Annotated in this window: 46 protein-coding genes and 1 tRNA gene (2 of these 47 only partly in view); 15 read left to right on the plus strand and 32 right to left on the minus strand. The window is 65.0% G+C overall.

Annotated features, from left to right (window positions below):
• Positions 1-33, minus strand: the start of a protein-coding gene (mrcB, locus tag Q5Z11_RS15085; RefSeq protein WP_303747150.1) for a penicillin-binding protein 1B. The gene continues 2,394 nt to the left of window position 1, outside the view; the window shows 33 of its 2,427 coding nt (coding positions 1-33); the start codon lies at positions 31-33; its stop codon lies off the left edge, out of view.
• Between the two features lie 96 nt (positions 34-129).
• Here mrcB and Q5Z11_RS15090 point away from each other — a divergent pair, with 96 nt between their 5' ends.
• Positions 130-2,232 (plus strand): glycosyltransferase, encoded by a 2,103-nt coding sequence (locus Q5Z11_RS15090; RefSeq protein WP_303747151.1) that lies wholly within the window; start codon positions 130-132, stop codon positions 2,230-2,232.
• 139 nt (positions 2,233-2,371) lie between these two features.
• Here Q5Z11_RS15090 and Q5Z11_RS15095 read toward each other — a convergent pair whose 3' ends face one another.
• Together Q5Z11_RS15095 and Q5Z11_RS15100 are read right to left on the minus strand one after the other, a co-directional pair.
• On the minus strand, positions 2,372-3,919 hold the full coding sequence (locus Q5Z11_RS15095) for a tetratricopeptide repeat protein (RefSeq protein WP_303747152.1): 1,548 nt from the start codon (positions 3,917-3,919) through the stop codon (positions 2,372-2,374).
• Positions 3,920-3,932: 13 nt separating this feature from the next.
• Positions 3,933-6,089: a RelA/SpoT family protein gene (locus Q5Z11_RS15100; RefSeq protein ID WP_303747153.1), complete on the minus strand. Its 2,157-nt coding sequence runs from the start codon at positions 6,087-6,089 to the stop codon at positions 3,933-3,935.
• Positions 6,090-6,150: 61 nt separating this feature from the next.
• Here Q5Z11_RS15100 and Q5Z11_RS15105 point away from each other — a divergent pair, with 61 nt between their 5' ends.
• Together Q5Z11_RS15105 and Q5Z11_RS15110 are read left to right on the plus strand one after the other, a co-directional pair.
• Entirely contained in the window at positions 6,151-6,666 is a 516-nt protein-coding gene (locus tag Q5Z11_RS15105; RefSeq protein ID WP_303747154.1) for a hypothetical protein, read from the plus strand.
• Between the two features lie 67 nt (positions 6,667-6,733).
• Positions 6,734-7,270, plus strand: coding sequence for a DUF4124 domain-containing protein (locus tag Q5Z11_RS15110; RefSeq protein WP_303747155.1), 537 nt, complete (start codon positions 6,734-6,736; stop codon positions 7,268-7,270).
• A 12-nt stretch (positions 7,271-7,282) separates the two neighbouring features.
• On the opposite strand, the gene hrpA is transcribed toward Q5Z11_RS15110, so the two are convergent.
• Entirely contained in the window at positions 7,283-11,509 is a 4,227-nt protein-coding gene (gene hrpA / locus Q5Z11_RS15115; protein ID WP_303747156.1) for an ATP-dependent RNA helicase HrpA, read from the minus strand.
• Positions 11,510-11,597: 88 nt separating this feature from the next.
• Here hrpA and Q5Z11_RS15120 point away from each other — a divergent pair, with 88 nt between their 5' ends.
• Together Q5Z11_RS15120 and recQ are read left to right on the plus strand one after the other, a co-directional pair.
• Complete coding sequence (locus tag Q5Z11_RS15120) at positions 11,598-12,194, plus strand: Dps family protein (RefSeq protein ID WP_405051612.1); 597 nt, start codon at positions 11,598-11,600, stop codon at positions 12,192-12,194.
• A 329-nt stretch (positions 12,195-12,523) separates the two neighbouring features.
• Complete coding sequence (recQ, locus tag Q5Z11_RS15125; protein ID WP_303747157.1) at positions 12,524-14,326, plus strand: DNA helicase RecQ; 1,803 nt, start codon at positions 12,524-12,526, stop codon at positions 14,324-14,326.
• 22 nt (positions 14,327-14,348) lie between these two features.
• Here the strand turns inward: recQ and Q5Z11_RS15130 are convergent, their stop codons facing one another.
• Both Q5Z11_RS15130 and Q5Z11_RS15135 read right to left on the minus strand, forming a co-directional pair.
• Entirely contained in the window at positions 14,349-17,102 is a 2,754-nt protein-coding gene (locus Q5Z11_RS15130) for a serine/threonine-protein kinase (protein ID WP_303747158.1), read from the minus strand.
• A gap of 23 nt (positions 17,103-17,125) precedes the next feature.
• The gene (locus Q5Z11_RS15135) at positions 17,126-17,749 is read right to left on the minus strand and encodes an ECF-type sigma factor (RefSeq protein ID WP_303747159.1); all 624 of its coding nucleotides are present in this window, start codon (positions 17,747-17,749) and stop codon (positions 17,126-17,128) included.
• Between the two features lie 364 nt (positions 17,750-18,113).
• On the opposite strand from Q5Z11_RS15135, the gene Q5Z11_RS15140 reads away from it, so the two are divergent.
• Positions 18,114-19,145 carry a DUF5694 domain-containing protein gene (locus tag Q5Z11_RS15140; RefSeq protein WP_303747160.1) on the plus strand — a complete coding sequence of 344 codons (1,032 nt, stop codon included), beginning with the start codon at positions 18,114-18,116 and terminating at the stop codon, positions 19,143-19,145.
• A 230-nt stretch (positions 19,146-19,375) separates the two neighbouring features.
• On the opposite strand, the gene Q5Z11_RS15145 is transcribed toward Q5Z11_RS15140, so the two are convergent.
• The 17 genes from Q5Z11_RS15145 to Q5Z11_RS15225 all read right to left on the minus strand — a co-directional run bounded on the left by Q5Z11_RS15145 (position 19,376) and on the right by Q5Z11_RS15225 (position 35,331).
• A tRNA-Lys gene (locus Q5Z11_RS15145) sits at positions 19,376-19,451 on the minus strand.
• Between the two features lie 60 nt (positions 19,452-19,511).
• Positions 19,512-20,183, minus strand: a complete 672-nt coding sequence (gene queC, locus Q5Z11_RS15150) for a 7-cyano-7-deazaguanine synthase QueC (RefSeq protein ID WP_303747161.1) — start codon at positions 20,181-20,183, stop codon at positions 19,512-19,514.
• A 78-nt stretch (positions 20,184-20,261) separates the two neighbouring features.
• Positions 20,262-20,951 (minus strand): 7-carboxy-7-deazaguanine synthase QueE, encoded by a 690-nt coding sequence (queE, locus tag Q5Z11_RS15155; protein ID WP_303750063.1) that lies wholly within the window; start codon positions 20,949-20,951, stop codon positions 20,262-20,264.
• Between the two features lie 33 nt (positions 20,952-20,984).
• On the minus strand, positions 20,985-21,794 hold the full coding sequence (ybgF, locus tag Q5Z11_RS15160) for a tol-pal system protein YbgF (RefSeq protein WP_303747162.1): 810 nt from the start codon (positions 21,792-21,794) through the stop codon (positions 20,985-20,987).
• Positions 21,795-21,797: 3 nt separating this feature from the next.
• The gene (gene pal / locus Q5Z11_RS15165) at positions 21,798-22,316 is read right to left on the minus strand and encodes a peptidoglycan-associated lipoprotein Pal (protein ID WP_293707791.1); all 519 of its coding nucleotides are present in this window, start codon (positions 22,314-22,316) and stop codon (positions 21,798-21,800) included.
• A gap of 61 nt (positions 22,317-22,377) precedes the next feature.
• On the minus strand, positions 22,378-23,697 hold the full coding sequence (gene tolB, locus Q5Z11_RS15170; RefSeq protein ID WP_303747163.1) for a Tol-Pal system beta propeller repeat protein TolB: 1,320 nt from the start codon (positions 23,695-23,697) through the stop codon (positions 22,378-22,380).
• Positions 23,698-23,854: 157 nt separating this feature from the next.
• Positions 23,855-24,922, minus strand: coding sequence for a cell envelope integrity protein TolA (gene tolA, locus Q5Z11_RS15175; RefSeq protein WP_303747164.1), 1,068 nt, complete (start codon positions 24,920-24,922; stop codon positions 23,855-23,857).
• On the minus strand, positions 24,912-25,340 hold the full coding sequence (gene tolR, locus Q5Z11_RS15180; RefSeq protein ID WP_303747165.1) for a protein TolR: 429 nt from the start codon (positions 25,338-25,340) through the stop codon (positions 24,912-24,914). Before tolR ends, tolA begins: the two co-directional genes overlap by 11 nt.
• A 38-nt stretch (positions 25,341-25,378) precedes the next feature.
• On the minus strand, positions 25,379-26,161 hold the full coding sequence (gene tolQ / locus Q5Z11_RS15185; RefSeq protein ID WP_303747166.1) for a protein TolQ: 783 nt from the start codon (positions 26,159-26,161) through the stop codon (positions 25,379-25,381).
• Positions 26,162-26,181: 20 nt separating this feature from the next.
• Positions 26,182-26,607 carry a tol-pal system-associated acyl-CoA thioesterase gene (ybgC, locus tag Q5Z11_RS15190; protein ID WP_303747167.1) on the minus strand — a complete coding sequence of 142 codons (426 nt, stop codon included), beginning with the start codon at positions 26,605-26,607 and terminating at the stop codon, positions 26,182-26,184.
• Positions 26,597-27,643, minus strand: a complete 1,047-nt coding sequence (gene ruvB, locus Q5Z11_RS15195) for a Holliday junction branch migration DNA helicase RuvB (protein ID WP_303747168.1) — start codon at positions 27,641-27,643, stop codon at positions 26,597-26,599. Before ruvB ends, ybgC begins: the two co-directional genes overlap by 11 nt.
• A 33-nt stretch (positions 27,644-27,676) precedes the next feature.
• Complete coding sequence (locus tag Q5Z11_RS15200; protein ID WP_303747169.1) at positions 27,677-29,602, minus strand: potassium transporter Kup; 1,926 nt, start codon at positions 29,600-29,602, stop codon at positions 27,677-27,679.
• A 35-nt stretch (positions 29,603-29,637) separates the two neighbouring features.
• Positions 29,638-30,225 carry a Holliday junction branch migration protein RuvA gene (ruvA, locus tag Q5Z11_RS15205; protein ID WP_303747170.1) on the minus strand — a complete coding sequence of 196 codons (588 nt, stop codon included), beginning with the start codon at positions 30,223-30,225 and terminating at the stop codon, positions 29,638-29,640.
• 10 nt (positions 30,226-30,235) lie between these two features.
• Complete coding sequence (gene ruvC / locus Q5Z11_RS15210) at positions 30,236-30,757, minus strand: crossover junction endodeoxyribonuclease RuvC (protein ID WP_303747171.1); 522 nt, start codon at positions 30,755-30,757, stop codon at positions 30,236-30,238.
• 73 nt (positions 30,758-30,830) lie between these two features.
• The gene (locus Q5Z11_RS15215; RefSeq protein WP_303747172.1) at positions 30,831-31,562 is read right to left on the minus strand and encodes a YebC/PmpR family DNA-binding transcriptional regulator; all 732 of its coding nucleotides are present in this window, start codon (positions 31,560-31,562) and stop codon (positions 30,831-30,833) included.
• Positions 31,563-31,626: 64 nt separating this feature from the next.
• Entirely contained in the window at positions 31,627-32,277 is a 651-nt protein-coding gene (locus Q5Z11_RS15220; protein WP_303747173.1) for an esterase/lipase family protein, read from the minus strand.
• Positions 32,278-32,331: 54 nt separating this feature from the next.
• The gene (locus Q5Z11_RS15225; RefSeq protein WP_303747174.1) at positions 32,332-35,331 is read right to left on the minus strand and encodes a TonB-dependent receptor; all 3,000 of its coding nucleotides are present in this window, start codon (positions 35,329-35,331) and stop codon (positions 32,332-32,334) included.
• A gap of 266 nt (positions 35,332-35,597) precedes the next feature.
• Here Q5Z11_RS15225 and Q5Z11_RS15230 point away from each other — a divergent pair, with 266 nt between their 5' ends.
• Entirely contained in the window at positions 35,598-36,080 is a 483-nt protein-coding gene (locus tag Q5Z11_RS15230) for an RNA polymerase sigma factor (RefSeq protein WP_303747175.1), read from the plus strand.
• Positions 36,077-37,093 carry a FecR family protein gene (locus tag Q5Z11_RS15235; protein ID WP_303747176.1) on the plus strand — a complete coding sequence of 339 codons (1,017 nt, stop codon included), beginning with the start codon at positions 36,077-36,079 and terminating at the stop codon, positions 37,091-37,093. The genes Q5Z11_RS15230 and Q5Z11_RS15235 overlap by 4 nt, the downstream gene beginning before the upstream one ends.
• Before the next feature lie 41 nt (positions 37,094-37,134).
• On the opposite strand, the gene Q5Z11_RS15240 is transcribed toward Q5Z11_RS15235, so the two are convergent.
• The 3 genes from Q5Z11_RS15240 to aspS all read right to left on the minus strand — a co-directional run bounded on the left by Q5Z11_RS15240 (position 37,135) and on the right by aspS (position 40,007).
• A complete protein-coding gene (locus Q5Z11_RS15240; protein WP_303747177.1) occupies positions 37,135-37,398 on the minus strand; it encodes a transposase in 264 nt (87 codons plus the stop codon).
• Positions 37,399-37,724: 326 nt separating this feature from the next.
• Complete coding sequence (locus tag Q5Z11_RS15245; RefSeq protein ID WP_303747178.1) at positions 37,725-38,246, minus strand: GNAT family N-acetyltransferase; 522 nt, start codon at positions 38,244-38,246, stop codon at positions 37,725-37,727.
• Between the two features lie 3 nt (positions 38,247-38,249).
• Entirely contained in the window at positions 38,250-40,007 is a 1,758-nt protein-coding gene (gene aspS, locus Q5Z11_RS15250) for an aspartate--tRNA ligase (protein WP_303747179.1), read from the minus strand.
• A 206-nt stretch (positions 40,008-40,213) separates the two neighbouring features.
• Between aspS and Q5Z11_RS15255 the strand changes: the two genes are divergently transcribed.
• A complete protein-coding gene (locus Q5Z11_RS15255) occupies positions 40,214-41,125 on the plus strand; it encodes a DUF3011 domain-containing protein (protein WP_405051703.1) in 912 nt (303 codons plus the stop codon).
• 60 nt (positions 41,126-41,185) lie between these two features.
• Here Q5Z11_RS15255 and Q5Z11_RS15260 read toward each other — a convergent pair whose 3' ends face one another.
• The 4 genes from Q5Z11_RS15260 to blaCESS form a co-directional block, all read right to left on the minus strand.
• Positions 41,186-41,785: a hypothetical protein gene (locus Q5Z11_RS15260; RefSeq protein WP_303750064.1), complete on the minus strand. Its 600-nt coding sequence runs from the start codon at positions 41,783-41,785 to the stop codon at positions 41,186-41,188.
• Between the two features lie 122 nt (positions 41,786-41,907).
• On the minus strand, positions 41,908-44,706 hold the full coding sequence (locus tag Q5Z11_RS15265; RefSeq protein WP_303747181.1) for a protein kinase domain-containing protein: 2,799 nt from the start codon (positions 44,704-44,706) through the stop codon (positions 41,908-41,910).
• 73 nt (positions 44,707-44,779) lie between these two features.
• Entirely contained in the window at positions 44,780-46,006 is a 1,227-nt protein-coding gene (locus tag Q5Z11_RS15270; protein WP_303747182.1) for a cation:proton antiporter, read from the minus strand.
• A 69-nt stretch (positions 46,007-46,075) separates the two neighbouring features.
• A complete protein-coding gene (gene blaCESS / locus Q5Z11_RS15275) occupies positions 46,076-46,975 on the minus strand; it encodes a CESS family extended-spectrum class A beta-lactamase (protein WP_303747183.1) in 900 nt (299 codons plus the stop codon).
• 167 nt (positions 46,976-47,142) lie between these two features.
• Here blaCESS and Q5Z11_RS15280 point away from each other — a divergent pair, with 167 nt between their 5' ends.
• Positions 47,143-48,018, plus strand: a complete 876-nt coding sequence (locus Q5Z11_RS15280) for a LysR substrate-binding domain-containing protein (protein WP_303747184.1) — start codon at positions 47,143-47,145, stop codon at positions 48,016-48,018.
• A gap of 127 nt (positions 48,019-48,145) precedes the next feature.
• Here the strand turns inward: Q5Z11_RS15280 and Q5Z11_RS15285 are convergent, their stop codons facing one another.
• Positions 48,146-50,020 (minus strand): ABC-F family ATP-binding cassette domain-containing protein, encoded by a 1,875-nt coding sequence (locus tag Q5Z11_RS15285; RefSeq protein WP_303747185.1) that lies wholly within the window; start codon positions 50,018-50,020, stop codon positions 48,146-48,148.
• A 313-nt stretch (positions 50,021-50,333) separates the two neighbouring features.
• Between Q5Z11_RS15285 and Q5Z11_RS15290 the strand changes: the two genes are divergently transcribed.
• Positions 50,334-52,712, plus strand: a complete 2,379-nt coding sequence (locus tag Q5Z11_RS15290) for a TonB-dependent receptor plug domain-containing protein (protein ID WP_303747186.1) — start codon at positions 50,334-50,336, stop codon at positions 52,710-52,712.
• Between the two features lie 106 nt (positions 52,713-52,818).
• Here Q5Z11_RS15290 and Q5Z11_RS15295 read toward each other — a convergent pair whose 3' ends face one another.
• Positions 52,819-53,712, minus strand: a complete 894-nt coding sequence (locus Q5Z11_RS15295) for a LysR family transcriptional regulator (RefSeq protein WP_303747187.1) — start codon at positions 53,710-53,712, stop codon at positions 52,819-52,821.
• A gap of 121 nt (positions 53,713-53,833) precedes the next feature.
• Here Q5Z11_RS15295 and Q5Z11_RS15300 point away from each other — a divergent pair, with 121 nt between their 5' ends.
• The 4 genes in view from Q5Z11_RS15300 to Q5Z11_RS15315 are tightly spaced (at most 20 nt apart) and all read left to right on the plus strand, a layout consistent with a single transcriptional unit that may run on beyond the window.
• Positions 53,834-55,024: a serine hydrolase domain-containing protein gene (locus Q5Z11_RS15300; RefSeq protein ID WP_303747188.1), complete on the plus strand. Its 1,191-nt coding sequence runs from the start codon at positions 53,834-53,836 to the stop codon at positions 55,022-55,024.
• 20 nt (positions 55,025-55,044) lie between these two features.
• Positions 55,045-56,097, plus strand: coding sequence for a zinc-binding alcohol dehydrogenase family protein (locus Q5Z11_RS15305; RefSeq protein WP_303750065.1), 1,053 nt, complete (start codon positions 55,045-55,047; stop codon positions 56,095-56,097).
• Entirely contained in the window at positions 56,094-57,317 is a 1,224-nt protein-coding gene (locus tag Q5Z11_RS15310; protein WP_303747189.1) for an MFS transporter, read from the plus strand. Before Q5Z11_RS15305 ends, Q5Z11_RS15310 begins: the two co-directional genes overlap by 4 nt.
• Positions 57,314-57,671, plus strand: the beginning of a protein-coding gene (locus Q5Z11_RS15315; protein ID WP_303747190.1) for an MFS transporter. Its footprint extends 800 nt past the window's final position; 358 of the gene's 1,158 nt are visible here — the first part of the coding sequence; its start codon is at positions 57,314-57,316; the stop codon falls past the right edge of the window. The genes Q5Z11_RS15310 and Q5Z11_RS15315 overlap by 4 nt, the downstream gene beginning before the upstream one ends.

The following is a 57,671-nucleotide window of genomic DNA, read 5'->3' on the forward strand; positions in this document are numbered from 1 at the left end:
GTCGAACTGGTCGGAATCGTGGCGTCGTGGCACAGGGATGCGAGAATGTGGTTTGTAATGAGTCTAACGCAGCCACATCCCCCGGGGCGTTGACTGTCAGTTCCCTGCTTAAGCTGGAGTTCCATAGGAATGTCGATTTCGCTGGCCGATGCGCGCTACGCCGTCAATCGCATCATCGGCCTGGTCCGTCGTGGCCTGGCCAGCCTGCGCACCCGCGGCTGGCGCGCAACCCTGCACCGGGTAGGCGTGCACACCCGACGCCAGCCGGCCGCACAGCGCGAGCCGTTGTACTTCCCCGACAACTCGCCCTTTGTGCCGTTCAGCCTGCCGCGCAGCGAACGCCCCGTCGCCAGCATCGTCATCCCGGTCTACAACCATTGCGCACACACGCTGGCCTGCCTGCGTGCGCTGGCAGCGCATCCGCCCACGGCCAGCTGCGAAATCCTGGTGATCGATGACGGCAGCAGCGACAGCACCCGTCCATGGATGCAGCAGATCGAAGGCCTGCGCTACCATCTGCGCGCGCAGAACGGTGGCTTCATCGCCGCCTGCAACGACGGTCTGCGCCTGAGTCGCGGCGATTACGTGGTGCTGCTCAACAACGACACCATTCCCCAGCCCGGTTGGCTGGATGCCTTGCTGGAGACCTTCACCCAGGTACCGAAAGCCGGCTTGATAGGCTCCCAGCTGCTGTATCCGGATGGGCGCCTGCAGGAATCCGGTGGCGTGGTCTTTGCAGATGGCAGCTGCTGGAGCTACGGCCGCTTCGAGTCGGCTGAAGATCCCCGCTACAGCGCGCTGCGCGACGCCGACTATTGCTCGGGAGCCGCCCTGGCAATCCCGCGGCTGCTGTTTGAAGAGCTGGGTGGCCTGGACAGCATCTATGCACCGGCCTACTACGAAGACACCGACCTGGCCTTCAAGGTACGTGCCGCTGGACGCCGCGTGCTGGTGCAGCCCGCCAGCCGCGTCGTGCATGACGAAGGCACCAGCAATGGCACCGACACCAGCACCGGGATCAAGGCCTACCAGGTCCGCAATCAATCCGTCTTCGCCAGCACCTGGCAGGACGCACTGGCGGCACAGCCTGCGCCAGGCAGCGTTCCCTCGCCCGCGCTGCTGCATCGCCACCAACGCCAGATCCTGATCATCGACGAGTGCGTGCCGCAACCGGACCGCGATTCGGCCTCGCTGCGCCAGTTCAACCTGATCCGCATGCTGTTGGCCGAAGGCGCACATGTCGTGTTCCTGCCGACCCGCGCCGAACCTGCCAGCCGCGCCACCGAAGCACTGCAGGCGATCGGGGTGGAAGTCTGGCACTCGCCCTTCCTCGACCGCGTTGGCAGATGGTTGCGTGACAACGGCAAACGCTTCGCCGCCGTCATGCTGGTGCGTTATCACGTTGCCAACGAATGCCTGCCGCTGCTGAAGCAATTCGCGCCACAGGCGCGTACCGTTTTCGACACCGTCGACCTGCATTACCTGCGTGAACGGCGCGGCGCCGAACTGGCGCGCGACCAGCGCCTGCTGCGCAGCGCCGAGCGCACCCGCGCCAGCGAGCTGGCCGTCATGGCCGCCACCGACGTGACCTTGCTGGTCAGCGCCGCGGAGAAGGAACAGCTGGCCACCGACGCTCCGCAGGTGCAGGTGGAACTGATTTCCAACCTGCACGAAGTTGCCGGGGCGGGTAAAGGCTGGGCGCAACGGCATGACCTGGTCTTCGTCGGCGGCTTCCGCCATCCACCAAATCTGGACGCGATGACCTGGTTCATCGGCGAGGTATTTCCGCTGATCCGCAGCCAGCGACCGGATATCCGTTTCCACTGCATCGGTGCCGATGTACCCGACAGCATCCATGCGCTGGCCGCCGCCAGTGCGGGTGTACAGGTGCATGGCTATGTGCCGGATGTGGTGCCGTTCATGACCGGCATGCGGGTTGCGGTGGCACCGCTGCGCTTCGGCGCCGGCGTAAAGGGCAAGGTCAACCTGAGCATGGCGCATGGTCAACCGGTGGTTGCCACTACCTGCGGCGTGGAAGGCATGCACCTGCATGATGGCCAGGACGTACTGGTCGCCGACGGCTCCCAGGCGTTTGCTGATGCGGTGCTGCGACTGTATGACGACGCCGAGCTTTGGCAGCGCCTGTCCGACAATGGGTTGGCCAATATCGCCAGGTATTTCTCGATGGAAGCGGCGCGGCAGGCGGTGCAGCGGGTGTTCTTCGCCAGGTGATGCCCACCCCGTAGGTCGGCCATAGGCGGGTGCTACGGGTTTCGTGCAAGCGGCGGCCTCATCTGTGGAGTGCCGCCATGCCTGCGCTTGGGCATTACCGGGAAAGCCTCAGCCGAGCATGGCTCGTCTCTACATGGCTTCATCGCAGGGCGTTGCGCACCCGTTCGTTGAAGCCGGCGATCTCCGGCGTGGCCGGATCTATCTGCTGCGCCTGCGCCAGCGCCTGCTGTGCGAATGCGGTATCACCGCCGCCCAGACGTTCGCTGCCTACCGCAATCCAGCGTTGGGCCAGGCGTCGCCGCGCCGGCGCCAATGCCGGGTCGGTCGGGGCCAATGCCTGCCAGGCGTCCAGACAGGTGCGCGCGGCGCGCAGGCGGTTGCCGCGCAGGTTGTCCTCCAGGCAGCTGCGTGCAGCAGGCAGAATGCGTGCCGCGGCGCGTTTGACCCGCGCATCCTGCGGTGCCAGTGCCTGCGCCGCCTTGAAGCGATCGTAGGCGCTGCTGCCGGGTGGCAACAGCCACTGCTGGCGCGTTTCGGCCTCGTCCAGTTGCTTGAGCAGGATCTTCAGTCGGCGCTCGCGCTCGGCACCGCTGCCCGGTGCTTCCATCGATTGCCGGGCCTGCCGCGCACGCCGCACGACTTGTTCCGCAGACGCGAGTTCAGCGCTGTCCGGCGCCAGTTCGCGCGCGTGCTGCAAGGCCTGCTCGGCGGGCTCGAACTGGAAATCCGCCGCCAGGCGCACGGCTTCCTGCACCTGCGCATGGGCAATACGCTGCAGGCCTTGCCGAGCTGCAGGATCTTCGCCCGCCGCCAGCACCTGCTGGAACGCGGTTGCGGCACGCTGCAGTCGTCCACGCTGCAGATCACGCTCGCCCTGCTGCCGGCGTTGCTCCAGTGCGGCATTCATCACCGCCTTGACCGCAGGCAAGTTGGCGTGACCGGCGTCGTAGCGCTCCACCCGCTGCAGCAAGGCCGTCGCCGCAGCCAGATCGCCACGATCCGCCGAGCGCGTGGCCTGGGTCAGCAGATCGGACAGGATTTCATCGCGCCCTTCCAGCGCCTGCATCTTGTCCGGCTGCAGCGCCAATACCCGCTGATACAGCGGCAATGCCGCGTCTGGCGCTTCATCCAGTCGCCCCTGCGCCTGCGCCGCCTCGGCCAGCTGCAACAACTCCTCGACACCGTCCTGTTCGCTTGCCGCCTGTTGCAGCTTGGCCGCAAGCGGCTCGATATCCGCCGACGGCGCCTGCAGCTGCCGGGCCAATGCCAGGCTGGCCGCGGCTGCGTCCCTATCACCGGCCGCCAACTCCTTGCGCGCCTGCGCCAGTGCCGCCTGTGCGGTCTGCGCCAGCCCGTTGCGGATATCGCTGCGGTCCGGGTCCAGCGCCGCGGCAGCCTCGAACAACTCGCGCGCACCGCGCCCATCGGCAGCACTCAAACGCCCATCGCGCAGCGCCTGGCGGCCGTCATCGAGCAGCTTCTGGATCTTGGTTTCCGGCCACAGCCAATCCGCCAGCGGCTGCCGGAACAGCGCCAATACCAGCGCCAATGCGGCTACGCCAATGGCGATGGAACGCCAGGCGCGCGGGCTGTTCCAGCCACGCGCCACCCACCAGCGCCCGTACAGCCGCAGCTTGTCGCCGAATGTCTCCAATCCCTGTTGACCGCGCTGACGCCAGTTCTCCATGCGCCAAGCTTACCTATCCCAGCCTTCGCGCATCGTCTACGCCGGGCAAGGCGTCGAGTTTTCCGAGTAGGGTGGATAGCTGGCCGTAGTCGCTCACCTTCAGCCGCAGGCGTAACTGCACGCGTCCGCTTTCGCGCAGGTTGTCGCTGTTGATCTCCAGCACATAGGCATCTTCCTGCGCGATCAGGTTGGTGATGTCCTTCAGCAACCAGCGCCGGTCCACCGCGCGCACCATCACATCCACCTCGTAGCCGGAGCCGGTCCTGCCCCACTCCACCGGCAACACCCGCTCCGGATGCGCGGCCGACAAGCGCGCCAACGACACGCAGTCCATGCGGTGCACGGTGACGCCACGGGTGCGGGTCAGGTAGCCGGTGATCGGCTCGCCGGCCACTGGTTGGCAGCAACGCGCCAGCTGCACCAGCAGGTTGCCCACGCCCTGCACGGTGAAGTCGGATTTGCCGATGCTGCCGCGGCGCGCGGTTGGTCGTGGCAAGGCCGGTGCCGCAGGTTGCGAGGCGGCCTTCTCGGCCTCCAGCAGCGCACGGCTGACCTGGTTGGGACCGGTATCGCCCAGCGCAACCTGGATATACAGATCGTCGACGCTGTCGGCGTGGAATTTGCGCGCCGCCACCATCAGGTCCGAATGCTGCAGGCCCAGCCGCTTCAGTTCGCGATCCAGCAGTTCGCGCCCGGCCTGCACGTTGCGGGCACGGTCGAGTTTGTGGAACCAGTTGCGTACCTTTTCGCGCGAACGGCCGCTGGCCAGGAAGCCGTTGGACTGCAACAACCAATCGCGGCGCGGATCCGCCTCCTTGCCAGTAAGAATCTCCACGCGGTCGCCGCTGCGCAGGTGGTAGGTCAGCGGCACGATGCGACCATTGACCTTGGCCCCACGGCAGCGGTGCCCGACCATGGTGTGCACGTGGTAGGCAAAGTCCAACGGCGTGGCGCCAGCCGGCAGATCCATCACGTCGCCCTTGGGGCTGAGCGCGTAAACCCGGTCTTCGAGCAGCTCGGCGTCCAATGCGTCGGCCAGTTCTTCCGGATTGCCAGGGTCCTGTGCCTGCTCCAGCAACTGCCGCATCCAGGTGATCTTGCGATCGAAGGACTTCTCCGCGCCCTTGCCACCTTCCTTGTACTTCCAGTGCGCAGCCACGCCGAGCTCGGCCTGCGCATGCATTTCATGGGTGCGGATCTGCACTTCGATGGTGCGCCCTTCCGGGCCGATCACCGCGGTGTGCAGGGAGCGGTAATCATTGGCCTTGGGGCGAGCGATGTAATCGTCGAACTCGCTGGGGATCGGCGTCCACAGCGCATGTACGACGCCCAGCGTGGCGTAGCAGCCGCCGACATCCTCGACCATCACGCGCACCGCGCGCAGGTCGTAAAGCTGCTCGAAGGCGAGCTGCTTCTTCTGCATCTTCCGCCAGATGCTGTAGATGTGCTTGGGCCGACCGCTGACTTCGCCACGGATGCCCTGCTCGGCCAGGGCCGCCGACAGCTTCTTCTTCACCGCCTCCACGTAGCGCTCACGGGCGATGCGGGTTTCGTCCACCTCGCGGGCGATGTGGCGGTAGGTATCCGGGTCCAGGAAACGGAAAGCCAGATCCTCCAGTTCCCACTTCAGCTGCCAGATGCCCAGCCGGTTGGCCAGCGGCGCGTGGATGTCACGGGTCAGCTGGGCCAGCGCGCGGCGTTCTTCGGCAGGCAGCTTGTCGGCCGCACGCATGCAGGCCAGCTGGCGCGACAGCAGGATCGGTACCACCCGCAGATCATGGATGATCGCCAGCAGCAGGCGTCGCAGGCCTTCGCTGTTGCGGCCGGCATCACGCCCGGCATGCAGCGCCCAAACCTGGTCGGCAGCCTCCTGCCCGTCCAGCAGTCCGTTTACCGCCGCAGCACCCGGCCCCAGTGGCAGATCGCCCACCCGCGCGCGCAGGCCCGGCAGATCGAACAGCAGCGCTGCCACAGTCACGCTCTCGTCGGCGGACAGCAGCGCCAGCGAATCCAGCGTATCGGCGAGTACCGGCCATGGCAGGCGCGGCGACACATCCATGTCCGCTTGCTGCCAGCAGGCCAGCAGGGCTTGGCGCAAAGGCTCGGACAAGGCGCGGGTTGAGGCGCGCTGCAGCAACGCATCCAGACCGGGGGAGGGGGAACTGTTCACAGCATTCAATTACAGGCAGATGCCCCTACACTAGCGCCCACCCTCTCTGGGAACAATATTCATGAAGCTGCCTCGCCTTGCTGTCCTGCTTGCCGCCACCGCTTTGTCGTCCTACCCGTTCCTCGATGCCCACGCCCAGCGCGTGGTACAGGGCGATCTGCAGCAGCAGATGTCCGCTGCCGAGTTCAAGGCTGCTGGCCTGGACAAGCTCAGCGCCGAAGAGCTGACCACGCTCAACAACTGGCTGCAGGGCAAGGTGGCGCAGGCTGCCAGTGTTGCCGTGGAACAGGCGCGCGAAGAAGGCCGCCAGGAAGTGATCGTCAAGCATCGCGGCTTCTCTAATTTCGGCTCCAACGACCCTATCCAGGCGAATCTGGAAGGGGAGTTCCGCAGCTTCGGCAAAGGCCGTCAGTACGCGCTGGACAATGGCCAGATCTGGGAACAGACCGATGACGTCAGTACCGGCGGCGTGCGCAAGCAGGCTCCAGCGGTTCGCATCACCCCCGGCCTGATGAACGTGTGGTACCTGCAGATCGATGGCCTCAACACCCGTGCCAAGGTCCGCCGCACGAAGTAACCCCCGCCCCGGTCCTGCTGGCCGGAGTGCTGTTTCCCGTCACCGAACCCTTGAGCCCGCAACCTTCATGCGCCAATTCGTCCTGACTCTGTTGTTGCTGATGCTTCCGGCCACCGCTGCCGCGCAGGTCTACAAGTGCAAGGGCAAGTCGGGGGAGACCATGTACTCCGAGCACCCCTGCGATGCCAAGGCCGAGCCGATGAAACTGCGCGAGCAGCCTGTGTCCAGCAGTCCGACGGCGGCCAGCACTGCTGCCGCTCCGCCTGCAACCACGCTGCCGGACAGCCAGCCAGCGCAGCCGGAGAGCCAAGCCGGCACCGCGGCCCAGGCACTCGACGCCGAGCGCAGTTGCATCAGCACCGCCACCGCGTCCATTTATGGTTCTTCCAATGACCGCGTCGGCACTTTGCAGCAGCAGATGAGCATGCTCAACGAGCAACTCGCGCACGCAGACGATCCGCAGCGCAGCCAGGCGCTGCGGCAACGGATGACAACCTTCCGCCAGGCCATCAGCCGCGAACACGCCAATGCGCATACGCAGATGAACACCGCCCGCCGCGCCTGTATCCAGCAACACCGCCCGGAGGCGGCAATCGGCCGCTGAGCGCAGCGGGCGTCAGCTGCGCAGCGCAGCTACCCGCTGGGCCAGCTTCTTGGCTGAGATGCCAGAGCGGAAGCCCAGCTCCTGGGCGAACAAGGACACCCGCAGCTCTTCGATATCCCAGCGCAGGGCCGCCCACTGCGGGCGCTGCGCCAGTCCCTGCACACGGGCTTCCTGCAGCGCATCAACAAAGGGCTTGAGTTCCAGCATGCGCGCCTGGTCGCGCGGCGGATCGCGCTTGGCGCGTTCGGCACGCAGGATCATCGCCTTCAGGTAACGCGGGAACTGCGCCAGCGCATCGGCTGGCGTCTCACGCAGGAAGCCCGCATGCACCAGACCGGCCAGCTGCGCCTGCATATCGTCCAGGTTGCCGCGCGCCCAGCCCATCAACGGCGATTCCAATTGCGGCTTCAGCTCACCGGTCAAACCGAGGATGCTTTCGGCCAGCTTCAGCCGCTCCATCGCCTCCCCGAACAAACGCTTGCCGGCGTCTGCAGAGCGCTGCTGGAAGGCTTCCGGGGTGCGTATCGCTTCCAATCCATCGGCCAATACCGCGTTCACTGCCGCGTCGACCAGATCGCCGCGCAACCGCTCCTGTGACTCGATGGCCGCATACAGCAAGCCAGTCTTGGGCGACACCGGCAGCTGCTTGCGTGCCTGCTTGAGCTTGTCGGCCAAGGAAATCTCAAGCAGGCGGCGAACACCCTGCGGGTGCATCAAGGCAGCTTCGTTCCTGTCGGCAAAAATGCGCAGCGCGGCGGCGTCGCCTGTATCCACCAGCGCCGGATAGGCCGGTACACCGGCTTCGCCCGGCACCTGCTCGGGAATAGCAGTGCTTGGGAATTCGCGCAGACCTTCAGCTGCCAGCGCCGCACCCGCGCGTGCGGCAAAAGCACTGCCAGCGCGTTCGCCGAAGCGGGCACGCAAGGTATCCAGATCGCGCGACATCGCCAACAGTTTCATGCCGTCCTTTTCGCTGGAAGCAGGCGTTTTCCCGCGTGCTACCGCTACTTTCGTCATTTCGAACAAGCGCAGGTTCATGCGCAGGTGTGGGTCCAGTGAATCCACGTCGAAATCGGTGGCCGCGACCATCGCACCGGTGGCCTTGGACAGGAATCGCGCCAACTCGCCACGGATGTCATCGGCAGAGTGCTGCGGCCAGGCTTCGGCGAATGCGCGACCGAAATCTGGTGCAGGCACATAGTTGCGGCGCATCGCCTTGGGCAGGCTGCGAATCAAGGCCGATGCCTTGTCCGCGACGAAGCCCGGCGCCAGCCACGACAAGCGCGACGGGTCCAGGGCATTGAGCAGGTGCAACGGTACATCAAGGGTTACGCCATCCTCCTCGCTGCCCGGTTCGAAACGGTAATGCATGGCCAGGCGCGCATCGCCCAATGGGAAATACTTCGGATAACGGTCCTGCTCACTGCCCTCGCCCGGCAACAGATCGGTCAGCGACCAGTGCAGGCTGCGACGTTGTTCCGGTGGCAAGGCCTTCCACCAGCCGTCGAGCAGATTGGCCGAATGGATATGCGAAGGCACCCGGTCCAGATACCAGCGCGCCTGCCAATCCTCATCGGCAACGATACCGGCGCGGCGCAGCTTGGCTTCTTCTTCGCGCGCCTGCTCCAGCAGCTTCATGTTGTCGGCAACAAAGCCAGCACGGGTGGTGATTTCGCCGGTCACCAGCGCTTGCCGCACGAAGATGTCATGGGCTTCGCCGGGATTGATCCTGCCGTAATGCACCGGCTTCTTCGGCGCCAGCACCAGGCCGAACAGGCTGATCTGTTCCGAGGCCAGCACCTGCCCCTGGGCACGCGACCAATGCGGATCGAAGTGCTTGCGCGCCAGCAGATGCGGCAACTCGGCAATCACCCAATCCGGCTCGATCGAGGCATTGGTCATACCCCACACGCGCGCCGTATCCAGCAGCGTGGCACTGAGCACCCACGGCGGCGGCCGCTTGGCCAGCGCCGAGCCGGGGAACAGATGGAAACGACGCTGACGCGGCGCCTGGAAGTCGCCCTTCTCGGTGCGATGTCCGATCTGGGTCGGCAGGCCGGCAAGAACCGCGCGATGAAGGGTTTGGTAAGCAGCGATGCGCACCTTGTCCGGAATGGAGTTGAAACCGGCTTTAAAACCGGGGTCAGAGTCGGGTTTCCCCCGAAATTTGTCTGCCGCGGAAAGAATAGTTGGGAAACCCGACTCTGACCCCGGTTTTAAAGCCGGTTTTCCCTCACGGGCCAGACGCGCAGCCTTATGCTGCTCGCCCCGCGTAGCCTTGCGCTTCGCCTCTACATCACCCCCAGCAGGCAGCGCCGGCGGTGCCGACAACAGCGCCTTGCCGAAAGTCTCGTCTTCACCCATCGCCCAGCCCAGCTCCTCGCACAACAAGCGCAGCTGGCGATGTAGTTCGCGCCATTCGCGCATGCGCAGGAATCCGAGGAAATGTCGCCCGCACCAGTCGCGCAGCTTGGACTGGGTGAGGTCTTCGTGGGCATCACGGTAGGCATTCCACAACCGCAGGATGCCGATGAATTCGGAGCGTGCGTCGGCAAACAAGGCGTGCGCGTTGTCGGCCGCCTCGCGTGCTTCCGGCGGTCGCTCGCGTGGGTCCTGGATGCCGAGGAAGGAAGCAATCACCAGCATCTCGCGCAGGCAGCCGCCCTTGTGCGCGGCCACCAACATGCGCGCCAGTTTCACGTCCACCGGCAAGCGCGACATCTGCCGGCCAATATCGGTGAGCTTGCGCGCGTCGTCGATGGCGCCAAGCTCGGTCAGCTGCTGCCAACCATCAGCCACCGCGCGTTCGTCCGGTGCTTCCAGGAACGGGAATTCATCGATCTTGCCCAGGCCCAACTGCAGCATGCGCAGGATCACGCCGGACAACGAGGAACGGCGGATCTCGGGATCGGTGAACTCCGATCGGCTCAGGAAATCAGCCTCGGAATACAGCCGGTAGCACACACCCTCGGAGATACGACCGCAGCGGCCTTTGCGCTGGTTGGCGCTGGCCTGCGATACCGCCTCGATATGCAGGCGATCGAGCTTCTGTCGCGGGCTGTAGCGCTTGACACGGGCATAGCCCGGATCGACTACGTAGCGGATGCGCGGCACGGTCAATGAGGTTTCGGCGACGTTGGTGGTCAGCACCACGCGTCGCTTCAGGCCCGGATTGAATACCCGGTCCTGGTCCTTGGCCGACAGGCGCGCGTACAGCGGCAGCACCTCCGTTTCGCGGTACTTGCGGCGTTCGAGCGCCTGATGGGTATCGCGGATCTCGCGTTCACCCGGCAGGAAGATCAGCACATCGCCGCGCACATCGCTGCGGGTGATCTCATCGACAGCGGCAACAATGGCCGAGACCGGATCCATTGCCGAATCAGTGTCCGCTTCCGCACGTTTGCCGCGTGCTGGCGCTGCGGCACTGTCATCGCTCTTGCCCATTTCTTCCAGCGGCCGGTAACGCACCTCCACCGGGTAGGTACGGCCTTCGACGTTGACCACTGGCGCATTGTCGAAGTGACGCGAGAAGCGCTCGGTATCGATAGTGGCCGAAGTCACGATCAACTTCAGGTCCGGGCGCTTGCGCAGTAGCTGCTTCAGGTAGCCAAGCAGGAAATCGATATTGAGGCTGCGTTCGTGCGCCTCATCGATGATCAATGTGTCGTAGCGCGAAAGCCAACGATCCGAGGCGATCTCTGCCAGCAGGATGCCGTCGGTCATGAACTTGATGCGGCTGTCCTCGCCGACCTTGTCGGTGAAACGCACCTGGTAACCGACCACCGTGCCCAGCTCGGTCTGCAGCTCCTCCGCCACGCGCGCAGCCACCGCACGCGCGGCAATACGCCGCGGCTGGGTGCAGCCGATCATGCCCGCCTCACCACGGCCAGCCGCCAGGCACAGCTTGGGCAACTGGGTGGTCTTGCCGGAGCCGGTCTCGCCGGCGATCACCACCACCTGATGGGCACGGATCAATGCGCTGATCTGTTCGGCTTCACGCGCGATCGGCAGCGCTTCGTCCATGGTGATGGAGATCGGCCGCGCGGCGCGCTGTTGGCGCTGCTGCTGAGAGCGCTGCAGCTGCTGCTGGAAAGCCTGTTCAGCCGCCGCGTCCGCAGGCTTGCCCTGCCAGCGTGACAGCAGCCCAAGCAGGCGACCACGGTCACGGCTCATCCCCCCATCAATGGCAGGGCGGGCAGCGCGCAGACGCGCGGACAGGTCATTTTCGATAGTGCTCATCAATCGTTCAACGTGAAAACTTGAAATACAGGTATGGTGCGCATAGCGCTATTGTGAAGCCATTCAACCCGCCAAGGAGAAACGCGTCATGGCCAAGGCCAAGAACAGCAGCAAACCAGAAGCCGGAAAGAAGAAGCTGGCTACCGCAGCAGCCGTCACCAAGACGGAGATCGGCAAGAAGAAGCTGGCAGCCGCCGCGCCCTCAGCCCCAGGTGTTGATATCGGGATCAAGGACTCGGATCGCAAGAAGGTGGCGGACGGTCTGTCGCACTTCCTCGCCGACTCCTACACGCTGTACCTGAAGACCCACAACTTCCACTGGAACGTCACCGGGTCGATGTTCAACTCGCTGCACAACATGTTCATGGACCAGTACACCGAGCAGTGGAACGCCCTGGACGAGATCGCCGAACGCATCCGCGCCCTGGGCTTCAATGCGCCGGGCTCGTACCGCGAGTTTGCCGCATTGACCTCGATTCCCGAGGAGCCGGGCCTGAATGACAGCGCCGACTGGCGCGAGATGGTACGCCAGTTGGTGGTCGGCAACGAAGCGGTGTGCCGGACCGCGCGCAAGGTGCTGGACCAGGCCGATGACGCCGACGACGCCCCCAGCGAGGACCTGCTGACCCAGCGCCTGCAGATCCATGAGAAGTACGCCTGGATGCTGCGCTCTTTGCTGCAGTAAAGCCGTAGGGCTTCGCACCTCCGGTTCTTCCACGCTTGCGTGAACGGAAGCCTGGCCCCTGCTTCATCTGCCGGCCAGATCCCCGGCCTTCGGCGCGCCCGAGATGGATCGCGGCACTGCCCTGTAGTGCCGAGCCATGCTCGGCATGGGCTTTCCCGGTGAGGCCTCTGCCGAGCATGGCTCGGCACTACAGGTGCTTGGCCGGGAAGGCCCCTGCCGAGCATGGCTCGGCACTACAGGGCTTCGCTGTAAACCTGAAACAGGCGCGGCTTCGTCGCCGACGCTTCATCGAGCATTCGAAGCGGGCCGCCTGCGGGTAAACTAGCGCAATGCCCCAGAGTCCCGCGCAACAACTGCTCTCCAGCGTTTTCGGTTACGACAGTTTCCGCGGCGACCAGCAGGCCATCGTCGAGCACGTTGCCAGCGGCAACGATGCCCTGGTGTTGATGCCGACCGGCGGCGGCAAATCACTGTGCTACCAGATCCCGGCCCTGCTGCGCGACGGCTGCGGCATCGTCATCTCGCCACTGATCGCCTTGATGCAGGACCAGGTGGAGGCGCTGCATCAGGTCGGTGTCCGCGCCGAGTTCCTCAATTCCACCCTGGATGCCGAAACCGCAGCGCGAGTCGAACGCGAGCTGTTGGCCGGCGAACTGAAACTGCTCTACGTCGCACCGGAACGCCTGCTGACCGGGCGCTTCCTGTCGCTGCTGAGCCGCGCGCATATCTCGCTGTTCGCCATCGATGAAGCCCACTGCGTATCGCAATGGGGCCATGATTTCCGCCCCGAGTACCGGCAACTGACGGTTCTGCATGAGCGCTGGCCGCAGGTGCCGCGGATTGCCTTGACCGCCACCGCCGATCCGCCGACCCAGCGCGAGATCGCCGAGCGCCTGGACCTGTCCACCGCCCAGCATTTCGTCAGTTCCTTCGACCGCCCCAACATCCGCTACACCGTCGTGCAGAAGGACAATGCCAAGCGCCAGCTGCTGGCCTTCCTGCGCAACCACCGCGACGAGGCCGGCATCGTCTATTGCATGTCACGGCGCAAGGTCGAGGAGACCGCGCAGTTCCTGTGCGACGAAGGCATGCAGGCCCTGCCCTACCACGCCGGCATGCCCGCCGAAGTGCGCGCCGCCAACCAGCGCCGTTTCCTGCGTGAGGACGGCATCGTGATGTGCGCGACGATTGCCTTCGGCATGGGCATCGACAAGCCGGACGTGCGCTTCGTCGCCCATACCGACCTGCCCAAGTCGATGGAAGGCTATTATCAGGAAACCGGTCGCGCCGGCCGCGACGGCGAGGCCGCCGAGGCCTGGCTGTGCTACGGCCTGGGCGACGTGGTGCTGCTCAAGCAGATGATCGAGCAGTCCGAAGCCGGCGAGGAGCGCAAGCAGCTGGAGCGCGCCAAGCTCGACCACCTGCTCGGCTACTGCGAATCCATGCAATGCCGTCGCCAGGTGCTGTTGGCCGGCTTTGGCGAAACCTATCCCAAGCCCTGCGGCAACTGCGATAACTGCCTCACCCCGCCCGCCGCCTGGGATGCGACCATTCCGGCACAGAAGGCCCTGAGCTGCGTCTACCGCAGTGGCCAGCGGTTTGGCGTCGGCCATCTGATCGACATCCTGCGCGGCAGCGAAAACGATCGCATACGCCAGCTCGGCCACGACAAGCTCAGCACCTACGCCATCGGCAATGACCTGGATGCGCGCGCCTGGCGCGGCGTGTTCCGGCAACTGGTCGCCGCCAGCCTGCTTGAAGTGGATCCGGAGAGCCACGGCGGCCTGCGCCTGACCGATGCCAGCCGCGATGTGCTCACCGGCCGCCGGCAGATGATGATGCGCCGCGACGCTGCACCAACCCGCGAACGCGAGCGCAGCGGCCTTCGCACCGGGCTGCCGGTGCAGGCCGCCGATCTGTCACTGTTCCAGGCCTTGCGGGGGTTGCGTGCTGAACTGGCTCGCGAGCAGAACGTGCCGGCTTTCGTGATCTTCCACGACAGCACCCTGCGCAACATCGCCGAACAGCGCCCGACCAGCGTCGACGCGCTGGGCAAGGTTGGCGGTATTGGCGGCAGCAAGCTGGCCCGTTACGGTCAGCGTCTGGTCGAGATCGTGCGCGAACAGGGTTGAGCCGCACCCGGCCCTCAAGCCACTAATGCCCCTGCAGGTTCTGCTCGGCAAGCAGCAATAGTCCCTCCACCTTGCGGCGGTCGACCGAGCCAGCCACCTGCAGGCGCTCCATCAGCACCTGCACGCGCTGCAGCTCCTGCCTGGCCAGCTGCGCATGCCCCAGCTGCAACAGTGATTCCGCCAACGCCAGACCTGCTGCAGCTACCGCAGCGCTTTCCTTGCCCTGCTTGGCCACGGCAAATTCCAATGCACTCCTGCGCAGCGCCAGCGCGTGCGCGCCCTCACCCATGCGTCCGGCCAGATCCGCACGAATGCTCAGCAGCCTCAACTGCAGGTCCGCCGATACCGGCGAACGCATCGCTTCCAGCAGCCGCCGCGCCTGCGCCAGTTCGCCGTTGCGCACATGCCAGTCGATCCGGTTCAAATGCGCTTCCACGCGGCCCGGCGCATCCTCCGGCAGGCTCTGCGTCAGTCCCTTGTCAGCATGCAGCAGCATGGCACCGGCCTCCCCCATCCGCCCCTGCCGCATCAGCAGCACGCCCAGCCCACTCTCCGCCCGCAGGCTGGTGGGCGAGTCAGCACCCAGCTTCTGCGTGCGGATCTGCAAGGCCTGCCGATACAGATCTTCGGCGGCGCTGAACTCGCCGCGCAGTTCCTTCAAGGATGCATAGTTGAACAGGCCCATCGAATACTCGACCGAATCCGCACCATCCAGCCGCGCGCTCAATGCATTGCGCTTTTCGTAGTACGGCTCCGCCGCCACATAATTACCGGAGTCCCGGTACAGATCGGCCAGGCCATCATATTGCTGGCGCACGAAACTGCTCTCGGCACCATACAGCTCCAGCGCGTGCTGCATGCCCGACTGCAGCAACGGCAATGCCTGTGCATAGCGGCCCTGCTCGCGGAAAATCTGTGCCAGCCGCATTTCCGCTGCCAATGCCAGCGAGGTACGCCGGCCGTGCAGGCTTGCAAGCATCTGCCGGAACTCGCGCTCCGCTGATTGCTGGCGGCCCCAGCGCAGGTACATCAAGCCCTTGTTGTAGGACAGCTCACTTACTTCGGTCGCAACGTCCGTATCGGTCGCATCCTGATAAAGGGCCACCGCGCTGTTATACGCGGCCTCGCCAAGATCGAAATGCTGCTGGTTCACCAGCGCCAGGCCCTTGGCGTTGTAGAGACGCGCCTGTATCACTGGCGGGCCCTTGCGCCCGATCAGATCCAGGCCCTGCGCCGCCAGCTGCGCGCCCAGTTCACCGTCGCCATCCATGGTTTTCTGCACGGATAGATCCGCCAGCACATTGGCCGCATCCAAGGGGCGCGCCACGCGCGGGTCCATGAAACCGCCATAGGCCTGCTGCAGCAAGGTGTCGGCCTGATGCGAGGCACCAGCGTTCTGGTAGGCAACGCCCAGTACCGCACGCATCCGCGCCAGCTGCGCCGGGGCATCGGCAAGGTCGCGCGCGACCTGCAGCGATGCCTTGTCGAGCAGCTGCCGCGACGTCAGTTGCTCGGCGCCACGCTCGGTACGCAGGAACGGATCGGCGGTCTCGAACATGCCAACCATGAAATTACTGACCTGCTGAGCGACGACCGCCTCTTCCTGCGCCTGCCGCCGGGTCTGCCACAAGCCCACCACGAACACCGCGAGCAAAGCGCTGACACCGGCTGCGATCGCAGCACCCTGCCAATTGCGGCGCAGCGCCTTGCCCAGCTGGTACAGGCGACCACCGTTGCGGGCAACCACCGGCTGCAGTTCCTGATAGCGCCGCAGGTCGGCCATCAGGGCTTCCACCGAGCGATAGCGCTGGCTGGTGTCACTGGCGCAGGCACGCGCAGCAATGGCATCCAGGTCGCCGCGCAGTCGCCGCCGCCAAGGCAGATCGGCCGGCGCACTCGCACTTGCTGTCGGCACGGCGTCGCCAGCGTTCTCGGCTTCGCGCGTGCAGGCGCGTGTGGACAGCATCTCCACCAGCATCACACCAAGACTGTAGACATCGCTGGCTGCGCCAACGTTGTGCCCGGCAATCAGTTCCGGGCTGGCATAGGCGGGCGTGCAATAGCCGGAATCGCGTTTGTCGCGTGCTTCGTTGAGCAGCTGCGCCAGACCAAAATCCAGCAGTACCGGCTGGCCATTGGCCTGCACCAGCACGTTGCGAGGTTTCAGGTCACAGTGCAGCACCAACTGCTCGTGCGCGGACTGCACGATGGTGCAGATCTCCAGGAATAGGCTCAGCCGCTCCGGCAACCCCAACGCCTGCTCGCTACACCAGTCATCAAGCGGCACCCCATCGATGTATTCCATCACCAGGTAAGGATGGCCATCGGGCGTGGTACCGCCGTCATAGAGGCGCGCCACATTGGCCAACTGCAGATCGGCGAGTACCTGCCGCTCACTGCCAAGCAGTTCGACTTCGGTGGCACCCGGCATGCCGTGCAGCAGCTTGATGGCGACGGTGCGTTGATAGAGGCCGTCGGCGCGTTCGGCCTTGAAAACTGTGCCCATGCCGCCCTGCGCGATGCGCTCGGTCAGCCGCCACGGGCCGAGCCGTTCGCCCACGCCGAACTCCGGTGCCAACGCCCGTGCCAGCGCCGTGTCCAGGCGATTGCTGACCCGGCTCAGGCCTACCGTCTGCGAACGCAGCAGCTGCAGCACTTCCTCGCGCACGGCAGGATCGGCACTGCCTTCGGCTACGGCCTGCGGCCATTGCTCGCGCGGCAACTCGCTTAGCGCATCGAACAGCGCACGCACCTGCCGCCAACGTTCACCGCCCACTAGTGCCCCCTGGCCATCAGTGCTCAGCGCAATTGCCGGTTCAACCAGGCCCGCGCGAAACGCAGGTCACGGTCGACCGTGGGTGCGGATACATCCAGCACCAAGGCGATCTCATCGCGGCTCATGCCGCCGAAGTAGGTCAGCTCGATGGTGCTCGCCGCGCGCGGCTCCAGCTCGGCCAGTTGATTCAGGGCCTGGTGCAGCGCCAGTACGTCATAGCCGATGCCGGCTTCATCCGGCACCTGGTCGGCGTGTGAAAGGGTCAGCTGCTCGGCATTGCCGCCGCGCTTGTCCGCGGCGCGTGCGCGCAGATGATCCACCAGCACCGAGCGCATCTTCAGCGCGGCAATGGCAACGAAGTGGGCGCGATCCTTGTAATCGGCTTCCGCGCCCAGCAGGCGCATTAGCGACTCGTTGACCAGCGCCGCCGGCTGCAAGGTGCCATTGGTCTGCTGTGACAGGCGATTGCGGGCAATCAGCATCAGGTCCGAATACAGGGCCTCGAACAGATGCTCGCGTGCATCCATGTCGCCTTGTTGCCAGCGGTGCAGTAATTGCGTGATCTGCTTGCTCAACCCTGTCCCCAATGACTGGATGCCAGCAACGGCAACCAACGGTGCGCTGGCCATATTAGGACCAGTTCCCATCAGATCCAACCACGATGACTGCAACTGTTCGTTCGGGGTGGAGCTGCGACTCGACTCTTGCCGTCGCGAATGCCATTCAAAAGCCGCCTGCAAACAGCGATAACGGTCACAACGCATGCGCTGCGTGGATCACACCGAAGCCTGCTGGCGCAAGCCCCCAAACCCGCTGCGTCCGCGCCGCCTCGACCCAGTCACGACAGCCCGTAGACACAGTACTGATGGCCGTTGACAACATTTCCACGGCATCGGAATCTGCGCCACTTCGCGCCCGAAAAGCGCTTGATCGGCGGATTCTATGCAGCAGGGAGTAATGCAGGGCATGTGGAGAAGGAGCGTTTTGATCGGCACAGTGTTGTCAGCGGGGATGCTGGCAGCCACGGCACAGGCACAGGTATTCGATCCCGGTGCACACAAGGGGCCACAACAGGGGACGCAGAACGAAGTCGCGGTGCTCGGCACCATGCACATGGCCAGTCTGCCGGCAAGCTTTGACCCCGCGTCGCTCGATGCCTTGATCGACCGGCTGGCGTCGTGGCACCCGCAGGCGATCGCCGTCGAGTCGGTATCAGGACAGCAATGCGACATGCTGCGACGCTACCCTGGCCGTTACAGATTGACGGTGAACGATTACTGCCCCGACCTGTCGGCCGCAGCGAAGGCAACCGGGCTGGACGTGCCCGCCGCGTACGCGGCAGCGGAAGCGCTGTTGGCAAACTGGCCAGCACAGCCAAGCGCGGCCCAGCGCCGCGAACTCGCCGCCAAGTTCCTCGCTGCGGGTGAGCGTGATTCGGCACTGGTCCAATGGCTGTACCTGCCTGCGCCGGAGCGGCATGCAGAGGGCGGCTTGAACCAGGAACTGGTGGACGCACTGGAAGTACTGCGCAGCAGTCGCAATGAAAACACGCTGATCGCCGCGAAACTGGCGGTGCGGCTGGGACATCAGCGGCTCTGGCCAACCGACGACCACAGCGCGGATCAGTACGGCCCCAACCCCAAGGCCTATGTGGCAGCAGTCCGCAAGGCATGGGACAACCCGGCATCCAAGCAACGCAGCGCGCAGTACAGCGACCTGGGCGCACAGTTCGACACGCCAGAGAACGTGCTGGCGACCTACCGGCGTGACAACGGCGCGGACGTCGCCCCAGCCGCCTTCGCAAGTGATTACGGCGCCGCGCTGGAAGAGCCCTCGCCAGAAGGCTACGGGCGCATGTATGTCACGTCCTGGGAAACCCGCAACCTGCGCATGGCGGCCAACATCCGTGACCTGATGGGGGCAAGGCCAGGCATGCGCACGCTGGTGCTGGTCGGCGCCTCGCACAAGGCCTACCTGGATGCCTATCTCAAGCAGATGCACGATGTACGCATCGTCGACGTCCAGCAGACCCTGCTGAAGTAACACGTCAGGGCCGCGGCGAAAGCCGCGGCCTGCGCCATCGGTAGCCCGGGCAAGCGCAGCGCACCCGGGGCTTCCCGAGAACAAGCTTCAATACCGCTGGATTCCAGTCTCCCGAATGCGCTTCGCTTACGCGGCCCAGGTTTGAGCCGCCAATTCGGGCCCTCGCGGAGCGGTCGCTTTCTTCGGGGCAACAAAAAAGGCTTCGGATCACTCCGAAGCCTTTGCAATGCTGGTGGGCCGTGATGGATTCGAACCATCGACCAAAAGATTAAAAGTCTTCTGCTCTACCGACTGAGCTAACGGCCCAAACAAAGACCCGGCCGTGGCCGGGGCGCGTATTCTAACGCAATAAACGCAAAAACAACATCACGCGTAATGGGTTGGATCCGGCAAGCCTGCTGCGCTGAAGCCATCGGCGCGCAGCTGGCAGGCATCGCAATGGCCACAGGCCTTGCCGTCCATGTCGGCCTGGTAGCAGGACACGGTCAAGCCGAAGTCCACGCCCAGGCGCTGCCCTTCCAGTGCGATCTGTGCCTTGCTCAGGTACTGCAGCGGCGCGTGCACTCGGATGCCAGCACCTTCCACGCCGGCCTTGGTGGCGAGATTGGCCAAGGCCTCGAAGGCGGCAATGAATTCCGGGCGGCAGTCCGGGTAGCCTGAATAATCGACCGCGTTGACGCCGCAGAAGATGTCGTTGGCACCCAGCACCTCGGCCCAGCCCAGCGCCAGTGACAGCATGATGGTGTTGCGCGCCGGCACGTAAGTGACCGGAATGCCGTCACCCTCACCTGCTTCGGGCACATTGATATCGTCGGTCAGCGCGGAGCCGCCGATGCTGCGCAGGTCGACCGCGACCACTTTGTGCCCGGCCACGCCCAGGGCGGCGGCCACGCGTGCGGCCGCTTCCAGTTCGGAGGTGTGGCGCTGGCCATAGCGCACGCTCATGGCATGCACTTCGAAACCCTGTTCCTGGGCGATGGCGACGACGGCGGCTGAGTCCATGCCGCCGGAAAGAAGCACGACTGCTTTCTTTTTCATGGTGATGATCCGGTTGGGAGAGGAAAGCCAGCACGCTGTCCCGCGCCGGGGTAAACGATTGAAGCGGGCGACGCGGGCTCAATAACCCGGTGCGTCGTCCCACAGCAATTTGTGCAGCTGCATCTGGAAGCGCACCGGCAGACGATCGGCGACGATCCAGTCTGCCAGTTGGCGTGGCGTCACCTGTGATTTGCTGGGCGAGAACAACACCATGCAGCGCTCCGGCAGGCGGTGCTCGCTGAGCATGGACTTGGCCCACTCGTAGTCGCCGCGGCTGCAGATAACGAACTTGAGCTGGTCGCGCGCGCTCAGCAGCGGGATGTTCTCCAGCCGGTTGCGCGCCATTTCCGCCGAATCCGGGGTCTTCAGGTCGACCACCCGTGATACGCGCGGGTCGACCTCGGCGATATCCAGCGCGCCCGAGGTCTCCAGCGAGACATCCAGGCCCGCGTCGCACAGCTTCTTCAGCAGGATCAGGCAACGCTTCTGCGCCAGCGGCTCACCACCGGTGACGCAGACATGGCGCACGCCCTGCTTCAGCACTTCGGCAACGATATCGTCGATATCCCACCAGTCACCGCCGTGGAAGGCATACGCGGTATCGCAGTACTGGCAACGCAGCGGGCAGCCGGTCAGGCGCACGAACACGGTCGGCCAGCCGGCGGTATCGGCTTCGCCCTGCAGGGACAGGAAGATTTCAGTGATCTTCAGTCGCGGCAACGGCGACTGCACGATCTCGCTGGGAACAGCGGCGCTCGGAGAGTTCATATTCAATGGCCGCACCATCGGTGCGGCACCACATCAACGCAGTTGCTGGCCGAGCCGGATCGACTGCAGTCGGTCCTGGGCGGTACGGGCCGCATCACTGCCGGGAAAACGGGAAACAACCTCTTCCAGGGTTTTCTGCGCCTGGGCGCTGTTGCCTTCACCGAACTGCGACAGGCCAAGCTTCAGCAAACCGCCGGCAGCCTTGTCGTGGGTGGGATAGCGGGCAACCAGATCGCTGAACTGTGCCTCAGCCATCTTGAAATTACGGGTCGCGTAAAAGCTCTCACCCAGCCAATACAAGGCATTAGGGGTGTAAGCCGCATTCGGGTACAGCTCGAGGAAGCTCTGGAACAACTGCGCCGAGTCGGCATAGTTGCCAGCCTTCAACGCGTCGAACGCCACATTGTAGGCCGCGCGCTCGTCTCCGGCCGAGGCCAGAGTTCCGGCATCGCCACGTACCGTCGGCGGACGTTCGGCAGCAGCCGCTGTCGGCTTTGTGGCCGCAGCGGCGGGCGTCGCCGCGCCAGTGGCCGGAGCAACCGGTGCACCTGCACCGCCTTCAAGGCGATTGAGGCGACCGTCCAGGTCCAGATACTGATCGCGACTCTGCTGCTTCAGCTGTTCTTTCTCGTGCTGAAGCTGCTCGATCGTGCTCTGCAACGCCTGCACTTCCGTGCGCAGCTGCTGCAGCTGATTGAGCATGTCGGTATTGGCCTGACTGTTGTTGACCTGCGTTTCCAGCACGCCAACCCGGTCAGCCAAACTTGCACGCTGTGCATACGCGGGCGCGGCAGCCACCAGGGCTGCCGCGACCACCAGCATCAGTTTGAGGCTGATGCGCATCGATTACTGCGCGGTGTAGACGATTTCGACGCGACGGTTCTGCGACCAGCAGGACTCGTTCGAATCGGTGCAGACCGGACGCTCTTCGCCGTAGGACACGACGGTCAGCTGCGAAGCCGAACCACCGTTGGCCTGCAGGGCCGAGTTCACGCCGTTGCCACGACGCTCGCCCAGGGCCTGGTTGTAAGCGCGGCTGCCGCGTTCGTCGGTGTTGCCCTGCAGGGTGATACGCGAGGACGGACGGTCACGCAGGTACTTGGCGTGGCAAGCCATGATGGCCTGGAACTCCGGCTTCACGGTGTCCTGGTCCAGGTCGAAGTAAACAACGCGCTGACGCAGGCAGGCGTCGGTGTCCAGGTCGCCCGGGCCGTACAGGCCGGAGGTGGACGGGCCGGTCGGCTGGGTGGTCGAACCGGTATCAACCGGCGGCTGCGCCGGCTGTTCCTTCACCTTCTTCGAGCAGCCAGCAAGCGCGGCGACCGACAGCAGCGAAACGAGCAAAACACGAGTTGACTTGTTCATGGCTATACCTAGTGGCTCCTGGCCAATGTTGGGATTAATGCGGGGAAAGATTAACATTTTATCAACGCGCGGTGCGGTACGGACCCCATGCCGGTTCGCGCACATCGCCATCAGCCAGCACCAGGCGCTGACGCACCCGTCCATCGGCCGACACTTCATACAACACCCCACGCCCACCTTCACGAGCGGCGTACAGCACCATGCTCGCATTGGGCGCAAAACTCGGCGATTCGTCCAGCGAGCCCGGCGACAGCGTGCTCCAGCGCGGGGAACCCAGGCTGCTGTCCATCATCGCGATCTTGTAGCTGCTGCCGGCACCCTGCGCAACGGCGATCTTCTTGCCGTCGAAGGATACGCTGGCCTTGGCATTGTAGTTGCCCTGGAAGGTCACCCGGCTGGCGCTGCCACCGGTGGACGCCACCTGGTAGATCTGCGGGCGGCCGCCGCGATCGGAGGTGAAGTACACCGAGCTGCCATCGGCGGACCAGGTCGGCTCGGTGTCGATGCCGAAGTGGTTGGTCAGCTGGGTCAGCTGCTTGCTGCCCAGGTCCATCACGTAGATTTCCGGGTTGCCACTGCGCGACAGGGCCAGCGCCAGGCGGCGGCCGTCCGGCGAGAACGACGGCGCACTGTTGATGCCGCGGAAGCTGGTCAGCAGCTCACGGCCACCGGTGGCGATGTCCTGCACATAGATGGAGGAGTTGCCGCGCTCGAAGCTGACGTAGGCGAGCTTGCGGCCGTCCGGGCTCCAGCTCGGCGACAGCAGTGGCTCGGCCGAGCGCACGATGGTCTGCGGGCTGTAGCCATCGGAATCGGCCACCATCAGCGCGTAGCGCATGTTGGCGCCGCTGCCGCTGGCAGTGATGTAGGCGATGCGGGTCCAGAAGGCACCGCGCACACCGGTGATCTTCTCGTAGATGGCATCGGCCATCTGGTGGGCGACGTCACGCATGGCGCTGGAACGGGCGGTCATCGCCAAGCCGAGCATACGCTCGCCCTTGGCCACGTCGAACAGTTCGTATTCCACGCGGTAGGCGCCGGCACCGGCGTCCTGTACCCGGCCGACAACCAGGAAATCCTGCTTCAGCGCGCGCCAGGTCGGGTATTGCACTTCGCTGCCGCGGCTCGGGCGCTCAACGATCTGCGCTTCGGGCAGGTTGCGGAACTGGCCGGAACGGTCCAGGTCGGCACGCACCACGGCGGCCACGTCGGTCTGTGGGGCACCGGCCGAGCCCTGGTAGGCCATCGGCACTACCGCGATCGGGGTTGCCGAGGCGTTGCCACCAGTGATTTCAATTTCCAAAGCGCCCTGCTGTGCCGCAGCCGCGAACGGCAACAACAGAACAGTAAGGGCGACCAGCCAGCGTGACAGATTCTTCATGAGGCGCTCAGCAGTACGAGTGAAGATGAAAGAGGGATAGCAGCAGACAGATGAACATTTTCGCAATCGTGAACGAAAGTCATGTGAAATCCACTGGTTACCGCCCCCGATATTAAATTTCCAATGAAACCAGTTGCATGCCTGAAGCGGCCAGCACTCAATCCTGAGCGGTGAATGTAAACAACAGTTCGCGCCGGAACACCGTTTCGTAACCCCGGAACGGCAGCGGCTGTGCCCTCAGCACGGCACGCTCGATTGAATCCTGCGCTGCCGCGTCCATCGCGCAACCCGGCTGCACCTCGGCGCTGGCCACACCGCCACCTGGCAACTGCTTGATCAGGATCCTGCAACGGGTGCCGTTGGGGACATTGTCAGGCCGGGTCCACTGCGCAACCACCGCCTGCTGGATCGCAGCAGCATATTTGGCGGTGAGGTCGTTGCTGGTGCCGCCCTGCCCCGGCGACGGCGTGCTCGGACCGCTGCTACCGCTGCTGGTCGCCGTTGCCTGCGCACGGGCGCGCGCGTCGGCCACCTGGCGCAGACGCTGCTCGGCCAATTTGGCTTCGCGCTCGGCCTGCTCGCGCTTGCGGCGGATCTCGGCGATCTTCTGCTGGCGCTCCTGCTCGGCCTGGGCCTCACTGGCCTGGCGCTGCTGGTCGGCGAGCTTCTTGCGGTCGGCCTCTTCCTGCTGCTTGGCCAGGCGCAGTTTCTGCTCGGCCTCTTCCACGCGCTTGCGCTCGGTCAGGTCGATCTGCTCCTGGCGACGCTTGGCTTCCTGCTCCTGCCTGGCCTTTTCCTGCGAGATGGCCAGCGCACTCACCCGCTCCTGGTCCACATTGTCCGGCTGGGCAATGCGCTCCTGGGCGTTGTGCTGCTGCGGGGTCGGGGCGTCCTGCGGCCTGGGCTCGGGGATGGGCTGCGGCGGCGGCACGGTGTCTTCCGGCACCGGCTCGGGCTGGGCTTCTTCCACCGGCTCGGGCAGATCCGGCAATTTTTCCGAGGCACGCAGGGCCTGCCGCGCGGCCGAGGCTTCGGCGGCGGACAGCTGCATGTTGGCCTCAAGCGCCGGATCACCAGCGGCAGCCTCGGTGCTGCGCGAAGGCGACCATACCCAGGCAATGATGAAGATAGCCGCCACCAACAGATGTACCAGCAGGGCCAATACGACCGGCAGGCCCCACTCGTTGCGGTTGTCGTGCGGCGGTGGCAGTGCGTCAGCGTGCATCGGTCGCCAGACCCACCTTTTCGATCTTCGCGGCCTTGATCACGTCCATGGCGTCCATGACCTTTTCATAGGCCACGCTCTTGTCGGCAGCCACGATCACGCGAAGTTCCTTGTCCTGCGAGGCCAAGGCGCTCAACTGCGCCTGCAGCGCGGCAGCGTCCATGGCTTGCGGGTCCTTGGCTTCGGGCAGTTTCAGGCTCATCTGGCCGTCGGCACGGACCGAGACCACGATCGGGTCCTGCTTGCTCTCCAACGCCTTGGCGGTGGAACTGGGCAGGTCGACCTCGAAACTGAGGGTCAGCAGCGGCGCGGTCACCATGAAGATGATCAGCAGCACGAGCATGACGTCGATATACGGCACGACGTTGATCTCGGACTTGAGCTTGCGGCGCTTGCGGCGGGGAATGGCGGCGGTCATAGATGGGCTCCTGCGGTCAGAGGAAGGCGCTGGCGCACTTACTCTTCGCTGCCGCTCTGCTGGCGCTGCAGGATGGAGCTGAACTCCTCGGCGAAGGTCTCATAGCGCACCGACAGCCGCTCGACGCGGGTGGTGAAGCGGTTATAGGCCCACACCGCCGGAATGGCCACGAACAGGCCGATCGCGGTGGCGAACAGGGCTTCGGAGATACCCGGTGCAACCGAGGCGATACCGGCCTGCTCACCGCTGCTGATCATGTCGTGCATGGTCACCATGATGCCGAACACGGTGCCGACCAGACCCACGTAGGGCGCGGTGGAACCGATATTGGCCAGCAGTTCCAGGTTGCGTTCCAGCCCATCCACTTCGCGGGCGTAGGTGGTACGCATGGCGCGCTGTGCGCCTTCCAGCTGGGTGCGGCCATCAAAGGCGCGCCGGCCCTGCAGGCGCGAATACTCGCGGAAACCGGCTTCGAAAATGGCTTCCAGGCCATCAACCTGGCGGTTGCGGTCGGTGGCCGAGGAATACAGCTTGCCAAGGTCAGCACCGGACCAGAAGCGGTTCTCGAACTCGCTGGCCTCGTTGTCGGCGGCCTTGAACACACGGGCCTTGCGGAAAATGATCACCCAGCTGATGAACGAACCTGCCAGCAACAGCAGCACGATCAGCTTGACCGGGATACTGGCCTTGATCATCAGGTCCAAATAGTTGATGCCGCCGCCATGGCTGGCCTGCGCCACGGTCTGCGCGGCGGCGGCGCTGACGTCGGCCGGCAGGACCTCGGTCACGGTGGCCTGCAGGGCCAGAAGCAAAGCGATCATCCGATCTTCCTCAGTGTTGCTTAAGCGGGTTGTGTTTGAAGGGGTTTCAGTACTGCGTAAAGCGTGTCATCCAGCGCCTGCGGACGGAAGTCGCGGGCACCGACGGCGGCAAGGCGGACCTGTGCCGTCGCCAGCACCTGGTCCTCGCGCATCACCGCCTGCGCCATCAGCAGGCTGGCCCGCCGGCACTGCAGCAGTTCCACCGTGGTGGTCAGCGCATCGTCCAGCTTGGCCGGCTTCAGGAAATTCAGGTTCATGGCACGGACCACGAATACCTGGCCGTCACCGCAACGCATGGCTTCCTGACCATAGCCGAGGGCGCGCATCCATTCGGTCCTTGCCCTCTCCATGAAGGCCACGTAGCGGGCGTGGTACACCACGCCGCCAGCGTCGGTATCTTCCCAGTAAATGCGTGTCGGCCAACTGAACCGAGACTCATTCGTCATCGCGCTGCTCCGCGAACAGGTCCACCGGAGCCGGTGCAGCCTTGGGTTTGAGGCCCAGATGGCGGTAAGCCTTGCTGGTGGCCATGCGCCCGCGGGCGGTGCGCACCAGGAAGCCCTGCTGGATCAGGAAGGGCTCAACCACGTCTTCCAGGGTGCCGCGCTCCTCGGAAAGGGCCGCCGCCATCGATTCGACCCCGACCGGGCCGCCATCGAAATATTCCACCAGGGTTCGCAGCATGCGCCGATCGAGCTCATCGAAGCCTTCCGGATCGACCTTGAGCATCTGCATCGCCGCCTGCGCCACCGTCTGGTCGATATGCCCACCGGCCTTGACCTGCGCGTAATCGCGCACGCGCCGCAGCAGCCGGTTGGCGATACGCGGGGTGCCGCGCGAGCGGCGGGCGATCTCGCCGGCGCCTTCGGCACTGCAATCGATGCCAAGGATGGCCGCGGAACGCCGCACGATGCGGGTCAGTTCATCGGCCGAATAGAACTCCAGCCGCTGCACGATGCCGAAGCGGTCGCGCAGCGGCGCGGTCAGCAGGCCGGCACGGGTGGTGGCGCCAATCAGGGTGAACGGCGGCAGATCGAGCTTGATCGAGCGCGCGGCCGGGCCGTCGCCGATCATGATGTCGATCTGGAAGTCTTCCATCGCCGGGTACAGCACTTCCTCGACCACCGGCGAGAGGCGGTGGATTTCGTCGATGAACAAGACGTCATGCGGCTGCAGATTGGTCAGCAGCGCGGCCAGATCACCGGCTTTTTCGATCACCGGGCCGGAGGTGACACGCAGCGCCACGCCCAGCTCGTTGGCGATGACGTGGCTCAACGTGGTCTTGCCCAGCCCGGGCGGGCCGAAGATCAGCACATGATCCAGCGCCTCGCGGCGTGCCTTGGCGGCCTGGATATAGATATCCATCTGCTCACGCACCGGTGCCTGGCCGAGGTAATCGGCCAGGGTGCGCGGGCGGATGCTGGCGTCGGCGGCGTCGTCCTCGCGGGTCGCGCCGGCGCCGATGATGCGGTCGTCAGTCATTTCTCAATTATGCGCCAAGCGCGTCGCATCCGATCAGATTTCCACCTGCGCGCCCAGCTCCACCAGCCGGTTGCCCGGAATGCGGAAGAAGCCGGTAGCCGGTGCCGCGTTGCGGTGCATGAAGGCGAACAGCTTGTCGCGCCAGATCGGCATGCCACGGTTGGCGCTGGCCACGATGGTCTCGCGGCTGGCGAAGAAGGTGGTATCCATCGGGTCGAAATAGATGCCGCCGTGGTCGCAGGAGCGCATCAGCGCCAGCGGGATGTCCGGGGTTTCCATGAAGCCATAGCGGACATAGACGCGGTAGAACTCATCGCCCACCGAATCGATGCGCAGGCGCTGGCCGTCGGCCGCGTACGGCATCGGCAGGGTTTCCACGTGCAGGAACACATTGCGCTCGTGCAGCACCTTGTTGTGCTTGAGGTTGTGCATCAACGCATGCGGAACCACGGTCGGGTCGGCAGTCAGGAACACCGCCGTACCCGGCACCCGCACCGGCGGTGCCAGCATCAGGCCCGGCAGGAAGGTGTCCAGGCGGATACCGTCCTTGCGGATCTCATCCCGCAGCAGCTCGCGGCCACGCCGCCAGGTGCGCATCATCGTGAACAGCACCAGGCCCAGCACCAGCGGGAACCAGGCGCCCTGCAGCAGCTTGGCGCCATTGGCGATCACGAAGCCCAGGTCGATGAAGAGGAACACCACGCACAAGGCGATGATGGCGTGGCGCGCACGCGGCCACAGCACCCGCGCCACCAGTGCCAGCAACAAGGTATCGATCAGCATCGTGCCCGAGACCGAGATGCCATAGGCCACGGCCAGGTTGCTGGAGCTGCGGAAGGCCAGCACCAGCCCGAATACCATCACTGCCAAGCCCCAGTTGATACCCGGGATGTAGATCTGGCCGATGGTGTCGTGCGAGGTATGCAGGATGCGCATGCGCGGGATGTAACCCAGCTGCATGGCCTGGCGCGACACCGAGAACGCACCGGTGATCACCGACTGGCTGGCAATGACCGCCGCCGCCGTCGCCAGCAGGATCATCGGGATCAACGCCCAGCCCGGCACCGCCTCGAAGAACGGATTGGCCACCGCATCCGGACGCTGCAACACCAGCGCGCCCTGCCCCAGGTAGTTGAGCACCAGGCACGGCAGCACGAAGAAATACCAGGCATGGCGGATCGGCGGCGCACCAAAGTGGCCCATGTCCGCATACAGCGCCTCGCCACCGGTTACCGCCAGCACCACCGCGCCGAGGATGAAGACACCGTGCCAGCCATGCTCCATGAAGAAGCGTGCCGCCCACAGCGGGTTGAAGGCCTTGAGCACCTCCGGTGCGGCAATCACGTTCCAGATGCCGATCGCGGCCAGCGACAGGAACCAGATTGTCATCACCGGGCCAAACACCTTGCCTACCTTCTCGGTACCAAAGCGCTGCGCGGCGAACACCGCAGCCAGCACCACCAGGGTGATAGGCACGACGAAATGGCTCAGGCCCGGCGCCGCGACCTCCAGGCCTTCGACTGCGCCCAGCACCGAAATTGCGGGCGTGATCACGCCGTCACCGAAGAACAGCGAAGCACCGAAAATGCCGAGAATGCCGACCACATAGGCTGATCGCGAGCCGTTGCGCAGGGTGCGCTGGGCCAACGCCATCAAGGCCATGATGCCGCCCTCGCCGTCATTGTCGGCGCGCATGATGATGGTCACGTACTTGAGCGTGACCACCATGTTCAAGGCCCAGAACGCCAGCGACAGCACGCCGAGTACGGTGTCGTGGTCGCTGTTGAGGCCGTAGTGCGGCGAGAACGCCTCCTTCAGGGTGTACAGCGGGCTGGTGCCGATATCGCCGAACACCACGCCGATGGCACCGACGACCAGCGCCATGCCGCCGGCGGCACCGCCGTGACCGTGGCCATGGCCTTGAGTTGAAGATTCAGACGTGGAGGAAGCGTGGGACATGGCGATCTCGGGTTGGCGTCATGCTGCCGAAGGGGTTAACGCAGCGCTGCCTGCAGCGCTTTACGGATGACCGTGGCGACATCATCGCCCTCGGCACCGGCATCGCGCGCCATCTTGGCGGCCTCCGCCGGTTTATAGCCCAGTTGCTGCAACGCCACTGTCGCCTCGGACACCGCATCGGCGCCCAACTGGCCAGCAATCGGGGCGCCGCCACCGGTGAAATTGGCCGCACGGTCACGCAGCTCGACCACCATGCGCTCTGCAGTCTTCTTGCCTATACCCGGGATCCGGGTCAGCGCGGTGACATCGCCGGTCTGGATCAGCCGCGCGAACTCGTCGACGCTGGCCCCGGACAACACCGCCAGCGCGATCTTGGCGCCGATGCCCGAGACCTTCTGCACGTCGCGGAACAGCCGCCGTTCGCCCTCGCGCAGGAAGCCATAAAGCGAGACGCTGTCTTCCTTCTGCGCGTAATGGGTGAACAGGATCACCTCGCGACCGACATCGGGCAGGTCGTAGAAGGTGCTCATCGGCGCCTCCAGCTCATAACCGACGCCATTGACGTCAATCACCAGCCACGGCGGGGCCTTGTAGGCGAGGATGCCGCGCAGGCGACCGATCATGCGAAATACCTCATTTCCGACTCCAAGCCTGGCGCACATCCACTCCCAGCCGGTTGGCCGTGGCGCGGACATGCGCATGCGTAATGGCCACCGCCAGTGCGTCGGCGGCATCTGCCTGTAATTTGCCCTGCAGGTTCAGCATCAAACCCACCATATGCTGCACCTGCTGCTTTTCCGCGCCGCCGCGGCCGACCACGGCCAGCTTGATCTCGGTGGCGGCGTATTCGCTGACCTGCAGGTCGCGCATCACCACCGCACACACTGCCGCGCCACGCGCCTGACCCAGCTTCAGCGCCGAATCGGCATTCTTGGCCATGAACACCTTCTCGATCGCCACTTCCTGCGGCTGGAACTCCTCGATCAAGGCGTGCAGCCCGTGCGCCAGCAGCCGCAGACGCTGCGGGAAATCCGCCGCCCCCAGCAGCACCAAAGGCGCATGGTGGACGTGGCGGGCACGGCCATTGGCGTCGATGTCGATGATGCCGACGCCGGTGCGTTGCGAGCCGGGATCAATGCCAAGGATGCGGGTCATGCTGCCTCTATCAGTAAAAAACGGCGCCCAGCATGGCCGGACGCCGTCTCACCCGGTGGGACCGGGCGGATCGTCAGACCCGCTCCAGGCCTGCCTGGTCGACGTTGGAATACACGTCCTGCACATCGTCCAGGTCTTCGAGCATGTCCAGCAGCTTCTTCACCTGCACGGCGGTGTCGGCATCGACGGCGACGTCGTTGTCGGCCCGGAAAGTGATCTCGCTGTGGTCCGGCACCAACTTGGCGGCGGCCATCGCGTCCTTCACCGCCTGGAAGGCTTCCGGTGCGGTGATGACGTCGATCGAACCGTCTTCTGGATAGACCGCGATATCGTCGGCACCTGCCTCGATCGCCGCCTCGGTGATGGCTTCCTCATCTGCACCGGGGGCATAACTCAGCACACCCAGCCGCTTGAACATGAACGACACCGAGCCTTCGGTGCCCATGTTGCCGCCGCACTTGCTGAAGGCATGGCGTACGTCGGCCACGGTACGCACGCGGTTGTCGGTCAGGCAGTCGACGATCACGGCGATGCCGCCCGGGGCGTAGCCCTCGTAGCGCACTTCCTCGTACTCCACGCCTTCCAGCTCACCGGTGGCCTTCTTGATCGCGCGCTCGATGACATCCTTGGTCATGTTCGCAGCCAGGCCCTTGTCCATCGCCACGCGCAGACGCGGGTTGTTGTTTGGGTCGCCTCCACCACCGCGGGCAGCAACGCTGATCTCCCGGATGATTTTGGTGAAAATCTTGCCGCGCTTCGCGTCATTCGCGTTTTTGCGACCTTCGATGGAAGGACCTCGACCCATGGGAATACCGTACATCTGTCAGGAACAGGACGGTAATTCTACCTGATCCCCTGCCCCGGCCCCGTCATTGGCCGCTGACGGCAGCTGCCGGCGCAAACCGACCCCGGCGCAGGAAGCCTGCAGTCAGCGTGGCCACCTCGGGCGACAACACCAGCCCGCTATGGCTGACCGGCACCACGCAATGGTCAGCCAAGCCCGGCAGGCGCGTTTCGGCCAGGCCCACGGTGCCATCGGATTCGCCATCCAGCGCTCCCATCATCGCGCCCAGCCCATGCGCCACCGAACCTGCGATCAGGCCAACCTCGGCCTGCCCCTGCCAATCGGGCAAACCATGCAGCAGCAGGTCGCCGCTGCGCCCCAAGGCCGCCAACCAGCCATGTTCGGCCAATGAGCGGGCGGTGCCACTGCCGCGCAGCGGTGAACCGAGGCAGACCACGCGCGGCACTTCCAGCTCCGGCGCCCGCCGCAATGCCTCCAAAGCGACCAGACCGCCCAGGCTGTGCCCGACCAGGGATACCGGGCCGTGCGCGCGCAGACGCCGCACCAGCTGTGGCACCGCCTGCTCCGGACCACCGAACACGCTGGCGTAACCAAACGTATCCACCACGAAGCCCTGCGTGCGCAGGCGCCACGCCAGCGGCAGCAGCCAGGAGCGGGTGTTCCAGATGCCGTGCAGGATCAAGACACGGGGGCGCGGGGAGTTCTGCAATGCCATGCGCGCAGTTTCCGCCATCCGCCTTGCCCGCCACAACGGCTGGCGACAACGCCTTTAGTCGAAGTTGTAATCCAGCTGCACGGCCAACTGCCGCCCCATCGCGCTGTAGACCTCGTCGTAGTAGTACGGGAATTCGACATTGCTGCTGTCACGCGGCGGCGCGGAATCGAACAGATTGCTGATGAACAGTGTCACCGTTGCGCGCTCGCTCACGCGCTTGCCCAGATTGGCATTCCACAGCCACAACGGGTCGATCCAACCTTGACCATCAACCCGCGCCAGGCGGCCATAGCGGGTGCCGGCCAGGTTCGCCGACCATCCTTCGCTTCCCTGCCAACCGAGACTGGTGCGGAGGTTGCTGCGGAAAGCGAGGTTCTCGCCCGATGCCCACTGCGCGTCTCGCCATTGGTCATGCAAGGTGCCCGGCGCACGGACCCGACGCTCGCCCCAGAACGTATGCGACCAGGCCGTGTGCAGGTTGAAGCCCCCGAACCGGCTAGTGCCACGCCAGTCGAGCACCGCGTCGACACCACGGATGCGTTGCTCGGACTGGTTGGCCGCCATCGACTCGACCATCAGGATCCGGCCACTACCGGTCGCGTCGCTACGCCGCACCCTTGATCGCGCAATGCGGCACTGCCACCCCTGCAGGTCCACTTCCGCGAGACTGCCATCCAGGCGCCGGCCGGTGAGACACTCGGCCTCATCGCGCAACAACTGCGCCGGCGAAATGCGCCCGATGCCGCCTTTATTGCGTATGTCCCAGTAATCCACGCTCATCGACAGCGCTTCACCCGCGTCCCACACCAGCCCCGCCGTGGTGGAGCTGCCGGTCTCCGCGTCCAGCTCGGGATTCCTGTATGTCCAGGTAAGGAACTCGGTGACATAGCCGTCACAGATCGGATTGGCGCGTGCATCCATGCAACGGGTGACATCCACCGCCGAACCGAAGCTGCCACCACCATCGGTGAAAACCCAATGCATGTCCGGCGCCTTGAAGCTGGTGGCATGGCTGGCACGCAGCAGCAGCCGCGAAGTCGGCCGCCATTCCAGGCCCGCATTCCAGGTGCGGGCAACATCGAGCTCGGTTACATCGTCGTAGTCATCAAACCGGCCAGCCAGGCTGAGCTTGAGCGTGGATGACAGCGGAATGCTCAACTCGGCACCTGCTGCGTAACGGTCACGCCGGCCACCACCGACACTGCCGGTCATGTTGTATGCCTCCATCCGCAGTGGCAACAGCGATGGGGTGTTCTGCAGCTGGTAACGCTGGCGACTGGCCTCCAGCACCGTGGCCATGCCGAGCGGGCCCGCAGGCAGATCAAAAAAACTGCCGGAAACCACGTAGGTGGCACTGTCCACCCGAGTCTGCGCGTCGTAATGCACGATGCCCGACATGGCCGCATATTCCTGCGGCGTGATCGGCCGGTACCAGTGCTGCAGGTCCAATGGCTGGATGGTGATGCCTTCATCGGTCATCCCCAGCGGCACGCCGAAGAAAAACGCGTTGACCTGGTCACCCAGCAGACGCCGCTGGTCGCGCTGCACCAGGTAATCCGAGCGGCCAGCGGTCAGGCTCCAATCCAAACGCTCGCCATACTGCCCGCGCAGGCCCAACGCCAGATCCCACATCCGCTCGCGGTAATGATCATTGGCAGCGCTGAGGCCACCGACTTCCTGCGGCGTCAGCAGCCGCCGCGGCGCGATGTAGCCCAATTGCGGATCGTAGATCTCATTCACCCTGCCTGTCGTGCGTGAGTGCGGTCCGGTGATCGTTTCCAGCCCAGGTGCCAATTCGCTGCGTGCCCGCCATGCCTGCAGCGCCGCCCATGCCTGCGTACCCGACGACAGACTCCACTCGGCCTGCAATTGTCCAGCCAGCTCCTGCACGCCATCCGCCAAAGAGGGATAGCCGGCGTTGCGCCATGTACCACAGCCCGCGCCCTGCATGCCGGCAACCGACGATGCGCTGCTGTAGTCCCAATCAACGAACTCCCCGCTCCAGCGCTGGCATACATCCGCCGGCAGCGGCAGCAGTGCACCGCTTTTCGCATCACGGCGCAGCAGGCCCAACCCCAGCTCCGGTTGTGCCGGCGCCGTGCCCACGCGCGGGCGTTGCAGGTCTCGCTGCGAACCCTGCAGCAGTTCCCGGTGCGAATACTGCAGGCCGTAACTCAGCCCCAAGGTATCGGTGCCGTATCCACCCAACCATTGCAGGTCTACCCGATCAGCACCGCCTTGCGTACTTGTACCCGTCCGCAACTTTACCTGCGAACCGCTGCGTGGCCGCTTCAACAGGATGTTGATCACCCCGCCGATTGCATCGGCCCCATAGATTGCCGACGCACCACCCGTCATCAACTCAACCCGGTCCACACTGCCCAAGGGAATGCTGCCAATGCTCTGGAAATTACTGCGCCCATTGGACGGAAACGGATAGTCCGGCACGCGCCGGCCATCGACCAGGATCAGCACCCGGCCAGGGCCCAGCCCACGCAGATTGAGGGGCTGCGCGTTGGCGGAAAAGCGCCCGAGCGCCGCTTGCGACTCGGCCCCGTAATCATTCATGCCATTGGTGGCCAGGGCTTCGGACAGAGTCATGTATCCATCGCGCTGCATCTGTTCGGCAGTGATGACGGTGACCGGCGCTGCACCTTCGAACTCACTGCGGCGTATGCGCGAGCCGGTGACCTGCAGTGATGGCAACGAGCTTTCCACCACAGGCATGACTCGCGCTCGTGCGGGGGCCGGCACTACGGCAGGCGGTGACGGCGTTGCTTCGACAATGGTGATGACGCCGCTGCCGGTGAGCCGATAGCTCAGACCGCTGCCTGCCAACAGCTGCTGCAGGGCTTGGGCGACGCTGTAGCGCCCGCTCAGGGCCGGTGCAGTCTTGCCATGCAGCATCTGCGGTGCCATCAGAATCTGCAGGCCGGAGCCCGTAGCCAGCGCGGCCAGCGCCTGTTGCAACGGCTGCCTTGGCTGCTCATAGCTGCGTGTCGCGGCACTGTCCTGTGCCCATCCGGGAACAGCCAGCAGCACAAGCAACAGCAACAGCCACGACCGGAACGTCCCGCCATGCCTGCTTCGCTGTGTCCTCCTGCCTGTGCTGGCGATCATCCCTTCTCCAGTGACATTACGGCTGGCACCACGCCCTCAAACCCCTGTACAGACGCAGCGCCGGCAAAATCCCTCATCTGGCAGAATCACTGGCACTGCCTCAAGCTGCGCGTGTCGCCTCAGACTGTCAACGCCTGCCAATGACCGCAGCCCTGCCGCCCGTTCAGCCACAACCCGACAGCCCTCGGGACGCTGGCGCCATGGCGCAACAGTACCGCCCACGCCTGATGCGTTACTTCAGGAACCACCTGGGCACGGTTGAGGACGCGGAAGATCTCACCCAGGAAACCCTGGTGCGGATGATGCGCGATCCGCAGGCCGACAAGGTCAACAACGTCGAAGCCTATTTGATGACGATCGCCGGCAACCTGCTGCGTGATCGTTTTCGTCGCGACCGTACCCGCCACGTTGGCCAGCATGTACCCATTGACGAGACCGCAGAGGGCTGGCCCACCGAAACGGTAAGCGGTGAGCGCGTCTACCAGGACCGCGAACGCCTGCAGACCTTCCTCAGGGTTCTCGATGACCTGCCGCCGCGCTGCCAACAGGTATTCCTGCTGCACCGCTACGAAGGCCTGACCTACGGCGCGATCGCCAGCCAGTTGGGTATCAGCGTCAGTGCGGTTGAAAAACAAATGATGCGTGCCCTGCTCCACTTCGGCACGCGGCTGGAGCAACCATGAAAGCAAGCAAACTGGAAGTCGTTGAAGATGCTGACCCGATCCGCACGCAGGCGGCGACGTGGTTCGCACGTCTGCACGCCGATGAACCGAGCGAAGGCGAGCAGGCTGAGCATCAGGCATGGCTGGATGCCGACCCCGCGCATCGGCGCGCCTATGAACGGGTCGAGCGCATGTGGTCGGTGCTCGGCGACTTTGCTTCCGCACCCGAGATCAGCCAGCGCTTGGCCGCAATTCCTGTACCGACGGAACACACCAGACCACAACCACAATCGCAGCGCCCGCCGCTGCGCCTGCGATGGTTGGCCGCCTGCGCAGCAGCAATCACCGCCGTGGTCATCGGCTGGCGACTGCTGGCGCCAGCCGCGGTGAGCGAGCAGCGCTACGCCAGCGCGGTAGGTGAGCAGCGCAGCATCACCCTTGCCGATGGCACCGAGGTCGAACTGGACACCGGCACCACGCTGCGGGTGCGTTACAGCGCGCAGCAACGCCGCATCAGCCTCGATCAGGGTCGTGCATTCTTCAAGGTCGCACGCGACAGCGCGCGCCCGCTGACCGTGGATACCGCGCAGGGCAGCGTGCGCGCCGTCGGCACCCAGTTCGAGGTCTACCGCCTGGAACATGGCCTGGATGTAACCCTGTTCGAAGGCAAGGTACAGCTGCGCGCCGCCGCAGCCGATGACAACGCCGCTGCCGTGGCCACGCTCACGCCTGGGCAGCGCGCGCACATGGCCACCGGCAAGGCTCCATTGGTACAGAACGTCCAGAGCGGCAGCGCGCCGGCCTGGATCGATGGCCAACTGGTGTTTGAAGACCTGCCCTTGCGCGTGGCGGTCGAAGAATTCAACCGCTATGGCGGCAGCCCGCTGCGGGTCCGCGATGCGGCGCTGGGCGAACTACGCGTTTCCGGCGTGTTCCGCAGCAATGACAGCGCCGGATTCGTCGAGGCACTGGCCGCACTGCACAAAGTCTCGGCGCATGCCAATGCGGCCGGCGAGACCGAGCTCAGTCGCTGATCAACACGCGCCCGGCGAGTTCCGTGGCGCGTGGCGGCCACTCATAACTGCTCGCGCAGCGCCTGCCTGACCCGCTCACGCTCCAGCAACTGCGCGTCCAATAACGCCTTGAGCTGACGGTTCTCCACCTGCAGCCGGCGTACGTGGCTTGCATGAGGCGCGCGCGGACCGCCACAGATGCGCCGCAAGAGCACCTGCGACGCATCACTGAAGCCATGCTTCCTGCACAGCTCCCGCAGGGTCTGGCCGGCATCAAGCTCGCGCAGGAAGCCGATCACCTGAGCCTCGTCAAAAAGCTTTCTCATGCTTGCTTCGCCTTGCCGGCAACTGCATGCAACGCCAGTCTTGCCGTCCGTAATCGCGCCCAGACAATCCGCACCATGGCCGCAGCAACGAGGCTCAGCTATCAGGTCCGATGTTCAGGAAGCCGCGCGCGTATGCAAACGCAAACCAGCCCCTTTCCTGTGTAGACGCAACGGCGAAGCATAGCCACAGCGATGCAGCGCACACTTTGCTGCATGCGAGGATCGCGACAAGTACAGGCACACAACTGTAGTGCCGAGCCATGCTCGGCAAGGCACTTGCACTGCGATGCGATGCGATGCGACAACCCAACATCGACCAGCGTCTGTCAGCCAGCAAGCCGCCGCAGAATGAACTCATTGTCACGCACCGTGCCTACCGGGAATTCATAGGCGCCGACTTTCTCGAAGCCATGCCGCGCATAGAAACGCTGCGCGCCGAAATTCTCCGACCACACGCCAATCCACAGCGTACGCCCCGGCGTCTGCAGCCATTGCAGGGCCGCATCAAACAGCAAGCCGCCACGGCCGCTGCCCTGGTACTGCCCCAGCACATACAGGCGTTTCAGCTCACCGTCGGTTGCGCGGGCATCCACGTGCGGTAGACCGCAGGGACCGGCAAACGCGAAGCCAACGGCCTCGCCGGCCACTTCCAGCAACCATGCCGCGTAATCACCGGACTGCAGCTGTTGCCGCTGCAGTTCGAGCGGATAGGCCGTGGCCAGGTAATCGGCCAGATCCTGCGGCGGATACAGATGGCCGAACGTCTCCACGAAGGTACGTTCGGCCAGCGTGCACAGCACGCCAGCATCATCGGGCGTCGCGCGACGGATGCTGGCGTCAGCGGACAAGGCTCAGGCCTTGTCGGCGCGCGGACGCACCTGCACGTGGACTTCAGCCAGCTGCGCGTCGGCGATCGGCGACGGTGCATCGGTCATCAGGCACTGTGCGCCAGTGGTCTTCGGGAACGGGATCACGTCGCGGATCGACTCGGTACCGGCCATCAGCGCGGCAATACGGTCGATACCGAAGGCAATGCCACCGTGCGGCGGTGCGCCGAAGTTCAGTGCGTCCAGCAGGAAGCCGAACTTGGCGCGCGCCTCTTCGGCACCGATGCCGAGCAGCTCGAACACCGCGCTCTGCATTTCCGGGCGGTGGATACGGATGGAACCGCCACCGATCTCGTTGCCGTTGAGCACCATGTCATAACCACGCGAAACCGCGGTCTTGGCGTGCGCGCGCAGCTCGGCCACATCGTCCACCGCCGGTGCGGTGAAGGGGTGATGGAGGGCGACGTAGCGCTGCTCTTCCTCGTCCCACTCGAACATCGGGAAGTCGGTGACCCACAGCGGCGCCCAGCCATCGGCAACCAGGTTGAAGTCCTTGCCGGCCTTCAGGCGCAGCGCGCCCATGAAGTCGGAGACCTTGTTGTAGCCGCCGGCACCGAAGAACACGATGTCGCCGTTGCCGGCACCAATGTGCTTGAGCAGCGCAGCGAAAGTATCTTCGGCGAAGAACTTCTGGATCGGCGAGCTGATCTCGCCGTTCTCGGCAATCTTGATGTAAGCCAGACCCTTGGCACCGTACTTGGAGGCATGGGCGGCGTACTCGTCGATCTGCTTGCGGCTGAGGCTGGCACCACCCGGGATGCGCAGCGCGGCCACGCGGCCGTCGGCGTCATTGGCAGCAGCTGTGAACACCGGGAACTCGCTGGTCTTGACCAGCTCGGCCACGTCCACCAGCTCCAGCGCGATGCGCAGGTCCGGCTTGTCCGAACCGTAGCGACGCATCGCCTCGGCCCAGGTCATGCGCGGGAAGCTGGCATCGAGGTCGACGTCGACCACTTCCTTGAAGATCGAGCGGATCATGTCCTCGACGAAATCCTGCACGTCGCGCTCGCGGACGAAGGCGAACTCCATGTCCAGCTGGGTGAATTCCAGCTGGCGGTCGGCACGCAGGGCTTCATCGCGGAAGCAACGGGCGATCTGGTAGTAACGATCGAAGCCGGCCACCATCAGGATCTGCTTGAACAGCTGCGGGCTCTGCGGCAAGGCGTAGAACTCTCCCGGGTGCATGCGCGCCGGCACCAGGAAGTCGCGTGCGCCTTCCGGGGTGGCCTTGGTCAGGATCGGGGTTTCGATGTCCTGGAAGTTGCGCGCGTCCAGATGCCGGCGCAGCGCCTGCACCAGCTTGATGCGGGTGCGCTGCATGCGCTGCATTTCCGGGCGACGCAGGTCCAGGTAACGATACTTCAGGCGGGTTTCTTCGCCCGGGTTCTCGTGCGCATGGAACGGCAGCGGCGCAGCCTTGTTGAGGATGCTGATGCGGGTGGCGATCACTTCCACCTTGCCGCTGCGGATCTTGTCGTTGACCGCATGACGCGCGCGCACCACGCCTTCGACCTGCAGCACGTCCTCGTAACCAAGGCTGGCGGCGACGGCGAACACTTCGGCGTTATCCGGCTCAACGGTGACCTGGACGATGCCTTCGTGGTCGCGCAGATCGATGAAGCAGACACCGCCGAGGTTACGGGCAACGTCGGTCCAGCCGGCGAGGGTCACGGTTTGGCCGATCAGGGTCTCGTCGACCAGGCCGCAGAAATGGGTACGCATGGAAAGCTCCGCAGGGGGCCCGGTACGAAACGGTGCCGGGTAGCCCCGTATTTTGGCGCTCAGCGGGTGCAGGAGCAAATCCGGCGATCAGTCACGCAGCCTTAAGCGGCCCTGCGCCTATAGTTCGGCCACTCAACCTGAACAGGGAAGCCGCCATGAACCGTCCCCTTCTGCTCGCTGGCCTGGCTGCCCTGCTGGGGCTGGCCATGAGCCCGTCCCCTGCTTCGGCCCAATCCGGCTTCCCCGGCGGCCAGAGCGGCACCATCCGCTGCGACAGCAACAGCAGCCGCCAGCAGGTCTGCAATACCGGCTGGCGCAGCGCAGTCCTGGTCCGCCAGGTCTCCGATACGCGCTGCGTCGAAGGCCGCAACTGGGGCAGCAACAACGGCAGCGTATGGGTCAACGGCGGTTGCCGCGCCGAGTTCGCCGAAGGCCGCGGCGGCGGTGGCTGGGGCGGCGGCCCGGGCAACAACAATGGCAACCGCACCATCCGCTGCGACAGCAACAGCAACCGCCAGCAGGTCTGCAATACCGGCTGGCGCAGCGCGGTCCTCGTGCGCCAGATCTCCGATACCCGCTGCACCGAAGGCCGCAACTGGGGCAGCAACAACGGCAGCGTCTGGGTCAACGGCGGCTGCCGCGGCGAGTTCGCCGAAGGCCGAGGTGGTGGCGGTGGCTGGGGTGGCGGCCCGGGCAACGGGAACGGCAACCAGACGATCCGCTGCGACAGCAACAGCAACCGGCATGTGGTCTGCAACACCGGCTGGCGCAGCGCGGTACTGGTGCGCCAGATCTCCGATACCCGCTGCACCGAAGGCCGCAACTGGGGCAGCAACAACGGCAGCGTCTGGGTCAACGGCGGCTGCCGCGGCGAGTTCGCCGAAGGCCGCGGTGGTGGCTGGGGCAACGGCGGCGGCTGGGGCGGCAACAATTACTTCGTGGACTGCCACAGCAACAGCAATCGTTCGAATACCTGTGCATGGGACCGTCGCCAGGGGCGCCCGGTCATCGTCCAGCAGACCTCCGACACGCGCTGTGTGGAAGGCCGCAACTGGGGCTACAACGGCAACAGCATCTGGGTGAACGGCGGCTGCCGGGCCCGCTTCGGCGCCCGCTGAAACCCGCGACAGCGTAAACAGCAGAGGGCGCCCGACAAGGCGCCCTTCGCTTTTGCATCCTCAGGCGCCTTCCGGGCCGGCTTCATCGCCCCAGGGCGGCGGCGGAAGCGCGATCGGCTTGCCCAGGTCGAACTCCACCTGGAACAGACGCCCGTCCGGCCGCGACAGCTCGTAGAGGAAGCGTTTGCCCGGCTCGATCTCCATCGCCCAGGTGTTGTTGTTCGATGCAGTCATCGCCTGCGCGGTGAACATCGCCACCGATTCCGCATCGACCGGGAACTGCTGGCGCTTGGCGCTGCCTGCGGCCACGGTATTGCCACCGTACATGGTCACCGCATCCGGGCTGCCGTCGGCATGGCGATGATCGTGCTTCAGCCGCAGGCCGGCAGTGCTGCGGGTCAACACCCAGGTACGTGAGCGATCCTCGCCCACATGGAACGGCACCCGCAGTTCCTGCGTGGGTGCATCGCAACCGCGCACATGCATCACCAGTTGCTTGCCGTCGAACGGGTCCGGCGTGGCCGAGGCCGGCGTATTGGTGATCACGCGGCCGGCAAATGCCTGCCCGCAATGGCTGGCCACGGCGGCCATGAACTGGTCCGCTGGCGCGGCGGCGAACGCTGTGGTCGGGACAGAGTGGAATGCAGCAACGAGCAGCATCCAGGGCAAAACTTGAAGAGGTTTCTTGGTCATGCCCCGACCCTAGCCGCTGCGCCCGGTGCCGGCAAGCCCGTCAGCTGGGCTCCGCAGCCGGCGCCAGGGCAAGCACGCCGCCACGCCGATCATTGACCAACTGCCTGAGCGCCAGCGACCGCGCTACAGTCCGACCCTGCCAGCAACGCCTGCGCCCGCTGCCGCAGGCGGTTGCCCGGCAGCAGCTGTTGCTGCACGGCCGGCATCGCCTTGCGCAGCGCCGTCCGGGCCTGATCGCACTGACCAGCTGCCGCCAGCGCATCGGCATAGGCAATGCGCTGGCGGGCGGTCTCCACCGAAGCTTCGCCAACCCCGCTTGCGTACACACCGACCAGTTCCTGCAGCGTCTGTGCCGCCGCCGCGTCATCGCCGGCCTTGCGCTGGCGCTGCGCCAGCACCGCCAGATAGCGGCGCTGGACGCGGATGTCGTCGTCCTGCAGGTGTTGCTTGATGGTCGCCAAGGCCTGATCGGCAGCAGCCAGATCGCCTTGGGCAACCTGCAGCTGCGCCCAGGTTGCTTCCGCCAGCTGGCGTCGCCAATACCCGGGTGCAACCTGCCCGGCCCACCCGGCGCGGGCATGTGCGATCAATGGCTGCGCCTGCTGCAGATCGCCTTCTTCAATCAACAAGCGGGCCAGGTTGGCCTCCACCACCCACACCTGCGATGCGTCGTTACCCAGCGCCGCACGCCGGATCTGCAGGCTGCTCTCGAACAGCGCGCGGGCGGCCGCAGCGTCACCACGTACCTGCTCCAGCCCGGCCAGGTTGTTCTGGGTAACCGCGGCATCCATGGTCTTCGCCTCGCCCAACTGGGTGTATTGGTCCAGGGCCTTGCGGTACTCGCGCACCGCCTCGGCGTAGTTGCCCAGATCCTGCTGCAGGCCACCACGTTCGTTGTAAATCACCGCAACATTGCTGTTGGCCGAGCCAAACAGATGCAGGGCGAGTTCCAGCACCTCGTCACTTGCGGCCAGCGCCTCCTGGTAACGACCCTGCGCGGCGATGGCGCGCATCAGCGCGAACTGCCCGCTCCACCATTCTGAGGTCCGCGTGCCCCATGGCCGGCGCAGTTCCCCGGCCTGCCGCAGCATCTGCTCGGCCAGCACGTAGTCACCCTTCTCGATGTACATCAGCGCCTTGTTCTGGGTAACAGTGGCTACGCGCAACGGTCCGCTGTGCAGGGTGAGATGGATGGCCAGCGCCTGATCGTAGGCCTGTGCCGCTTCATCGAAGCGCCGCTGCGCGTTCAAGGCCAGACCCAGCGAGTTGTACGCCTGGGCGTGGCGCACCAGCGGCGGCTGTGGCGAATTCAAAGCCAATGACTGGCGGGCGAACTGTTCGGACTCCTTGCCGCGCTGCGCATTGGCCAACAAGGTCGACAGCTCATTGAGCGACACTGCAGTGATGTCGCGACTGCCTGCGCCTGCTGCCTGCAATACCGGAATCGATGCCAGGTACAAGGCTTCGGCGGAGCTGGTCTCGCCAACATTCTGGAAAGCCTGCGCCAATACCGACTGCAGCCGTGCCTTGACCAGCGACGAGCTCCACTGCTGCTGGTCGATGCGTGCGCGACTGGCCTCCAGCACCTCGCGTGCGGTGACCTCGTTGCTGCCGCGCAGTTCGCCCTTGCGCGGATTGGCTGCATCGAAAGCAGACACCAGGAAATCGCTGACCTCCTGCGCGACCCGCGCTTCCTGTTCGGCCTGCACACGCGCCTGCTCCAGCCGCCAGACAAACCAAACGGCCAGCAGCAGCATCGCCAGCAGCATGCCGACGCCCTTCCAGTTGCGCTGCAACCAACGGCCGCCGCGGTACATGCGCCCACCGTTGCGCGCCTGCACCGGCCGGTGCTGCAGATGCTTCTGCAGGTCAGCCGCCATCGCCTCCACCGAGGGATAGCGCTGCTCCGGTACCAACGCACCAGCGCGCACCACGATCGCATCGATATCGCCACGCAAGGCGCGTCGCCATGAGCAATCGGCGCCTGCCCGCAGGCTTGGCGCGACCACTGCCTTGCCTGCCTCGGCACTACCGCGCCGCCCGCCCTTGCCCGCCACCAGCTCACAGAGTACGGCAGCCAGGCCGAACACATCGCTGGAAACCCCGCTGACCTGCCCTGCCTGCAACTCCGGCGCTGCATAGGCGGGAGTGAAGAACTGCGCCGCCGCTTCATCGTTCGCATCATCCAGCAGCCGCGACACGCCGAAGTCCAGCAGCACCGGCTCGCCGTCCTCGCGCACCAGGATGTTGGAGGGCTTCAGGTCGCAATGCAGCACCAGCTTTGCATGTGCAGCCTGCACCGCATTGCAGACTTTCAGGAACAACTGCAGGCGTTGCCGAAGATCGAGTTGCCGGCGTGCGCAATACACATCCAGCGGCTCACCACGCACGTATTCCATCACCAGGTACGGGTGCCCTGCCGGCGTGGTTCCGCCGTCATACAGGCGCGCGATGTTCGGGTGCTGCAGGCTGGCGAGGATGCGTCGTTCGGCCGCGAGCCGCTCGCCAACGCGTGCGCCGGGCCGCCCCTGCAGGAACTTGATCGCCACCTCCTGCGCATACAGCCCATCAGCGCGCTCGGCGCGGAACACGATGCCCATGCCACCGCTGGCCAGGCGCTCGCACAGCCGCCACGGACCGATCACATCACCATCGCTCAACTCCGCAGGCGCGGCAGCGGCGAACAGCTGCTCCATGGGCTCGCGTGCATTGCCAAGATCACTGGTCTGCGCTTCCAGCAGCTCCAGGGTTTCGGCGATGACCTGCGGATCGGCACTGAGCCGTGCCAGCTCGGTCCGCCATTGCGACGGTTCAAGTTCGCACACCGCATCAAACAGCTCGCGCACCTGCTGCCAGTTTTCCCGATCCACGCCTATCCCCTTTGCCACACGCCTGCTCCAAAGCGAGGTCGTGTCGATTCAGGGGATGATAAGCGCCACTCAGCGCTGCGGTACGTAAGAGTCAGGCGTTGGGGGTCGAAGTGGCCGACGAATTGTCTGCATCAACCGGATCTTCTCTTACGACCACGGCATCAACAGGTGCCGGGCTTTCGTTGCTCAACGGATCCACGTCCATCGGCCGCCGGAACACCAGCGATGGCAACAGTGTTGTCAGCGCCGCATACAGCAGCAGCGCGCCAAACAGCACCGGCGATATTGCGAAGCGCTCGCGCATGATCGCCGCCAGCACCAGGGTGAAAATCAAGGTCGGCGACAAGGCCAGCGCCACCCGCAGGCTGGTGCGGAAGCTCTCGCCGAACAGTACTCTCCGCTGCAGCCAGATCACCGCGATGCGCAGCGGGAGCACCACCAGGGTGATCAGCAGGCCCAGCCCCAGCGCTTCGAAGCTCAGCGCTTCAGCTGGCACCTTGGTACCCGAGTTGAAGAAATAGAACGGCACGAAGAACGATGCGAACAGGCGCAGCGCGTGCAGGTTCTCATGCGAGGCCAGCGATGGCATGCGCTGCTGCAACAGGCGCGCGACCAGACCAGCAATGAATGCACCCACCAGGTAATACACGCCCAGCGCATAGGTGATGTAGGCCGCCAGCATGCCGACCATCACCAGCAGCGAGAATTCCGAGCCGGGTGCATGCGGCGCAACCCAGCGGCCCAGCCCGATGAACAGCAATGGCAGGCCCACCATCATCGCCAGCAAGGCCATGCTCGACAGCGCCATATGCACCGGGTCGCCAGCCTGCAGCACCACGAACAAGGCAGCCAGCGCCAACAACTCGCCGGCAATGGCCTTGCTGCTCACCCAGAACCGCTCGGCATCATCCAGCCCAAGCTGGGACAGCGAATCCATGATGAAGCCGGTGGAAGGCGTCAGCAGCGCCAACGCCAGCAAGGCCGCCGCCTGCCAAGGCAGGCCGGCGTAGTGCCATGCCAACCAGGCCACGCCGGTCAGCGTAGCGCTGCGGATCAGCAGATGGGTCAGCAGCGGCCACATGCCTTTGCGCAGATCAGCCAGATCCACTTCCAGCCCGGCAAACAGGAACAGCGAGGAGATGCCCAGGGTGGCGAGCAGGTTGACCACCGGATCATGCGAACCGTCCCCCAGCCACAGCATCGCGCCGATGCCGAATACCAGGCAGGTCAGCGGTGCCGGAATGCTGAAACGCTGCAGCGCGCGCGGGATGACCAGCAGCGCGAAGATCAACAACAGATAGATCACTTCCTTGCTCATGACGCGAATTCCCTTGGACCGGTTGCGCGGGCATGCATACCGGTCACCGCCGCGCCGACGGCGAATTCGTCAGCGCAGACGGGCGCCGGCCAGCTCCCCTACCTGGCGCAGGATGCCATTCCGGCCGTCATCATCCAGTGCAGAGCCCTGCAGGTAACTGACCAGCAACCATGGCGTGCCGCCGGCCAGCGGCCACAGCACGGCGATATCGTTGGTGGTGTCGCGACCATTGCTACCGGTCTTGTCGCCGACCCGCCAGCCCTGCGGCAGGCCGGCGCGCAGGCGCGCGTCGCCGGTCTGGTTGTCGATCAGCCAGTCAGCCAGTTGCTGTCGCGACGTTTCCTTGAGCACGTCGCCGAGCAGGAAACGCTGCAGGTTGCCGGCCATTGCCGCCGGGCTGGTGGTATCGCGTGTATCACCCGCTGCAAAACGATTGAGCTCAGGTTCGTTGCGCGAACTGATGGTGACGCGGTCGCCCTGCCCACGCAGGAACGCAGTCAGTCCGGCTGGACCGCCGATCAGCGGCAGCAGCAGATTGGCTGCAGCGTTATCGCTGACGATCATCGTCGCCCGGCACAGGTCGCGCACGGTCATGCTCTTGCCGACGTGGCGCTCGGTGAACGGCGAGTGGTCGATGATGTCCGTCTGCCGTACCGGCACACGTTGGTCCAGCGATAGCTGCCCGGCATCGGCGCGATGCAGGACCGCGGCCGACAACGGGAACTTGACCGTACTGCACATCGGGAAGCGCTCATCCATGCGATGCCCATAACGGGCGCCACTGGCCGGGCTCCACAGGCATACGCCCAGTCGGCCACCGCTGGCCTTCTCAAGCGCAGCGAAGTCAGCAGCGGTAGGCGGCGCTGCCGGAGCGGTGTTGGCCTCGGCAGCACCTGCCAATGCGGCAGGCAGTAATGCACTGGCGAGCGCGGCTCCGCCCAAGCTGAGGAACTGACGACGAGCAAGCATGGCGACTCTCCCAGAAGGTTATGCAGCCGATCTTGGCGCTCATGATGCCAATGGACCAACGCGAAGAATCATCGGGAGCCATTAGTTAAATTTGCAGCAAAGCCGACATTTCAGCCAGTCAAGGCGGAATAATGCGCCTGACCATCAAGTTTCATCATGACTCCAACATGATCCGTCCCCAGCTGCCGCTCAATGCCCTGCGCGCCTTCGAGGCCGCCGCCCGCCATTTGAACTTCACCCGGGCTGCCCTGGAGCTGTGCGTGAGCCAGGCGGCCTTGAGCCATCAGATCCGTGGACTGGAGGACCGGCTGCAGGTCAGCCTGTTCCATCGGCTGCCACGCGGCGTCGCGCTGACAGACGAAGGCGCGGCGCTGTATCCGGTGCTGACCGAGAGTTTCGACCGCATCGCGATCTCACTGGACCGTTTCACCGGCGGCCGCTTCCGCGAAGTGCTGACGGTTGGCGTGGTCGGTACGTTTGCCACCGGTTGGCTGCTGCCGCGCCTGCCCGAGTTCGAGGCCGCGCATCCGGATATCGAGCTGCGCGTGCAGACCCACAACAACCGCATCGATCTGGCTGGCGAAGGATTGGACCTGGCAATCCGCTTCGGCGATGGCGACTGGCAGGGGCAGGAGTGCACGCCGATCGTCGACACCTTGTTCGCGCCGCTGTGCGCGCCGGCGGTAGCGCGGAAACTGCGGAAACCGCGTGATCTCGGCAACGTGCCGCTGCTGCGCTCCTACCGCAATGACGAGTGGCCGCGTTGGTTGCAGCAAGCGGGTATCAGCGGCGTTGAAGCGCGTGGCGCGGTGTTTGATTCGTCGCTGACCTTGGCCAGTGCTGCGGCCGCAGGTGCTGGAGTGGCATTGCTGCCACTGCGCATGTTCGAGCAGGATCTGGCCGAAGGACGGCTGCTGCAGCCCTTCGCACAGACGTTGTCGTTGGGCAGGTATTGGCTGACGCGATTGCGCTCGCGGCAGGAGCGCGAGCCACTGCGACGCTTCCGGCTATGGCTGCTGGCGCAGGAAGGATTGACCCCGTAGTGCCAAGCCATGCTCGGCAAAGGCGTCACCTGTAGTGCCGAGCCATGCTCGGCAGGAGCATCACCGGTAAAGCCCCAGCCGAGCATGGCTCGGCTCTACAGTGGCATCGCTTCGCGGCCTGCGACGCTCAGTCCTCCAGCATCTCCATCCACGCAGCTTCAGCCTGCTCCAGCTGCTGCGCCAGCACTTCACGCTCGCTGCCCAGCTTGGCCATCTTCGCGGTGTCGGCGTAGTTGCCGGAATCAGCCAGCTGCGCATCCACCTCGGCCAGCGATGCCCCCAACTGCTCCACCTTCTTCTCGGCAGCTTCCAGCTTGTGCGGATTGACCGGCTTCTTGTTCGAGGCCGGCTTGACCGGGGCAACCTGCGCAACCGGTGCAGCCGCGGGCTTTTCCTGACGATCACTCTTGTTGCGCGAACCCTGCGCACTGGCGCGGGTACGCAGCCAAGCAGCGTATTCGTCGAGGTCGCCGGCAAACGGCTCGACCACACCGTCGGCGACACGCCAGAACGTATCGCAGACCAGGCCGATCAGATGGCGATCATGCGACACCATCACGATCGCGCCTTCGAACAAGGCCAGCGCCTCGGCCAATGCTTCGCGCATTTCCAGATCAAGGTGGTTGGTCGGTTCGTCGAGCAGCAACACGTTCGGCTGCTGCCAGGCGATCAGGGCCAGCGCCAGACGCGCACGCTCGCCACCGGAGAAACCATCCACCGTCTCGAACGCGCGATCGCCCGGGAAGTTCCACTTGCCAAGGAAGTCGCGGAACGACTGATTGACGCCATCCGGCGAGATCTCGCGGAAGTGATCCATCGGCGTCATGCCAGCGTGCAGCGATTCCACCGTGTGCTGGGCGAAGTAACCGATCTGCAGGTCCGGGTGGGCCATGCGGTCACCGCCAAGCAACGGCAGGTCGCCGACCAGTGATTTCACCAACGTGGTCTTACCCGCGCCGTTCGGCCCGAGCAGACCGACGCGCTGGCCGGCTTCCAGGCCGAAGCCGACGTTGTCCAGGATGACTGCGTCCGGGCCGTAACCGGCGGTGACGTCGTTGAGGCGGATCAACGAGAACGGCAGCTTGGCCGGCGGCGAGAACTCGATGCGGAACTCGCGCTCGGCGCGCACCGCTTCGGTGCCGGCCATCTTGGCCAGGCGCTTCATCCGGCTCTGCGCCTGGGTGGCCTTGCTGGCCTGCGCCTTGAAGCGGTCGATGAAGCTCTGCAGATGCGCGCGCTCAGCCTGTTCCTTCTCGTGCGCGATCTGCTGCTGGCGCAGGTGCTCGGCACGCTGGCGCTCGAAATCGGTATAGCCGCCCGGATAGAGCTTGGCGCCGCCGCCGTGCAGATGCAGGGTGTGGGTGGCGACGTTGTCCAGGAACTCGCGGTCATGCGAGATCAGCAGCAAGGTGCCCGGATATTTCAGCAGCCATTGCTCCAGCCAGTACACCGCGTCCAGATCCAGGTGGTTGGTCGGTTCGTCGAGCAGCAGCAGGTCGCTGGGCATCATCAGTGCGCGCGCAAGATTCAAGCGTGCGCGCCAGCCACCGGAGAACGCCGACACCGGGCGCTCATGCGTCTCGGCCGGGAAGCCCAGGCCATGCAGCAGCTTGCCGGCGCGTGCCTCGGCGTCATAGGCGCCCAGCTCGGCCATCTTCTGGTGCGCATTGGCGACCGCTTCCCAATCTTCTCGCGCAGCCGCTGCGGCTTCTTCGGCCAGCACTGCGGCGACCACGTCATCACCACCCAGCACGAAGTCGATGGCGCGGTCGGGCAGCGCCGGGGTTTCCTGGGCCACGTCGGCGATACGGATCTTGCCGGGCAGCGACACGTCGCCCTTGTCGGCTTCCAGCTCACCGCGCACGGCGGCAAACAGGCTGGATTTACCTGCGCCATTACGGCCCACCACGCCTACGCGATAGCCGGCATGCAGGGTGAGGTCTACGTTGGACAACAGCAGGCGCTCGCCCCGGCGAAGGGCGAAATTACGAAGGGAAATCATGAATGGGTCCGTTATAACGAAAAGGAATGAGCATGTGAGCAGCATTCCTGCGACGTAATTCTAACGTTAACCAATACTTGACTCACGCCCTGTTATCGCACGCGCCTGAACGGCGTTGCCTGACAAGGGCCAAGTACTCGCATAGCCAAATCGCCCTTGCTGAACTGAAAAAGCTTTCAAAAGCAACAATTTAGCTGAACCGTCCGGTTTGACACGAGGTAAAAATTCCATTAATTCATTGATGGCGCACCGCAACAGCCGCGAACCCCCACGCGCCGCCGATGCCGCCACTCAATACCGGAGCTGCAACCTGATGAACCGCAAGTCCAGCACCCTCGCCATCGCCATTGCCATCGCGCTTGGCGCCCCGGCCCTCCCCGCTTTCGCCCAGACCGCCGCCAATACCCTGGATACCGTGATCGTCACCGGTACCCGCGTCGCCGACCGCACCGTGGCCGAATCGCAGTCGCCGATCGACATCATCACCCCGGAAGCCCTGCAGTCCACCGGCACCACCGAGCTGGCCACCGCGCTGTCGCGCGCCCTGCCCTCGCTGAACTTCCCGCGCCCAGCCCTGACCGACGGCACCAGTGGCATCCGCCCGGCACAGCTGCGCGGCCTCTCGCCTGACCAGGTGCTGGTGCTGGTCAACGGCAAGCGCCGCCACACCTCGGCGATGATCAACGTCAACGGCAGCATCGGCCGCGGTTCTTCCGCGGTGGACATCAATGCGATTCCGATCGCCGCCATCGAGCGCGTGGAAGTGCTGCGTGACGGCGCTTCGGCGCAGTACGGCTCAGACGCCATCGCCGGCGTGGTCAACATCGTGCTCAAGGGCAGCGGCAAGGGCGGCAGCCTGGCGGTGGATTACGGCCAGTACTCGGCCGGGGACGGCAACAAGTACCAGATCTCCGGCGATACCGGCGTCAGCTTCGCCGATGGCCGCGGCAGCGTGCATTTCGCCGGCCAGGTCAGTCAGCAGGACGAAAGCAACCGCGCCGGCCCCTACCAGGGCACCGCACCGAATACCGGCAACTTCCCGTCCATCGGTGAAAAAACCTTCGTGGTCGGCGATCCGCGCGTGGATGCCACCGCTGCCTCGGTCAATGCCAGCTTCAACTTCAGCGACAACATCAGTGCCTACGCCAGCGCCCTGCTGAGCAACCGCGACATCACTTCCTTCGCGTTCTACCGCTCGCCCAACCACAGCGGCCAGACCGCGTTGCTGGCGCAGACCTACCCGGACGGCTTCGTGCCGCAGATCAACCAGTATTCCAAGGACCGCTCGCTGGTAGCCGGCGTCAAGGGCAATACCGAGAGCGGCTGGACTTGGGACGTGAGCGTCAACCACGGTGAAAACACCCTGGATTTCCACACCCGCAACAGCATCAACTACAGCCTGGGCGTGAACAGCCCGAGCTCGTTCTACGACGGTACGCTGAAGTACCAGCAGGACATCTTCAACGCCGACATCACCAAGTCGCTGGATTGGGGCCTGGCCTACCCGGTGACGCTGTCCTTCGGTGGTGAATACCGTCGCGAGAAGTGGGAGCAGGAAGCCGGCGAACTGAATTCCTACACCGGTAGCGGTGCGCAGGGCTTCGGTGGTTTCACCCCGACCAACGAAGTGCATAACGACCGCCACAACTACGCTGTCTATGCCGGGCTCGAAGCCGATCTGACCGAGAAGTTCTCCGCCGGCCTGACCGGTCGCTACGAGGACTATTCGGACTTCGGCGACAAGTTCTCCGGCAAGCTGTCGGCGCGCTACGCCTTCACCGACAAGGTTGCGCTGCGTGCCACCGCATCCAGCGGCTTCCGCGCCCCGTCGCTGGCCCAGCAGAGCTACCAGGCGGTGACCAGCACCATCATCAACGGCAGCTTCGTCGACCGCGGCACCTTCCCGACCACCAGCGCTGCCGCACAGGCACTGGGCGCAGCACCGCTGAAGGCGGAAAGCTCCACCTCCTACAGCCTTGGCCTGGTACTGCAGCCGGTCGATCGCCTGTACCTGACCGTCGACGCCTACCAGATCGACATCGATGACCGCATCGTGCTGTCCACCAACATCACCACCAATGCCGCCGCCAACGCGCTATTGGCCGGTCTGGGCCTGCCGCAGGTCACCGCGTTCTCCTACTTCACCAATGGCGTGGACACCCGCACCCGCGGTGTCGATGCGGTGTCCAGCTACACCATCCCGTTCGCTGCCAGCAATCTGGAACTGACCGCTGCCTACAGCTACAACGAGACCGAGGTGAAGAAGTTCATCGCTTCGCCGGCGGTGTTCGGCAGCCTTGGCATCACCCAGTCGCTGATCGGCCGCGACGAAATCGGCCGCATCGAGGACAGCTTCCCGCGTGACAAGGCCATCGTCAGCGGCACCTGGCGCTCGGACCGTTGGGAGCTGGGCCTGGCAGCGACCCGCTACGGCAGCTTCACCGTGCGCAACTCGGCCACCGCAACGCGCGACCAGACCTACGACGCCAAGTGGGTGCTGGATGCCTCGGCCAGCTTCAAGCCCAGCGAAAACTGGAAGCTGACCCTGGGCGCGGACAACCTGCTGGACGAATACCCGGACCGCACCGCCGACCTGCAGAACTCGACCTGGGGCATGTTGCCGTACAGCAACTACTCGCCGTTCGGTTTCAATGGCGCCTACGTGTACGGCCGCGTCAGCTACACCTGGTAACACCGGACCGACGTCGTGGAAGGAAGATGCCCTGGGAAACCGGGGCATTTTTCTTTGTGCCGTTCGCGCGTGGCGGAGAGCAACGCGATGCGCACCGAAGACCGCCTCAAGCCGTTTGCGGAAACACCTTGGCGCAGAGGAAATCCACCAGCGCCCGGACCTTCGGCGAGGGATATTTGCTGGCCGGCCACAGCACGTTGAAAACGCCGGCTCCGCTTACCTGATCGACCAGGATGGGCTGCAGCAGGCCGGCAGCCAGCGGCTCGCGGATCGCGAAATCCGGCAGGTAGGCAATTCCCAGCCCGCGCAATGCGAAGCACACACGCGTCTCGATGTTGTTGCAGATCATCGAAGTCGGCAGTTGCAGCTCGGCCTCGCCCGGCTCGCGCCGCAGCGCCCAGGTTTCCAGCTTGCCGCTGTTGGGAAATCGATAGTGCAGGCAGCTGTGCTGCTCGAGATCGGTCGGCGTTTGCGGCACGCCGTGGCGCGCCAGGTAGTCCGGCGACGCCGCTAACCGCATATGGAAGCTGCCCAGGCGACGCGCCGACAACCGAGAGTCGGCCGGTTCACCGGTACGCACCACGGCATCGAAGCCCTCCTCGATGACATCGACCATGCGGTCGGTGAAGTCCAGATCGAGCTCGATCTGCGGGTACGCGCGCATGAACTCGCCGAGCACCGGCAGCACCAGCGAACTGACCAAGGGCAGGCTCACCCGCAGGCGTCCGCGTGGTGCCGCGCTGGCCTGCGACAGTTCCAGCTCGGCGGCGTCAATCTCAGCCAGGATGCGGCGGCTGCGCTCCAGGAACAGCGTGCCTTCGGCGGTAAGGGTCACGCTGCGGGTGCTGCGATGGAACAGGCGCACACCCAGCTTCTCTTCCAGCCGCGCCACGCTCTTGCCGATCGCCGAGGCCGACACCCCGAGCTCACGCCCGGCCGCGACGAAGCTGCGCGTTTCAGCCACCTGCACAAACACCACGAAGCCGTTGAGGCTGTCCATGATCCGCCTTCCGCTTGATTGCGGACATTTTATTCCGCGCATCACGGAACTGCAGCCTGCTTTTTCTTCAATCGCTGGATTTCTATCGTCACGGTCTGCCCATTAAAGCGAGCCAACGGCGATGACCAGCCCCGCGTTCCCCCTCCCCTCCAGTGCCGCGCCTGAGCCGACTCTGTCTCCAATCCGGACCGTCGTGCAGCAGGCACTGAACGAACAGCGCCTGGTCGGCGCGGTGGTGCTGATCGCCCGTGACGGCGAGTTGATCCACCGCCAGGCCTACGGCCTCGCCGACCGTGCCAGCGCGCGCCCGATGGCCTTGGACACCGTGTTCCGGCTGGCGTCGGTCAGCAAGCCCATCGTCTCCACCGCGGCCATGGTGTTGGTGGCACGGGGCAAGCTCGACCTGGACGCAGGCATCGATCACTGGCTGCCGGAATTCCAGCCACGCTTGGCCGACGGTCGCCCAGCACGAATCAGCGCGCGGCAACTGCTGAGCCACACCGCCGGCCTGGGTTACCGCTTTTTCGAAGCCGACGCGGACGGTCCGTACGCACGGGCCGGCGTCTCCGACGGCATGGATGACTCCGGCATCACCCTGCAGGAAAACCTGCGCCGCATCGCCAAAGTGCCGCTGCTTTACCAACCCGGCAGCGCCTGGGGCTATTCGCTGGCGACCGATGTGCTGGGTGCCTTGATCGAACGCATCCACGGCACGCCGCTGCAGCAGGCAGTGGATCAACTGGTTACCGGCCCACTGGGCATGACGGATACCGGCTTCGTCGCCCGCGATGCCCAGCGCGTGGCGAGCGCCTATGTAAGCGATGCTCCGCAGCCTCACCTGCTCAGCGAAGGCGAGATTGTGTCGCCGTTCGATGGCGCCATCGGCATCAGCTACAGCCCGGCGCGCATCTTCGATGCGCAGGCGTTTCCCTCCGCTGGCGCGGGCATGGCCGGGACTGCCGACGATCTGCTGCGCCTGCTGGAAACGCTGCGCGTGGGCGGCGATGGCCTGCTGCCGGCCGAACTGATCGCTGAAATGGGTCGCGACCAGACCAACGGCCTGGAACTGCCCAGCGCACCGGGTTTCGGCTTCGGTCTCGGCTTCTCGGTGCTGCGTGACCCGGCGCCGGCTGCTACTCCGGAATCACTTGGCACCTGGCGCTGGGGCGGTGCCTACGGCCATTCCTGGTTCGTGGACCGGGCACAGGGCCTGAGCGTGGTCGCCTTCACCAATACGCTGTACGAAGGCATGTCCGGTCGCTTCGTCACCGACCTGCGCGATGCGGTTTACGCAGCAGTAGAGGCGCGCTGATGACGATCACCACTGCGCGCATGCGCGCAATCACTTTCCGTCGTGGCTCCAGCCTGGCCGATCCACAGTGTCTGCTCGACGTCGATGTCGAATGCCCGCAACCCGGACCGCACGACCTGCGTGTGGCAGTGCGCGCGGTCTCGGTCAATCCCCTGGATGTCAAAGTCCGCGCTGGCCTGGTCGCCGTACCTGATGAAGTCCGTTCGCTGGGATGGGACGGCGCAGGGATCGTCGACGCCGTTGGCGAGGCGGTCACCCTGTTCAAGCCCGGACAAACGGTTTACTACGCGGGCAGCTTCGACCGCAGCGGCAGCAATGCCGAATTCCAACTGGTTGACGAGCGTATCGCCGGTCATATGCCCTGCACGCTCGGCTTCACCGACGCTGCTGCACTGCCATTGGCGGCGTTGACGGCATGGCAGTTGCTGTTTGAGCGTTTGGATGTCGTCCGCGGCAAGTCGGCTGCCAACGGCAGTCTGCTGGTGCTCGGCGGCGCAGGCGGCGTCGGCTCGATGCTGATCCAACTCGCGCGGCAGCTGACCAACCTGACCGTCATCGCTACCGCCTCGCGCGCGCAGAGCCGCGATTGGTGCCTGGCCATGGGCGCCCACCATGTCATCGACCACCAGCAACCGCTGCCTGCACAGATCGCTGCCCTGCCGGTGCCACCGGTCAACCATATCGCAGCGCTGTCGAACACTGCCGAACACCTGCATGAGTTGGCCGAGTTGATCGCACCGCAGGGGCAGCTGGCGATCATCGATGATCACAACACACTCGATGCAGCGCCGTTCAAAGCCAAGAGCGTGTCACTGCACTGGGAGATGGTGTTCACCCGCCCGCTGTATGGCACACCGGACCAGATCGCCCAGCACCGGATTCTCAATGAAGTCGCCGCACTGGTGGATTCCGGCGTGCTGCGCTCTACCGTCACACAGGTACTGCAGCCCATGGATGCAGCCCGGATGATCCAGGCCCATCGCCTGCTGGAAGCGGGCGGCATCACCGGCAAGGTGGTGTTGGCCCGCAGCGGGGAAGACAACATCGCGCACACGCCGGAGGCCGGCCGATGAGTGCCGCCTCCAACGCACGCCTGCCGCTGGGCGCCTTGCTGGCACTGGCGATGGCCGGCTTCATCACCATCCTCACCGAAGCCCTGCCGGCCGGTCTGCTGCCGCAGATGGCGCATGGTCTCGGTGTGTCCGAGGCATGGATCGGACAGACCGTGACGGTCTACGCGATCGGCTCGCTGCTGGCGGCGATTCCGCTGACCAGCGCCACCCAGGGCGTGCGCCGACGCCCATTGCTGCTCGCGGCGATCGCCGGCTTCGCCATCGCCAATACCGTCACCACGTTCTCCAGCAGCTACGCGCTGACGATGCTGGCGCGCTTGCTCGCCGGTGTTTCTGCCGGATTGTTGTGGGCATTGCTGGCTGGCTATGCCGCGCGCATGGTGCCCGCGCATCAACAAGGCAAGGCGATTGCCATCGCGATGGTCGGCACGCCACTGGCCCTGTCGCTGGGCGTACCGGCCGGCACCTTGTTCGGCAATCTGCTGGGCTGGCGCATCTGCTTTGGCGCGATGAGTCTATTGGCGTTGGCACTGATGCTGTGGGTGCGGTTCAAGGTGCCGGACTTCGCCGGCCAGCCGAACAACCGGCAGCTACGGTTGCGACAGGTGTTCTCCATCGCCGGTGTGCGCCCGGTGCTGTTCGTGGTGCTGGGCTTCGTGCTGGCCCACAACATCCTTTACACCTATATAGCGCCATTCCTGAGCGCTGCCGGCATGGGCGCACGCACCGACCTGGTGTTGCTGGTGTTCGGCATGACCTCGCTGCTGGGCATCTGGATCGTCGGTGTACTTGTCGACCAGCACCTGCGTGCGTTGACGCTTGCCAGCACCGTATTGTTCGGCGCGGCCGCACTGGCGCTCGCGCTGGCCAACGAGACGGCGCTTGTGGTCTACGCGGCAGTGGCGGTCTGGGGTATTGCCTTCGGCGGCGCCGCAACCCTGTTCCAGACGGCGTTGGCAAAGACCGCCGGAGACGCCGCCGATGTCGCCCAATCCATGCTGGTCACTGCCTGGAACGCGGCAATCGCCGGTGGCGGCATCATCGGCGGTGCGCTGCTTGACCGATGGGGTGTCAGCGCCTTCGCCCCGGTGCTGCTGGTGTTGTTGCTGGCAACGCTGGTAGTGATCTGGCTCGCCAGACGCAATGGGTTTGCAGCAGCCGATGCTTCAGCCGGTGCAGCCGAGGCGGCGCCGGGCGACCGCAGCGAGGCGCAGCCATGAACAGGTCCGGTGCACTGTTCTTCATTGCCTTGGGGCTGTTCGGGCTGTATGCCGTCGAGTTCAGCGTGGTCGGCATCCTGCCTGCCATCATCCAGCGTCATGGCATCAGCGTGGCCCAGGCCGGTTGGCTCGTGGCCCTGTTCGCCGCGATGGTTGCGTTGTGCGGGCCGGCAATGGTGCTGTGGCTTGGGCGCTTCGACCGCCGCAAGGTGCTGGTGGCGGCGTTGCTGGTCTTCAGCCTGTGCAGCCTGCTGTCAGCCTGGGCTCCCAGTTTCGCCGTGCTGATGGCGCTGCGCGTGCCCTCCGCCCTGCTGCACCCGGTGTTCTTCTCGATGGCCTTCGCCTCCGCCGTCG

The sequence above is a fragment of the Stenotrophomonas sp. 610A2 genome (assembly GCF_030549615.1).
Lineage (GTDB): Bacteria > Pseudomonadota > Gammaproteobacteria > Xanthomonadales > Xanthomonadaceae > Stenotrophomonas > Stenotrophomonas pigmentata.

Excerpts from the sequence above, each read along its gene's own strand:
- Q5Z11_RS15090 (WP_303747151.1), top strand. The coding sequence starts at position 130 with ATGTCGATTTCGCTGGCCGATGCGCGCTACGCCGTCAATCGCATCATC.
- Q5Z11_RS15095 (WP_303747152.1), bottom strand. The coding sequence starts at position 3,919 with ATGGAGAACTGGCGTCAGCGCGGTCAACAGGGATTGGAGACATTCGGC.
- Q5Z11_RS15105 (WP_303747154.1), top strand. The coding sequence starts at position 6,151 with ATGAAGCTGCCTCGCCTTGCTGTCCTGCTTGCCGCCACCGCTTTGTCG.
- Q5Z11_RS15110 (WP_303747155.1), top strand. The coding sequence starts at position 6,734 with ATGCGCCAATTCGTCCTGACTCTGTTGTTGCTGATGCTTCCGGCCACC.
- hrpA (WP_303747156.1), bottom strand. The coding sequence starts at position 11,509 with ATGAGCACTATCGAAAATGACCTGTCCGCGCGTCTGCGCGCTGCCCGC.
- Q5Z11_RS15120 (WP_405051612.1), top strand. The coding sequence starts at position 11,598 with ATGGCCAAGGCCAAGAACAGCAGCAAACCAGAAGCCGGAAAGAAGAAG.
- recQ (WP_303747157.1), top strand. The coding sequence starts at position 12,524 with ATGCCCCAGAGTCCCGCGCAACAACTGCTCTCCAGCGTTTTCGGTTAC.
- Q5Z11_RS15135 (WP_303747159.1), bottom strand. The coding sequence starts at position 17,749 with ATGGGAACTGGTCCTAATATGGCCAGCGCACCGTTGGTTGCCGTTGCT.
- Q5Z11_RS15140 (WP_303747160.1), top strand. The coding sequence starts at position 18,114 with ATGCTGGCAGCCACGGCACAGGCACAGGTATTCGATCCCGGTGCACAC.
- queC (WP_303747161.1), bottom strand. The coding sequence starts at position 20,183 with ATGAAAAAGAAAGCAGTCGTGCTTCTTTCCGGCGGCATGGACTCAGCC.
- queE (WP_303750063.1), bottom strand. The coding sequence starts at position 20,951 with ATGAACTCTCCGAGCGCCGCTGTTCCCAGCGAGATCGTGCAGTCGCCG.
- ybgF (WP_303747162.1), bottom strand. The coding sequence starts at position 21,794 with ATGCGCATCAGCCTCAAACTGATGCTGGTGGTCGCGGCAGCCCTGGTG.
- pal (WP_293707791.1), bottom strand. The coding sequence starts at position 22,316 with ATGAACAAGTCAACTCGTGTTTTGCTCGTTTCGCTGCTGTCGGTCGCC.
- tolB (WP_303747163.1), bottom strand. The coding sequence starts at position 23,697 with ATGAAGAATCTGTCACGCTGGCTGGTCGCCCTTACTGTTCTGTTGTTG.
- tolA (WP_303747164.1), bottom strand. The coding sequence starts at position 24,922 with ATGCACGCTGACGCACTGCCACCGCCGCACGACAACCGCAACGAGTGG.
- tolR (WP_303747165.1), bottom strand. The coding sequence starts at position 25,340 with ATGACCGCCGCCATTCCCCGCCGCAAGCGCCGCAAGCTCAAGTCCGAG.
- tolQ (WP_303747166.1), bottom strand. The coding sequence starts at position 26,161 with ATGATCGCTTTGCTTCTGGCCCTGCAGGCCACCGTGACCGAGGTCCTG.
- ybgC (WP_303747167.1), bottom strand. The coding sequence starts at position 26,607 with ATGACGAATGAGTCTCGGTTCAGTTGGCCGACACGCATTTACTGGGAA.
- ruvB (WP_303747168.1), bottom strand. The coding sequence starts at position 27,643 with ATGACTGACGACCGCATCATCGGCGCCGGCGCGACCCGCGAGGACGAC.
- Q5Z11_RS15200 (WP_303747169.1), bottom strand. The coding sequence starts at position 29,602 with ATGTCCCACGCTTCCTCCACGTCTGAATCTTCAACTCAAGGCCATGGC.
- ruvA (WP_303747170.1), bottom strand. The coding sequence starts at position 30,225 with ATGATCGGTCGCCTGCGCGGCATCCTCGCCTACAAGGCCCCGCCGTGG.
- ruvC (WP_303747171.1), bottom strand. The coding sequence starts at position 30,757 with ATGACCCGCATCCTTGGCATTGATCCCGGCTCGCAACGCACCGGCGTC.
- Q5Z11_RS15215 (WP_303747172.1), bottom strand. The coding sequence starts at position 31,562 with ATGGGTCGAGGTCCTTCCATCGAAGGTCGCAAAAACGCGAATGACGCG.
- Q5Z11_RS15220 (WP_303747173.1), bottom strand. The coding sequence starts at position 32,277 with ATGGCATTGCAGAACTCCCCGCGCCCCCGTGTCTTGATCCTGCACGGC.
- Q5Z11_RS15230 (WP_303747175.1), top strand. The coding sequence starts at position 35,598 with ATGGCGCAACAGTACCGCCCACGCCTGATGCGTTACTTCAGGAACCAC.
- Q5Z11_RS15235 (WP_303747176.1), top strand. The coding sequence starts at position 36,077 with ATGAAAGCAAGCAAACTGGAAGTCGTTGAAGATGCTGACCCGATCCGC.
- Q5Z11_RS15240 (WP_303747177.1), bottom strand. The coding sequence starts at position 37,398 with ATGAGAAAGCTTTTTGACGAGGCTCAGGTGATCGGCTTCCTGCGCGAG.
- aspS (WP_303747179.1), bottom strand. The coding sequence starts at position 40,007 with ATGCGTACCCATTTCTGCGGCCTGGTCGACGAGACCCTGATCGGCCAA.
- Q5Z11_RS15255 (WP_405051703.1), top strand. The coding sequence starts at position 40,214 with ATGAGCCCGTCCCCTGCTTCGGCCCAATCCGGCTTCCCCGGCGGCCAG.
- Q5Z11_RS15260 (WP_303750064.1), bottom strand. The coding sequence starts at position 41,785 with ATGCTGCTCGTTGCTGCATTCCACTCTGTCCCGACCACAGCGTTCGCC.
- Q5Z11_RS15270 (WP_303747182.1), bottom strand. The coding sequence starts at position 46,006 with ATGAGCAAGGAAGTGATCTATCTGTTGTTGATCTTCGCGCTGCTGGTC.
- blaCESS (WP_303747183.1), bottom strand. The coding sequence starts at position 46,975 with ATGCTTGCTCGTCGTCAGTTCCTCAGCTTGGGCGGAGCCGCGCTCGCC.
- Q5Z11_RS15280 (WP_303747184.1), top strand. The coding sequence starts at position 47,143 with ATGATCCGTCCCCAGCTGCCGCTCAATGCCCTGCGCGCCTTCGAGGCC.
- Q5Z11_RS15285 (WP_303747185.1), bottom strand. The coding sequence starts at position 50,020 with ATGATTTCCCTTCGTAATTTCGCCCTTCGCCGGGGCGAGCGCCTGCTG.
- Q5Z11_RS15290 (WP_303747186.1), top strand. The coding sequence starts at position 50,334 with ATGAACCGCAAGTCCAGCACCCTCGCCATCGCCATTGCCATCGCGCTT.
- Q5Z11_RS15295 (WP_303747187.1), bottom strand. The coding sequence starts at position 53,712 with ATGGACAGCCTCAACGGCTTCGTGGTGTTTGTGCAGGTGGCTGAAACG.
- Q5Z11_RS15300 (WP_303747188.1), top strand. The coding sequence starts at position 53,834 with ATGACCAGCCCCGCGTTCCCCCTCCCCTCCAGTGCCGCGCCTGAGCCG.
- Q5Z11_RS15305 (WP_303750065.1), top strand. The coding sequence starts at position 55,045 with ATGCGCGCAATCACTTTCCGTCGTGGCTCCAGCCTGGCCGATCCACAG.
- Q5Z11_RS15310 (WP_303747189.1), top strand. The coding sequence starts at position 56,094 with ATGAGTGCCGCCTCCAACGCACGCCTGCCGCTGGGCGCCTTGCTGGCA.